The organism is Pseudomonas sp. NFPP12, from assembly GCF_900103205.1.
Taxonomy (GTDB): Bacteria; Pseudomonadota; Gammaproteobacteria; order Pseudomonadales; family Pseudomonadaceae; genus Aquipseudomonas; species Aquipseudomonas protegens.
In genome coordinates this window covers 1,023,128-1,080,674 of the sequence record NZ_FMWW01000001.1, presented here as the reverse complement: position 1 = coordinate 1,080,674, position 57,547 = coordinate 1,023,128, and the positions used below count along the sequence as shown (strand labels likewise).

Sequence of the window (57,547 nt, the reverse complement as noted above, 5' to 3'; positions counted from 1 at the left end):
CCAGGTGGCGGAAGGGATCTCCAGCAGCAGGGTGGCCGTGGTGATCAGCAGGATGCCGACAAGTGTGTGCCAGGTTTTCAAAGTGCATGACTCCGGTGAGGAAATGCCGTCATGGCGCAGCAAAGGGCGCGATGCATAAAGTGGATATGACAGGTTTAAAGCCAAAGGCCGGTTGGGATGTTAACGCTTTGGCGAGTATTCGTGGTGATCTGGGTCATCGGCCTGGCGCCGATAAAGTGTTGAAAATGATCGACTATCACTCGCATTCCGATTCCCCGGCCACCGCTTGCGCAGGCGCTGGCAGGCGGCCAAGGGCCCCTGAACCGGGCAGTGCTCTTGCGGGCGCCTTCGCTGGCAAGCCAGCTCCTACAGGGTTGTGGGAAAGGTCAACGCACTTGTAGAAGCCGGCTTGCCGGCGAAAGGGCCTCCAAGCCGGATGCCAGCCTCGTAAACGCCTTCTACAGGTATTGCTTGCGGCGGGCGGCGGCTTCGCGGACGGCGGGGATGATCCAGCGCCCATAGTCGATGGTGTCGTAATAAGGGTCGTAGCCACGGTTGAGGAAGGTGGTCACGCCCAGGTCGACGTAGTCCAGCAGGGCCTGGGCCACGGTCTCCGGCGTGCCCACCAGGGCCGTGGTGTCGCCGTAGGCGCCAACGGCGCTGGCGGTGGGCATCCACAGGGCGCGGTCATGGCGGTCGCCGCGGGCTGCGGCCGCCAGCAGGCGTTCGGAGCCGGTGCCCTTGAGGCGCTTCTGCCAGGGGCCGCCGGCGGCGAACTGCGGGTTGGCGCGGATCTGCGCCAGGATCTGTTCGGCCCGTTGCCAGGCCAATTCCTCGGTGGCCCCCAGGATCAGCCGCACCGAGAGGCTGACCCGGGGCGCGGCCACCCCCGCGGCGCTGGCCGCGGCCTTGAGTTTACCGATCTGTTCGGCCACCCCCTCCAGGGGCTCGCCCCACAGGGCGTAGAGGTCGGCGTGCTTGACCGCGATCTGGTAGGCGATGTCCGAGGAGCCGCCAAAAGAGATGGGGATGTGCGGCTGCTGCAGCGGCTTGACCGGGGAAAACGCGCCCTTGAGGTTGAAGTAGCGGCCTTCGAAGTCGAAGGGTTCTTCGGCGGTCCAGGTACGGCGCACGATCTCCAGGTACTCGTCGGTGCGTCGATAGCGCTCGGTCTTGTCCAGCAGGGTGTCGCCTTCCTGGGGCTCGGCGGTGATGCCGGTAATGGCATGCAGGCGGATGCGCCCGCCGCCGGTGGTGTGGTCCAGGGTGGCGAAGGCCCGGGCCGCCACGGTGGGGGCGCTGAGGGCCGGGCGGTGGGCAATCATGAAGCCCAGGCGCTCGGTGTGGGCCGCGGCGTAGGCGGCAATCTGCAGGCTGTCGGCGCTGCCCGGGCCGCTGGCGATCAGCACCCGGTCAAAGCCCGCGTGTTCGTGGGCACGCGCGTGCTCGCGGATGAATGCCAGGTCGAAGTCCGGGCTGCGCACGCCGCGGGTTTCGGACCATTGACGGGGGAAGATCATGCCGACGAATTCGATGCTCATGGGGAGTGTCCTGAGGTCGCAGAAGAATGAAAGTGCCTAGAAGCGGTAGTCCACCTGGGCCAGCACGGTGCGTCCGGGCATGGGCTGCAGGAAGGTATTGGTGGAGCCGGCCAGGCCGCTGACGAAGTTCAGTTCGTTGGTCAGGTTGAGCACCCGCAGGGTGGTGCTCCACTGGGGCTGGCGGTAGTACAGGGCCAGGTCGAGGTTGTATTCGTCGGGGACCTTCACCGTCTTGCTCAGGTTCAGGTACCAGCTGCTGGTCCACCAGCCGGAGAGCTCGGCGCCAAAGCCCGAGTCGAAGCGGTAGTCGAGGTAGCCGCTGGCGGTGTACTCGGGGATCTGCACCGCGTCGAAGCGCCCGGAGGGCCGCTGGTTGAGGCTGTTGTTGTCGCCGAACACGGTGCCGTTGTCGGGGATGAACCCGGCGGAGGCGAAGCCGGCCTGGGAGGTGAATTCGTTGTAGGCGCTGAGCCGGGACAGGTTGAGGCCGCTGCGCAGGTGCGGGTCTGGCTGGTAGCGCAGGGTCGCCTCGGTGCCCTTGATGATCAGCCGGGTGATGTTGTTGTTGCTGTCCGGGGACTGGTCCCGGGCCTGCTTGAAGGTGGCCAGGGTCATGAACAGCTGGTCGGGGATGGCTTCGACCTTCAGCCCCAGTTCATGCAGCACGCTCAGGCTCTGGAACGCCAGGGGGTTGAGCTGGTTGGCGCCACTGCCGCTGCCCCAGCCCAGGCCGTTGGAGAAGAACCCGGTGTTGACCGCCAGGGAGCGGTCGAAGGTGTAGTACAGGGTGCTGTTCTCGGTGGGTTTGACGTAGGGGCTGACCTGGAACGCGAACAGCCGGTAATTGTGGCTGTCGCGCCGGTCGCTGCCACCTGCAAGGACGAAGGGGTTGTCGATCCGGGCGTCGATCCAGCTGCGGCTGGCACCGATGTTCAGGCCCACCCGCTCGCCCAGGCGCAGGTTGTGCTGGCTGAACAGGGTCTTGGTGGTCCAGGTGCTTTCGGCGGTGTAGGGCGCCAGGGATTCGGCGTACAGGCCGTGGCCGGCGGGGTACATGGCCGCCAGGTTGAGCCAGCCGTAGTAGTTGGAGTATTGCGGCACCCCGGGTTGGCCGATCCAGGCGCCGTTGCCGCCGGCCGGGTTGCTGCCGGTGAGCCCCAGCAGGTCGCCGGGGTTCTTGCCCGAAGGGTCCAGGGTCAGGTCGTAGGCGTTGATGGTGGAGCCGAAATGATTGTTGGCGGCGATCGACTGGTTGAACTCGCGGCGGTAGATCAGCCCGCTGTTGCTGTCGTCCCGCAGGGTCAGGTCGCCGATCCGGGTTTCATTGCCCGAGCGTAGCTCGAAGCGGTTGTCCAGCAGGTTGTCCCGGGATTGCACCTGGAACGCCCCGACTGCGTCGGTGAGGTCCCGGGAGCGCTGGTAGAAGGTGCTGTTGGCCAGGGTCACGCTGGGGGACAGGTCGCCCTCGATGCGCAGTTGGGTGGTGAAGCGCCGTGAACTGCTCTGGTCTTCGCCGCGCTGGCCGGCCTGGGGCGACAGGGAGGTCAAGCCGTTGCCCGCCAGGCTCGGGTCGTAGACCCAGCCGCGCAGGGTGCCGTGGCTGGCCTGGGTGTTGGGCGAGGCCGCCTGGAAGCTGCCATCCACCACGCTGTACTGGCCCTGGGCGTTGCGCTGGCGCTGCACCCAGCCCAGGGTCGGGGCATTGGCGGCACCGGAGGCCAGCACCGGCGACCACAGGGTATTGCCGTTCTGGATGATCGGCGTGGCGCGCCCGGCATAGTACTTGCCGCTGTCCACCAGTTGCTGGGTGGCGCGGTTCCAGCCGTGGGTGATGTTGTAGTCGTAGTAGTTGTCGTAGCTGGCGTTCCAGTCCACCCGCAGGTTGTCGTTGCGCCAGGCCAGGGCCCCGTAGAAGGCATCGAAATTGTTGTCGACGTTGTCGTAGTAGTCCTGCTGGCGCTGCTGGGTGATGCTCACCCGGTAGGCCAGTTGGTCGCTCAGGGGGCCGGTGTTGTCGATGCTGAACTTGCGCGAGTCCCGAGACTGGCCGTCCGGCACCCAGGCACCGAGCTCGCCGCTCAGACGGGTCTTGAACCCGCTGAAATCGGGTTTCTTGCTCAGGTAGTTGACGTAGCCGCCGCTGCCGGACACCGAACCGTAGGTCACCGAAGAAGGGCCGGCGACGATGTCCGCGCCCTCGTAGGCGTTGAAGTTGGCCGGATGGCGTACGCCATAGGCGCGCTGGCCGTCCTGGAACACTTCCGAGCCCTGGGCGCGGAACTGCGGGGCGATACCGGCGTTCTGCCCGCCACCGCGGGTGATGCCCGGGGCGTACTTGACCAGGTCGTCGGCGCTGTGGATCGGGTCGTTGGCCAGCTGTTCGGCGTTGACCTGGGTGATCGAGCGCGGGGTGTCCAGGACCTTGGTTTCGGTGCCGCCATACACCGAGGTCGGTGGCCGGGTGGGCAGGGCATCGTCATCGGCCTGGCTGCTGGCCTGGACGGTGACGGTTTGCAACTGGGTATCGGCGGCGAAGAGCGGCGGCGCCAGGGAAGAAAACACCGTTACGGCAAGGGCCGGGCCGAATGCGGGGCGAGCGAAGGCGTTGGAGGGCATGGCACATGAGCCTCATATTGAATCGCATGAATGTTCTGTAGGAGCCGGCTTGCCGGCGAAGAGGCCCTTGAGGCTCGCGGTGCTCTTGCGGGCGCTTTCGCTGGCAAGCCAGCTCCTACGGTCGGGCGGTGGGTCAGGCGCTGTTGTTGAGCCACAACCTTTCGAAACGCCAGGTGCTGAACAGCGACTGTTCTTCCCGGGCGCCGCCCACGCGGGTGGAGACGCTGTCCAGCAGATCGGCGTAGCCCCAGATCAGCATGCCGCCCCGTTCGTACTGGATCTGCTGGGCCTGGTGCACCAGGGCCGTGCGTCGTTGCAGGTCGGGTTGGGCCATGGCCGCGAGAAACACCTCGCTGAACTGTGGGTCGTTGAAGTGGGTCTTGTTGGACACGGCAAAGGGCGCGTCGGTGTGGATCGCGCTGGCCAGGAACGGCGCGCCGATGCTGCCGCCGGTGCTCAGGGTCCAGTCGTTGCGTTGCGGGCCCTGGAAGGTCGCCAGGTCCACCTGGCGGACTTTGAGGGTCACGCCAATGCGCTTGGCCTGTTCGGCCAGCACCAGGGCCGAGGTCAGGGCCGGCCCCGGGGTGGTCACCAGTTCCAGCTCGAGGTTTTCCTGGCCGGCCTCCTTGAGCAGTTGCGCCGCACGCTGCGGGTCGTGGGGGCGGGGCCCCAGGCTGTGGTTGAAGGTCGGGTCGCTGGGGGCATAGAGGTCGTTGGCCACCCGGCCCTGGCCGTTCAGGGCGCGGCGCACCAGTTCCTCGCGGTCCGCCAGCAGGCGGAAAGCCTGGCGCACCCTGGGGTCGTTGAACGGCGGCTTGTCCAGGTTCATGTCGAAGGACAGCCAGTTGCCGGTCACCGATTTCAGCAGCCGCACCCGCGGGTCGCGCTGCAGGACTTGCAACTGTTCGGTGGGCATCACGTTGGCCATGTCGATCTGCCCGGAACGCAGGGCCGCCAGGCGCGCCACCTGATCCTTGAAGTCGATGATCTCCAGTTCGTCGGCGTAGGGCTGGCCGTCCTTGTAGTAGTTGTCGAAGCGGGTGAACAGCGAGCGCTGGCCGGGGGTGAAGCTTTTCAGCTTGTAGGGGCCGGCGCCCACCGGATTGGTCACCGGGTGGTAGTCAACCGGGACGATGCCGCCGAAGTTGACCCAGGTTTCCGCCAGGGGCATGTAGCTGCGGCCCTCGCGAAAGCTCAGGCGTACGGTGCGCTCGTCGAGCCGCACCAGGTTGTCGCGATCGACCCAGTGCAGCAGCGCCGCGTAGGGCGAGGCCAGCTGCGGGTCGGTGAGGCGGCGGATGGAGAAGATCAGGTCATCGGCGTCGATGCTTTTGCCGTGGTGGAATTCCAGGCCCTGGCGCAGGCGCAGGGTCCAGCCGCTGGCATCGGCATTGGGTTCGGCGAACTCCGCCAGGGCCAGGCGAGGTTGCATCTGCTCGTCCCATTCCCAGAGTTTGCTGTACAGCGCGAAGCCTCGGACGATGCCGCTGCCGATGGGTTTGTGGGCGTCCAGGTTGCCGCTCTGGTTGCCGTCGAGAATCCCCAGGCGCAGGCGCCCGCCGTAGCGCGGCTGGTCGCTGGCGACCGTGCCCGGGGTGCTGGAATTGTCCGCGTCGCAGCCGGCCAGCAGGCTGCTGCCCAGCAGCAGGCCGCCGCCGAACAGTGCGCTGTGGCCGAGAAAACGACGGCGGCTCAAGCCCGAGTAGTCCTGGCTCATGGCGTCAGGCTCCTGCCGGGCCGTTGGCGCTGCGCAGCTCCAGCGGCGCTTGCGGCTGACGGCTCAGGGCCGCGCGCTCGCCGCGAAAGTGCGGCAGGATGTGCTCGCCCAGGCGGTAGGCTTCCTCCAGGTGCGGGTAGCCGGCGAGGAAGAACAGGTCGATACCGATGGCGTGGTACTCGCGGATCCGCGCCACCACGTTTTCGTAGCTGCCCACCAGGGCGCAGCCCGGCGGTATGCCGATGTAGCCGAAGCCGGTCCAGACATTGGGGTGGATGAAGAAATCCTCGAAGCCCTGGGTCTCGTTCTTCTGTGCGAAGCCGTTCTCGTAGCTGAGCTTGCGCGCGGTGCGCAGCCCGGCATGGGCGGCCACGGCCTTGACCGCGCCCTTGGCGATGCCCTCGTCGAAGAAGCGCTTGGCCTCGGTGCGCGCCAGTTCCTCGGTTTCCCGGGTGATGACGTCGATCGACAGGCCGAAGCGGATATCGCTGCGGCCGTACTGCAAGGCGCGCTCACGAATATCGGCGATCAACGCGGCGATCTCGTCCGGGTGCTCGGCGCGCATCAGGTAGAAGTCGGCATGCTTGGCGGCGAATTCCCGAGCGGCGATGGACGATCCCGCGGTGCAGATCAGCGGCAGCTCGGCCTTCTTCAAGGGGCCGCGCAGGCCGCCGCCTTCGGCGCGGTAGAACTGGCCCTGGTAGTGGAAGTTCTCGTTGTGCCAGTAGCCCTTGACCACGTCCATGAACTCGGTGGCACGGGCATAGCGCTCATCGTGGTCGCTGAAATCGCCGACCTGGCGCTGAATGGCATCCGAGCCGCCGTTGATGATGTTCCACACCAGGCGGTTGCCGGTGGCGCGCTGGTAGGTGGCGGCCTGCTGCACCGCAACCCAGGGCGTGTAGTGATAGGGCTGGAAGGCGGTGACGAACTTCAGGGTGCGGGTTTCCCGGGCCAGCAGCGAGCACACGGTCCAGGGCTCTTCGCCGGAGGGCGCGTTGACCATCAGCGCGCCGCCGAAGCCGTTGATTTCCGCGGCCCGGGCGATCTGCCCCAGGTAGTCGATGTAGGTGAAGTGGTCGCCGACGCTGAAGCCTGAGACGGCACCGGTGCTGGGCCCGCCCCGGTGCCAGTCGCCGCGGTTGCGCGGGTCGCCGGGGAGGAACTGGGTTTCGCCGTGCAGGGGCAGGCGGGTGAAGAATTCGATGCTCATGGCTGGGCCTCCTGGCTATTGCACGCTGGGGTTGCAGACGGGGGTAATGGCTTGGCCGTTGATCACCTTGTGGGCGAACGGCACCGAGTCCTTGAGGGAGGCATTGACCGTTTCACTGTGGCCCAGGCCCTTGTACAAGTGGCCCTCGACCACCGAGCCGGCCTTGCAGGCGTCCTGCATCAGGGCCACCTGGGTGGCGGCGGCCGGGGTCTTGTCCTCGGCGCCGGTGCCGATGAACACCGGCTGGGCGGTTTTCAGGGTCGGGTAGGACACTTGTTTCTGCCAGGCCGCCAGTTGGCTGCCCTGATAGTCCTTCTTGGCGTTGGCCGGGGTCAGGCCGACCCCCACCACGTCGCTGACCAGGGACGCCAGGCAACTGGTACGGGCCTGTTCGAACAGCGGCAGGGCCTTGTCGGTGTAGAAGTCCCGGGGGTTGATGCTGGGGTCGTACTGCTGGGCGGCCAGCAAGGTGTAGAAACCGTAGGCCAGGGAGGCATCGACCTTGTTCGGGTCCTGCTCGCCGACATTCTTCGCGCCGATGGTGTAGATCACCCCGGTGCCGATGCTGCCCTTGACCCCCAGGTCTGGCGCGTAGGTGGAAGCGTAGGCGGCCGAGGCGAAGGCGCCGGCGCCGCCCTGGGACTGGCCGACGATCAGTACCTTGTTGGCCAGCCCGGGCACCCCGGCGACCACGGCTTTGGCGGCGTCGAGAATGCCGTAGGCGGCCATGCGGTTGTTCAGCAGCGGATGGCCGCCGGGCACGCCCAGGCCCTGGTAGTCGGTGGCGACAATGGCAAAGCCTTCGTCCAGCCAGCGGCTCAGGTACTGCACGTCACGGTAGGAACGGCCCTGCCAGGACGGCGCGCAGACATCCGCCACGCCCACCGTGCCATGGCCCCAGGAGGCCACCGGCCAGCCGCCGGCCGGGGCCTTGCCCTTGGGCAGGAACAAGGTGCCGGAGACCACCACCGGGGTCTTGCCGTCGATGCCGTCGGTGGAGCTATAGAGAATCCGTTGCGCGCTGGCGGCGTTGGGCAGGCTCAGGGTCGCTTCCAGGGGTTCGCTGCGCAGCAGCTTGCCCGGGGTCGGGGGGATCGCGTCCTGCCAGGTGTAGAAGGCCGAGACCCGGCCGTCGCCCTGCAACGGGTCGGGCTTGGGCGCGTAGGTCGGGCCGGCCAGGGCCGACAGGGAGAGCGCCAGGAGGCTCAGGCCAAAGGTGAATTTTGCGGACAGTTTCATCAAGAAGACTCGTGCTCAGGGTTCAGGGATGGGTGGCGACCTGGCCGCGCAGGGCGGGCCAGTAATCACTCAGGTGCAGATCGATCAGTGCCTGGTTGGTGAAACCGGTGGCCAGGGCCGGGGTGATGTCGTAGGGCGTGCGGATCAGCTGGTTGGCCAGGGCGTAGTCGCTCAGTGCCTGATAGTGGGCCTTGAGCTGCTGGTCGCTCTTGGGCGCCCAGCGCTCCTTCCAGGCCACCGGGTCGCCCTGGTCGTCGCGGCGCAGCACGCTCTCGGCGGTGCCGGCGCGGGAGGACAGTTGGTAGTAGGCGTCCTGGTTCTGCTCCTGGGAAATCCACCAGGCGGCCTTGACCCAGGCGGTGGCCAGCAGTTGGGTAACCTCCGGGTGCTGCTCGATGAAACTGTCGGTGCCCCAGAGGTCGGAGACCAGGCGCCAGTCATTGGCCCCTTGCTTGGTGGACCAGATGATCCGGCCCACGCCCTTGTCTTCCAGGGCATAGGCCTCGCTGAGCAGCACCGCGGCGTCGACCTTGCCGGCGGACACCGCCGCCGCACCGACCTGGGGGTTGAGGTTGGCGATCTTGAAGTCGTCGAGCTTCAGGCCCTTGCTGGCCAGGAAGTTGCTGAAGGCGAACTCCCAGGGCCGGCCGCGATGCAGGGCCAGGCGCTGGCCCTTGAGGTCCTCGATGCTCTTGGCCGTGGACTGGGTGGGCACCACCAGGTAGATATTGTTGCCGCTGCCGCCGGGCACGATCAGCTTGCCGGGCACGCCGCCGGCGCCGGCGATCACCGACGGCAGGTCGCCACGCACGGCGAAGTCGATGCTGTTGTTGCTGAAGCCTTCGTTGATCTGCGGCCCGGCGCCGGCGTGGGGCAGGGCGATCCACTGCAGCTTGATGCCGCGCTGGCTCAGTTGCTGTTCCAGCCAGCCATCCTCGATCACCCGCCCGGCGATGCCGCCGAACACCGGCTTGCCGCCCTGGGTGAAGGCGACGATGGCAACCTTCACCGACTCGGGGGCCGGGTTGGCCAGGGCCGTGACACTGATCAGCAGCCCGGCCATAACGGCCAGGGTATTGCGCCATAAACCTTGCATTGCACTCTCCCTCAAAAAATAAGCCCTCAGCCCCGCCAGCCCTGCGACAGATATCGCGGTGTTCTCCTGTAGGAGCCGGCTTGCCGGCGAAGAGGCCCTTGAACCTTGCCTCGCCCTTGCGGGCGCCTTCGCTGGCAAGCCAGCTCCTGCAACAGATATCGCGGTGTTCTCCTGTAGGAGCCGGCTTGCCGGCGAAGAGGGCCCTTGAGCCTTGCCTCGCCCTTGCGGACGCCTTCGCTGGCAAGCCAGCTCCTACGAGGGGCGGTGGTGGGTACTGGTGTCGGAAGGGATAGAGCAGATTGCATGCCAGGGCCGCTACAAAGCGCTGCAGGCCTTGCCTGGCAAGGGCTTCAGGCAGATCGACAGGCCCTGGCCCAAGCCGCCGCTGCTGATCTGCGAACAGGCAGGTGCTGGCCGATTGCTGCTCCAGCAGCAGGTGGGGAGCACCCTCCAGATATATTCATAAAAGGAATATCTAAAGATTAATTAATAATTATTTAGTCTAAATATCTTCGTGCACTATTGAGCCCGCGCTTTTACTGCCAGGAATGCACCATGTCGCTGATCACTCATCCAAACGCCCGTGAATTGACCAAGTCGGTACGGGCCACCGTTCTGGTGTTCAAGGACCCGCGCTCCCAGGAATTGCTCAGTCGCATCGAGCGCCTGGCCCCCAGTGAGGCCAATACCCTGATCATTGGCGAGACCGGCACCGGCAAGGAACTGGTGGCGCGCCACATCCATCACCTGAGCCGCCGCGGGCGCGAGCCCTTTGTCGCGGTGAACTGCGGGGCCTTTGCCGAAACCCTGGTGGAAAGCGAACTCTTCGGCCATGAAAAAGGCGCCTTTACCGGCGCCACCACCCATAAGGCCGGCTGGTTCGAAGCGGCCAACGGCGGCACGCTGTTTCTCGACGAGATCGGCGACTTGCCGCTGAACATGCAGGTCAAGCTGCTGCGGGTGCTGCAGGAGCGAGAAGTGGTGCGCCTGGGCTCGCGCACGCCGATCCCGATCAATGTGCGGCTGGTGGCGGCCACCAACGTCAACCTCGCCGATGCCGTGGTGGCCGGGCATTTTCGTGAAGACCTGTTCTACCGCCTGCACGTGGCCACCATCCGCCTGCCGCCGCTGCGCGAGCGCCCGGGGGACATCCTGCCCCTGGCCGAATTCTTCCTTGAGGAACACTGCCAGCGCCTGGGCTACAACCGTGCCTCGCTGACCGAAGAGGCTGAACGCAAGCTGCTGGAGCACAGCTGGCCGGGCAACATTCGCGAACTGGAAAATGCCATCCACCACGCCTTGCTGGTGTGCCGCCAGCAACGGGTGGCACCGGGGGATCTGCACCTGGTGGACATGCGCTCCTCCGGCATCCGCCAGGAACAGGCGCCCCTGGCCGTCCCGGGGCCTCAGGCGCCGGCAGACCTGGGCCGGGCCTTGCAGGCGCTGTTCGAGCAGAACATTCCCGACCTGTACGAGCACATCGAGGAAACGATCTTTCGCGAGGCCTATCGCTACTGCCATGGCAACCAGTTGCAGACCGGGCGCCTGCTCAACATCAGCCGCAACATCGTGCGCGCTCGGCTGGAAAAGATCGGCGAGTTGAACAAGCCCCTGGCGACTTCCGCTTCCTAGATCCGCTTCCTGGACCCGAGAACCGGCCCGGGGCTTTTTTTGCCCGGGGCGGTTGACGCCTGCCGGCTTGATCTTTAGTCTTTGGAACGATCATTCCAGAAAGGTAATAGCCGTGCGTCCCAAGGAGTTCGACCCCGAGCAGATTGCCGATGCGGCCATGCAGGTGTTCTGGCAGCGCGGTTACGCCGCCACGTCCATTCAGGACCTGGTGGAAGGCACCGGCCTGAGCCGCAGCAGCCTGTACAACGCCTTCGACAGCAAGCACGGCCTGTACACCTGTGCCCTCAAGCGCTACCAGCAGATGACCAGCGCCAATATCGAGCTGCTGGGCGCCGACGCACCCGCCAGGGAACTGGTCCGGCGATTGCTGATGCACATCGTCGACAACGAGCTGGAAGACACCCGGCGCCTGGGCTGCCTGGCGGCCAATGCCTCCCTGGAAATGGCCGGGCAGGACGCGGCGGTGGCTCAGCTCGTGGCGCAGAATTTCCAGCGTATCGAGGCGGCCCTGGAGCAGGTGCTGCGTCGCGGCCAGGAGCAGGGGGAGATCGACCCGCAGAAGAATCCCCGGGCCCTGGCCAGCTTTGTGGTGTGCACCGTGCAGGGCTTGCGGGTGCTGGCCAAGGGTAGCCTGGCGGAGCAACGACGCCAGCGCCTGCTGGATGTGGTCGAGGTGGTCCTGGCCAGCCTGTAGCAGCCGGCGCGCCGGCGAAGGGCCCCTCACAATCTGCATCAGGTTCCAGGGCGTCTTCGCTGGCAAGCCAGCGCCTATAGGGCTGGGCTTTTTTTTGCCTTTTATTGGAATGATCATTCCATAATTAATTCAACACGGGAGAGACACAGATGGCCAAGCAACCAGGATCCATTGCGGTATTAGGCATCGGCATCATGGGCGCCGCAGTGGCGCGCAATCTGCGGCGCAAGGGCTTTGCGGTACGAGCCTGGAACCGCACGCTGCAGCGGGCCCAGGCGCTGATCGCGGACGATATCCAGGTATTTGCCGAGCCCGCCGAGGCGGTACGCGGGGCGCAAGTGATCATCACCCTGGGCAAGGACGGCGCCGCCGTGCTGCAAGCCATGCAGCAGGCACGGGACGGTTTCGAGCCTGGGGCGCTCTGGCTGCAGATGGCCACCGTGGGGATCGAGGCCAACGACCAACTGCAAGGCTTTGCCCGGGATGGCGGGCTGGTCTTCTACGATGCCCCGGTGCTGGGCACGCGCCAGCCTGCGGAGCAGGGCCAGTTGGTGGTATTGGGCGCGGGCCCCGAGGCTCATCGGCCGGCGTTGCAGCCGCTGCTGGAGGCCATCGCCAAGCGTGTGCTCTGGGTTGCCGAACAGCCGGGAGCCGGCAGCCGCCTGAAGCTGGCCCTCAACAGCTGGGTGCTGGCCCTGACCCACGGCGCCGCGGAAAGCCTGGCCCTGGCCAAGGGGCTGGGGCTGGACCCGGCGCTGGTGGTGGAACTGGTCAGCGGCGGGCCCCTGGACAGCGGCTATTTCCAGGCCAAGACCCGGGCCATGCTCAGTGGCGACTACAGCCCGAGCTTTACCCTGGCCAACGCCCTGAAAGACGCCGAATTGATGGTAGCGGCGGCCGCCAGAGCCGGGGTCCGGCTGGATCTGGCCGAGGCCGGAATCCAGCGTTTCCAGCGCGCCCTGGAGCAGGGCCATGGCGACAAGGACATGGCGGCCTCCTACCTCGGCTGAGCGGTTTCTTCTAGCGCTGATGCAGGCGCTGGCTTGCCAGCGAAGGCGCCCGTGAGTCGGGCGCAGGGGCTGAGGGCCTCTTCGCCGGCAAGCCGGTTCCTGCGGTGATCTCTGGTTTTCTTGTGTGAGCATTCTTTCATGAACATTTGCGTACCTTTGCCGACCGCCTCCAGCAGGCTGCCGGTCTGGCGCCTGCTGGCCTTTACCCTGGCCGGTTTCATCGCCATCGTCACTGAGACGCTGCCTGCCGGGCTGTTGCCGCAGATCAGCCAGGGCCTGGGCATCAGCGAGGCCATGGCCGGGCAGTTGATCAGCCTGTATGCCCTGGGCTCGGTGGCGGCGGCGATTCCGCTGATCGCCGCCACTCGCAGTTGGCGCCGTAGGCCCTTGCTGTTGCTGGCCATCGGCGGCCTGTTGCTGTTCAACAGCCTGACCGCGTTGTCGACCCACTACCTGCTGACCCTGGCCGCGCGCTTTGCCGCGGGCATGGCGGCGGGGCTGGTCTGGGGCCTGCTGGCCGGCTATGCCCGGCGTCTGGTGGTGCCCGAGTTGCAGGGCCGGGCCCTGGCGGTGGTGGGCGTGGGCCAGCCGATCGCGCTGTGCCTGGGGGTGCCCCTGGGGGCCTGGCTGGGCACCCGCATGGATTGGCCGCAGATCTTCTGGGGGCTGTCGCTACTGGCTCTGCTGCTGTGGTTCTGGGTGCGCCTGGCAGTGCCGGACTACCCCGGCCAGCCGGCCCACCAGCGCCAGCCGATCGCGCGGATCTTTCTCACCCGGGGCCTGCCCCAGGCGCTGCTGGTGATCTTCGTGTGGATCCTGGCCCACAACATCCTCTACACCTATATCGCGCCGTTCCTCGCGTCCCTGGGCCTGGCGGCCTCTCTCGACCGGGCGCTGCTGGTGTTCGGCCTGGCCTCCCTGGTGGGGATCTGGCTCATCGGGCTCGGGGTCGACCGCTGGCTGCGCGGGCTGACCCTGTGCAGCCTCGCCGGTTTCGCCCTGGCGTGCCTGCTGCTGGGGATCGCTGCCAGCCAGCCCTGGCTGGCCTGGCTCGGCATTGGCGCCTGGGGCCTGACCTTCGGTGGCGCCCCGACCTTGCTCCAGACCGCCGTGGCGGATGTGGCCGGGGAGGGGGCGGATGTCGCGCAATCGATGCTGGTGACCATCTTCAACCTGGGCATTGCCTGCGGGGGTATGGTCGGCGGCCTGCTCTTGCAACGCTATGGCGCGGCGTCTTTTCCCTGGGCCATGGCCGCCCTGGCGCTGGTGGGCCTGATGCTGGTCTGGGGCGCGCGCAGCCATGCCTTCAAGCCGGGTCAGCGCTCTGCCTGCTGCGCCTGAGGTTGGGCGTCGCGAGCCTGTTGCAGCAGGCTCGCCCATTCATTGGCGAAGCGGTGGCAGTCCCCGGGCCAGCGTGCGGTCAGCAGATTGCGGTCGCGGACCACAAAACCGCGTTCGGGGTGCTGTGCCGAATCCCGCCGGGGCAGCCAGGGCCCGGGCAGAAAATCCGCCGGGCTGGCCAGGGCCGCCTTGATCTCTTGCTCGACGCTGTGGTCGTAGGTGCGGTAGTAGCGCCCCAGCCACGGCGCGGTGACCAGCCAGGCCGCGAGTTCCATGGGGCCGGCCAGCAGGGCGGTGACCTTGCGCCCATGGAGCACCGAGCGCCCGCTGGCCGGATCGATGCAGCGTGCCAGGGCCAGGGGGCCGTGGCACACCGCGGCCACGGGTTTGTTGGCCTGGAAGAAGGCCAGGATGATCCGCCGCACCTCCTCGGATTCCAACAGGCTGCGCATGCCCCGGGCGTGGCCGCCGGGAATCAGCAAGCCCTCGTAGGCTGCCGGGTCGACCCCGGCATAGGGCAGAGGGCTGCAAAAGGCCGGGTCGCGGGTCATGGCGTGGTAGCGCGCCAGGTCGGCCGCCGGGGTCATCAACAACGGGTTGAGCGGGCCGAACCCCAGGCTCACCAGGCGCGAATCGGCGTAGGCCGGCATCCCCAGGGGGGTGGCGAACTGCGCGGCAAAACCGGCGTCCCGGGCAGCCTGCCAGGGCAGGCTGCTTTCGCTGGGGTCGTAGTCGGCGTGGGGCAGCAGAATCAGGATCATCGCGCGGGCTCGCAGCACCTAAGGGTGCGTTGCAGGTTAGCAGCCCCGCCAGGGGATGCCGGCACGCCGCTGTTGCGCCGTGCCGGCATTTGTCACTTGGCCGCGGCGGCGCGGGTGCGTTCGATGTCCTGCACCAGGCCGTCGATGCGTTGCAGTTGCTCGCGGTTGTCGTGGTCCCAGGGGTGAAAGCCCGGCTTGAAGAACTGCAGCCAGGGCAGGGCGATCCGCGGGAACACCCCCTTGGGGCCGTAGAGGTACTTGACCACCTGCCACAACCCGCGCCAGTGGCCGCCGCGACGGCGGTCGGCGATCAGCATGCGCACATGGAAGTCGAACACCACCAGCCAGAAGCCCAGGGTGGTGAACAGCATGCTCCCGGTGCGGATCAGGTAACGCTTGGGCCCGGGCTTGATCACGCTGTTCCAGACGTCGTAGGACACGGCCTTGTGCTCGGTTTCCTCCAGGGCGTGCCACAGCCACATCTGCCGGTAGCCCGCCACCGAATTGCCGAAGCGGCTGGGGTCGCGCAGCAGCAGGTCGGCGAGGATTGCCGTGTAGTGTTCCAGGGCTACGGTGATCGCGAGGTTGAAGGCCGGCGGGAAGTGCTTCTTCTGGAAATCGAGGAAGAAGCGCAACCGCCGGTCCAGCAGATGGGCCGGCAGCCCGGCGTCCTGCAGCAGGTCGTTGTAGCGCAGGTGCTCGCGGCTGTGCATGGCTTCCTGGCCGATGAAACCCTGGATCTGGCGCTTGAGCTCGGGGTCGTGAATCTGTTCGCGGTAGTGGCGCACGCTGTCCATGAAGAACAGCTCGCCGGAAGGAAACAGCAGGGACAACGCATTGAAGAAGTGGGTCACGTGGCTGCCTTGCTCGTGCCAGTCGCAGGCGCGTTCGGCAGGCAGTTCGACCTTGATGTCGCGGCGGATGGGCAGCATGGCTGTCGCTCCTCTAGACATGAAAAAGGGTGGGCGGCGCTACAGGCCGCGTTCGTCCTGGGGCTCGTAGACCGCCGGCCGCGTCTTGCCCGGCTTGGGCGCCATGCGCCGGCTGGCCCACACCACCAGGGCCTGGTAGGCGCTGGGCAGCAAGCGGATGAACAGGTCGAGCAAGTGCGCGTCGCGGCCGATCAGCACCCGGCGCTTGTTCTTGCGCACCCCCAGCAGGATCACCTTGGCGGCGGTTTCGGCAGAGGTGATGAAGAGTTTTTCGAAGTCGTCCCGGGCCTGCTGCTCGTTGTCGATCAGGAAACCCTTGACGTTGTCGCTGATGCGGCTGGTGCGGGCGATATCGGTGCGGATGCCCCCCGGATGCACGCAGGTGGCAGAGACCCCGTGGCCTTGCAGGTCGAGCTCCTGGCGCAGGGATTCGGTAAAGCCGCGCACGGCGAACTTGGTGGCGTTGTAGCCGCTCATGCCGGGCTGGGAGAACAGCCCGAAGACGCTGGAGGTGTTGATGATGTGACCGTCGCCGGATTGCCTGAGGTAGGGCAGGAAGGCCTGGGTGCCGTGGACCACGCCCCAGAAGTTGACGTCCACTATCCACTCCAGGTCCGCCAGGCTCGAACCTTCCACGGTGCTCGACAGCGCCACCCCGGCGTTGTTGAAGATCAGGTTGATCTGGCCGTGTTCGGCGGCGCTGGCGGCGGCCCAGGCGAACATCGCCTCGCGGTCGCCGACGTCCAGTTCCTGGCTGCTGATGCGCAGCGGCAACAGGGTCGCGGCCCGGGCCTGGGCCACGGTCTGTGCCAGGCCCTGGGGGTTCTTGTCGGCCAGGGCCAGGTGACAGCCCTCACGGGCCAGGGCGACGGCCAGGGCGCGGCCCATGCCGGAGGCGGCGCCGGTGATGGCGGCGACTTTACCGTTAAAGTTTTTCATTGAGAGCGGCCTCTTCAAGGTGCAGGGGGCGCGCGGCGGCAGGTGCGGCGGCGGGCTGGGCGTGGGGCAGGTGGCTGGCCTGGTAGTCCTGCAGCTCGAAGTGCTGCAAGGTCTTCTTGAAGCTCCAGGTGGAGCCCGGCCAGAGGGTGGTGTTCTGCCCGCTGCGCGGGTCCAGGTACCAGCTGCGGCAGCCGCCAGTGGACCAGATGGCCCCGGCCAGGCGCTGCTGCAGGCGCTGGTTGTACTGGCTTTCGACCTGGGGCCGGACTTCGATGCTGGCGATACGTTCGCGCTGCATCTGGCCCAGGGCCTTGAGGATGTAGTCCACCTGGGCCTCGATCATCAGGATCATCGAGTTGTGCCCCAGGCCGGTGTTGGGGCCGACGATCATGAAGAAATTCGGGAAGCCCGGCAGGCAGGTGCCCAGGTAGGCGTGGGCGCCCCGGGCCCAGCTGTCCATCAGGTCCTGGCCATGGCGGCCGAACAGCAGGCCTCGGGGGATCGGGTCGGTGGCCTGGAAACCGGTGCCGAAGATGATGCAGTCCACGGGGTGGCGGCTGCCGTCTGCAGTGATCACCGCGTCGCCGTCGATGCGCTGGATGTCATCAGTGATCAGCCGCACGTTGCCCCGGGTCAGGGCCGGGTAGTAGTCGTTGGAGATCAGGATGCGCTTGCAGCCGATGGTGTAGTCCGGGGTCAGGCGCTGGCGCAGCACCGGGTCGGGAACCTGTTTGCGCAGATGACGCAGGGCCACGCGCTGCACCACCTTCATCAGTCTGGGCCGGCGGGCGAAGGCGATCACCCGGCTTTCCAGGGCCCAGTACAGCGCCGAGCGCACCAGCCGCTGGGTGAAGGGCAGGTGCTTGAAGGCCCAGCGTTCCACCGCGCTGAGCTCGCGGTCGGGCTTGGGCATGATCCACGGCGGGGTGCGCTGGAACAGCTTGAGCTGAGCCACCCGCGGGGCGATTTTCGGCACGAACTGGATGGCGCTGGCGCCGGTGCCGATCACCGCCACCCGCTTGCCTTGCAGGGCGTAGCGGTGATCCCACTGCTGGGAGTGAAACCGCTTGCCGGTGAAGGTGTCGAGCCCGGGGATGTCCGGGATCGCCGGGCGCGACAGGCCACCCATGCCGGAGATCAGTACCCGCGCGCTGACTTCCCGACCATTGCTGAAGCGCAGGTGCCAGCGCTCCCGGGCTTCATCGAAGACCGCCTGTTGCAGGCCCATGTTGAAGTGCAGGTAGGGTGCCAGGGCGAAATCCCGGGCGCAGTTTTCCAGGTATTCGCGGATTTCCGGCTGGGGCGCGAACTGCCGGGTCCAGTTCGGGTTGGGCGCAAAAGAGAAGGAATAAACGTGGGATTGCACGTCGCAGGCGCAGCCGGGGTAATGATTGTCGCGCCAGGTGCCCCCCAGGGACGCGGCGTGTTCGGCGACGAAGAAATCCTCTATCCCCGCTTGCTTGAGCTTGATCGCCATGCACAGCCCGGCGAAGCCGGCGCCGATGATGGCGATGTCAACGACCTCGGGGTCGTTGGGTGGCGAGTACGCATTCATGGTGTGTACCTCGATTGTAATGATGCTGCTGGGTGACTTTCGTCAGTGGGTGAAAACTCAGGATTGCACAATTTAAAATAATGTTTTAAAAATTAATTTAAATAAATTACCTGAAAATGTCACCTGCGCTGGTCGCCTGTGGATTTTGCGGGGCTCATCCAGGCCATGGGTGAGGCGTCACAGGCGGCACCAGGCCAGGGCGACACGCCACACCGCCAGGTCATTCCGATCACGGGCTAACGGCGCAGGGAAGCTGAGGGGGCGGGTTATGGAGTGGCTGGTAGCGGCAGCGGTATTCCTTGCGGTCAGTGCGGTGCTCTGGGTGGTGAGTTTTCGTATCAACCGCCGGATTGAAAGCCAGGTTCCGATCAACGGACGCTTTCTCGAGGTCGGTGGCGAGCGCATTCACTACACCGATGAGGGCAGGGGCCCGGCGCTATTGATGATCCATGGCCTGACCGGCTGCGGGCGCAACCTGACCCACTCCCTGGCCCCGCAGCTGCGCGAACGCTTCCGGGTGATCACCATCGATCGTCCCGGTTCGGGCTATTCCACCCGGGCCCGGGGCGCCGCGGCAGACCTGCCGGCCCAGGCCAGCCTGGTGGCCAGGTTCATTCGTACCCTGGACCTGGGCCAGCCCCTGGTACTGGGGCATTCCCTGGGCGGTGCGGTGGCGCTGTCCCTGGCCCTGGACCATCGGCAATCGGTGTCCGGGCTGATCCTGGTGGCCCCCTTGACCCATCCGCAGCGCATGTTGCCGCTGGTGTTCCTGTCCCTGGCAGTGCGCCCGGCTTTGCTGCGGCGCTGGATGTCCCTGACCCTGGCGGCGCCCATGGCCATGCTCGGGCGCCGTGGCCTGGTCAAGTCGGTGTTCGCCCCGGACCCGGTGCCCGAGGATTTCGCCGAGCGTGGCGGCGGGTTGCTGGGGATGCGTTCGGACAGCTTCTACAACGCCTCCAGCGAAATCGCCGTGGTCAACCGTTCGCTGCCGGGCATGGTCAAGCATTACCCCAGCCTGAAGCTTCCGGTAGGGCTGATCTATGGCTCGGCGGACCCGGTGCTCAGTTACCGCCGGCACGGTGAGTCAATGGTCGGCAAGGTGCCGGGGCTGTCCCTGGAGATCGTCCAGGGCCGGGGCCACATGTTGCCCATTAGCGCAGTCGAGCGGGTGGTGGCCATGGTCCAGCACGTCGCTTCCCAGGCTGCGCCACAACGCAGCGCAACCATCCTGCACCCGCCGTTCGCGGCTTCAAGAGCAAGTTGAGGGCGTGGCGGGGGGCGGTTTCGAGCGCCCCTGCCGCGGCGTCGACAGCAGCTGTAAATGCTTCACGGGCGACATTCGAAACAAGCCGAAAAAATAGTTGACGAGCTAACGAACCCGAGCTATTTTTTTAAAAAAATGTTTTGAATGTTTTTTTTGAAAGTGCAATTGAGCGATTAAAAATAATGAAAATAACGCCATTTCACGCTTTTGTTTTTTCATCCCTTCACGCTCTGCACAGCGCAGCCGCGCTGTCCTTTATAGCACCTGTTTCGACTGCCATCCTGCGGAGGCTGCCATGACTGTTTCCGTGGCGGCACCCGGCGTCTGGACCGATAGCAAGCGTCACCTGTGGTGGCTGGGTACCTTGCCCATGATCACCCCTCTGCTGTCGGGGATCTTCGCCCTCACCACCGGGGTGCAAGTGTTCTGGTGGAGCGGGGTCCTGGTGATCTTCGGCCTGATCCCGCTGATTGACGGCCTGATGGGGGAAGATGCCAGCAACCCGCCTGAATCCGCCGTTCCCGATCTGGAAAAACAACCCTACTACCGCTTTATCGTCTACAGCTGTGCCGTGCTCTCGGTACTGTCTTTGGTGGTGACCGCCTGGATGGCCATCAGCGGGGTGGACTGGATCATCGCCGGCGGCCTGCTGCAACTGAGTGAACAACTGCACCTGCAAGGCAGCCTGGCGAGTTTCGCCGCCTTCCTCACCGAGCGTGCGCAACTGCACGGCAGTATCGGCTGGTTCACCTACCTGGGCATGGCGATGTCCACTGGCGCGGCCACCGGCATTGCCATCAACATCGCTCATGAGCTGGGGCACAAGAACCGCGGGATGGCCAAGTTCCTGGCCAAGCTGGCCCTGGCTTCGACCTTCTATGGACACTTCTTCGTCGAGCACAACCGCGGCCATCATGTGCGGGTGGCCACCCCGGAGGACCCGGCCAGTTCGCGCCTGGGCGAATCCTTCTGGAGTTTCCTGCCGCGCACCGTGTGGTTCAGCCTGAGTTCGGCCTGGCATCTGGAAAGCCAGCGCCTGGAAAAACTCGGCCTGCCGACCCTGCACTGGAAGAACGGCGTGCTCAGCGCCTGGCTGTACAGCGTGGTGCTGTGGGGCGTGCTGATCGCCTGGCTGGGGGCGGCGGTGATTCCCTTCCTGGTGATCCAGGGGGTCTACGGCTTCTCTCTGCTGGAGGTGGTCAACTACGTCGAGCACTACGGTCTGCTGCGCCAGAAACAGCCCAACGGCCGCTATGAACGCTGCTCGCCGCGCCACTCCTGGAACAGCAACCGGATCGTCACCAACATCTTCCTGTTCCAGTTGCAGCGCCACTCCGACCACCACGCCAACCCGACCCGTGCGTATCAGGCCTTGCGTCACTTCGATGAGTCGCCACAGCTGCCCTATGGCTACGCCACCATGATCGTCTGGGCCTATGTGCCGGCCCTCTGGCGGCGCCTGATGGATCACCGGGTGCTGGCGCACTACTCGGGTGATGTACGCCTGGCCAACATGCACCCGGCCAAGCGTGACGAGTTGCTCAAGCGCTACGGCTTCAGCAACACCGATTCAGACACCGCTCTTTAGTTGTACCGCTCACCCCTGCAAGTGCTGGTGAACCGGTCGTGTTCGCCTGTGATGTGCCCGCTTGAAGGGTGAGCAACGCAGTAGGCAGTCCTTAAGCAAGTTGACCGACAACAACAATAAGCAACTGTAAGGAAGTCACGGATGTCTATTTCACCGCTATTCACTGCCCAGTTGTTCGTGGTCCTGGTGGGGATCTCCCTGATGGGCGCCGCCGAAGCCGCGCGCATTGAACCGGCCAACACCGAGTTCACCGCCAAGGGCCCCATCAGCTTTGCCAAGAGCATCATCAATGCCGACTGCACCATCCAGGTCAGCGGCAAGGTCAGCCCCGACGGCAGCTTCGCCAGCGTCGAGAAAGTCGACTTCAGCGGCGGCCTCAAGTGCGGCCAGGTGGAAGCCACGCACCTGCCCTGGAAGCTGATCGCCAAGGACGAAACCAGCGGCGCCATGTCGGGTATCCAGGTCACCGTGCACGCGCCCCTGGTGGGCGGCGACTGCGGGCCGTCCACCGCCGAAGGCAGTTGGAACAACAGCACCGGCAAGTTGGAGGCGGCCCAGGTCAGCCTCGACGGTGGCTGCACCATCAAGACCGTATCGATCCAGATGCCACCCACGTTCCGGGTTGCACCCTGACGCGCACGTCACACCTTTATCGAATTGAAGATTTGGCTGGAAAGGGAAGCTCGGTCGCTGTTCTCCGTGTCGTCTCGCTCAAGGCCATTACCCCGGCGAAATGAATCGCCATACATGTGAGGAAAAACAACAATGAAAGGCATCAAAACTCTCGTGTCCGCCACCGCCATCGTTGCCTGCTTGGGAGCTGCTTCCATGGCCAGCGCTGCATCCATCGCCATTGATGGTGCGAACCCGGATGGTCCGTTCACTACCCCTGGCGGCACCATCACCGTGCGCTCGCCGTCCTCGTTCAACCAGCCCGTGACCTGCAACATCAACTTCAGCGGCAACATCGCCGGCGGCGTGGCCAGCATCACCGGCGCCACCGTCAGCGGCAGCAATGCGCTGTGCAACCTGCCGAAGATCACTGGCTTGCCATGGACCCTGAGTGCCTCCAGCACCACCGCAGGTACCGTGACCAATGTGGGTTACACCATTTCCTTCTTCCCTGCCACCAACTGCGGTCCGACCACCATCAACGTGGCCTGGAGCAACGTGACTCACTCGCTGAGCCTGAGCACGCCTCAGACCCTGAGCGGTGGCTGCTCCGTAGATGTACTGAACGCCAAGCCGTCGCCACAGGTCAGCGTGATTTAAGCGTTATCAGGAACCAAGGGCTGATCACCCGCTGAAGGACACCGCCTCGCAAGAGGCGGTGATCTGCAGATCAGGAGGGCCCTGTAGTGTCGGTTGCTATCGATAATAATAAGGAGTGGGGCATGAATAATAAGAAACAACAGTTGCAGATCGCGGTGGCACTTGCCCTGTTGGGGGGCTTTGGTGCGATCGGCACTGTTCAGGCAGGCGGCTTCACCACGCCTACCTACGGCGCTCCCGGATGGGGCCGGGCCTTCGGTGGTGGTTCGTTGTTCAAGAACGACCCCAGCGCGGCTTACAACAACCCGGCGGCCATGGCGTTTATCGATCAGAACGTGGCACAGATGACGGTCGACTACGCCCGCATCAAGATGAAATACAAAGGCGATGCCTACGATTATCAAGGGAATCCGGCCACCACCTTGCCGGTGGATGCATCCGGCGTCCCCACCGGTGGCCCGGTGCCCCTGGAGGGCAATGGTGGCCAGGGCGGCTTCACCGCCTGGTTGCCGACCGGCTTCATGGTAATGCCGATCAACGATCAGTTTGCCTTCGGCCTGAGCCAGGTCGTGCCCATGGGCATGCGCAGCACCTGGGACAACGACAATTCAAAAATCCGCGACTTTTCGGTGGATACCAAGATCGAGACCGTGGGCCTGACCGGCTCGCTGTCGTTCAAGGTCAATGACGACTTCTCTCTGGGGGCCGGGGTCATCGTCCAGCACAGCAAGGGCTTCGTCAGCCAGAACCTCAACCTGACCGGTGCCGCGGCGGTATCTCCCGGCCTGGGCGGGATCCCGCTGCCGTCCGGCGTCGGGGCGAACCTGATGCGGGTCAAGGTGGACAATACCTCGGTAGGCTGGTTCACCGGCGTGGTCTGGAAACCCACCGACCGCGACACCCTGGGCCTGAACTACCACGCCAAGATCAAGAACAAGATGGACGGCAAGTACAACGTGCGTGCCGACGCGGTAGGCCGCCAGTACATGACCCAACCGGCCGGGCCCAATGGTGAAAGCCTGGTGGAACTGGCCTATCCCGGCCTGAAGCTGAACCCGGACGGCGCCAACGCCAGTGCCCAGCTGGACATTCCAGCCTCCGCCGGGCTGGACTGGGTGCACGTGTTCGATGACCGCTTCACCCTGGGCGCCAGCATGCTGTGGACCCAATGGTCGTCGTTCAAGGACCTGACCCTGAAGTCCGATGGCAATACCCTGGTCTCCATCCCGTACAAGTACAAAGACACCATGATGTATTCCCTGGGTGGCGACTACCGCTTCACCGACCAGCTGACTCTGCGGGCCGGTGTGGCGTACGACCAGACACCAACCCGTAACAGCACACGTGACCCGCGGATTCCCGACAACGATCGCTGGTTCACTTCCCTGGGCTTCGGCTATGACATCAGGGCGATCCCCGGCCTGACCATCGACGGTGCCTATTCCCGGCAATTCGTCAAGGAAGCCAAGATCAAGACCCAGAACGTGGACCGTCTCGGTGCCTCGCGCCTGGATGGCAAGGTCGACGCCAAGGGCGAGGTGGTGAGTCTCTCCGCGACCTATCACTTCTGAGGGTAAAGGCTTTACCCACGCCTCGAGATAACGGCAGTACAAAGGGATTGTGCTACTGCCGTCGGCGGGACGGGTCACCTCAGGACCCGTCTTGACCTGCCATTCCCCCAAGCCCTGGCTGACATCGTTCGGCCGTTGTGCGTTGCTGAAATCACTCAAAACAATATTTAAAAATAAAATTTGAAACGCGGCAGTTTCCTTTGTAGGGTGATCTTCGAGGGGCCGGCACAACGCCCAGGCTCCAAGTGGTCGTCTGCATAGAACAAGAGAGGTATTCCATGATTGTCTGGTTATTGGTGGGACTCGCCGCTGCGTTCGCACTGGCCTATCGGCAGGCCCCGGCATCCTGGTGGCTGGGCTCGGCCCTGGTCTGGCTGGGGGCAGGGCACTGGTTGGGCCTGGTGGGCTCGCTGGGCATCAGCCTCGCGGCGCTGCTGGTGGTGCTGCCGGCTGCGCTGCTGAGCGTCAAGCCGCTGCGTCGGGCCTTGCTCACCCGTCGTGCCCTGGTCATGTTCCGCAAGATCATGCCGGCCATGTCCGACACCGAGCGCGCGGCCATCGAATCCGGCACGGTCTGGTGGGATGCCGAGCTGTTCAGCGGCAAGCCCGACTGGTCGCGCCTGATAGGCGCCGCGCCGGCCAGCCTGAGCGCCGAAGAGCAGGCGTTCATGGACAACGAAGTGGAAACCCTGTGCGACATGGCCAACGACTGGGAAACCACCCAGGTCTGGCAGGACCTCTCGCCCAAGGCCTGGCAATACACCAAGGACGCCGGCTTCCTGGGGATGATCATTCCCAAGCAGTACGGCGGCAAAGGCTTCTCCCACTATGCCCATTCCCAGGTGGTGATGAAGCTCTCCACCCGCTGCTCGGCGGCGGCAATCTCGGTGATGGTGCCCAACTCCCTGGGCCCGGCCGAACTGCTGCTGCACTACGGCACCGAGGCCCAGCGCCAGCACTACCTGCCGCGCCTGGCCCGGGGCGAAGACATTCCCTGCTTCGCCCTGACCAGCCCGTACGCCGGCTCCGACGCCGGGGCCATTCCCGATACCGGCGTGGTCTGCAAGGGCCAGTTCGAGGGCCAGGAAGTGCTGGGCTTCCGGGTTACCTGGGACAAGCGCTACATCACCCTGGGCCCGATCGCCACGGTGCTGGGCCTGGCGTTTCGCGCCGAGGACCCGGACGGCCTGCTGGGCACCAAGGGCAGCCTGGGGATCACCTGCGCGCTGATTCCCACCACTCATCCCGGGGTCAATACCGGGCGTCGCCACTGGCCGCTGAACGCGGTGTTCCAGAATGGCCCGACCACCGGCAAGGATGTGTTCATCCCCCTGGAATGGGTGATCGGCGGTGGCGACCAGGTGGGCAACGGCTGGCGCATGCTGATGGAATGCCTGGCCGCCGGGCGCGCCATTTCCCTGCCCTCGGCCAACGTCGGCCTGGGCAAGGTGGCGGTGCGCGGCACCACGGCCTACGCGGCGATGCGCAAGCAGTTCGGCCTGCCCATCGGCAAGTTCGAAGGGGTGCAGGCGCCCCTGGCCCGCATGGCCGGGCACCTGTATGCCTGCGACGCGGTGCGCAAGGTCTCGGTGGCGTCCCTGGATGCCGGCGAGAAGCCCTCGGTGATCTCGGCCATCGCCAAGTACCACGTCACCGAGCGCGCCCGGGCCATGGTCAATGACGGCATGGACATCGTTGCCGGCAAGGGCATCTGCATGGGGCCCAACAACTTCCTGGCCCGGGCCTACCAGCAAAGCCCGATCGCCATCACCGTGGAAGGCGCGAACATCATGACCCGCTGCCTGATCATCTACGGCCAGGGGCTGATCCGTTGCCATCCCTATGTCTTTCGCGAGATGGAAGCGGCCCGGGACAGCGGGCGCAAGGGCCTGGAAGCGTTCGACAGCGCGATGTTCGGCCATATCAGCTTCGTCTTCGCCAACACCGTGCGCGCCGCGGTGCATGCGGTCACTGGCGGGCGCCTGATCAAGGCCCCGGGCAACACCGACAAGGCCCTGGCCGCCTATTACCGGCAGATCCAGCGTCTGTCGGTGGTGCTGGCCCTGGCCTCGGACATTTCCATGGGCGTGCTGGGCGGTGCCCTCAAGCGCAAGGAAAGCATCACCGGGCGCCTGGGGGACATTCTGTCCCAGCTGTACATCCTGTCCTGCGTGTTGAAGCGCTTCGAGGACGATGGCCGGCCGCAGGCCGACCTGCCGCTGGTGCACTGGGCCGCCCAGGACTGCCTGCTGCGGGCCCATGAAGCCCTGGCCGAAGTGCTGGACAACTATCCGTCCAAGGCTGCCGCGCGGATCATCCGTGGCCTGAGCTTTCCCCTGGGCATTCCCCAGCGCAAGCCGTCGGACCGCCTGCTGGCGCAAGTCGCCGAACTGGTGCAGACCCCGGGCCCGACCCGCGACCGCCTGCTGGCCGACTCCTACATCCCGCAGCCGGACATCGACAAGCTGGCCTATGGCGAACTGGCGTTCCGCCTGCAGCCACAGGTGGACCTGATCGAGGCGCGGCTCAAGCCGGCGATCAAGCAGGGCACGCTGGCGCCGTTGCCGATCTCCCGCGAGGCCTTCGTGATCTGGCGGGTCAAGGCCCTGGAGCTGCAGCTGATCAGCCCGGACGAGGACGAGCTGCTGGGGCGCTATGTGGAATACGGCGACCACGCGATCCAGGTCGACGATTTCCCCCAGGACTTCGGTCTGCTCGAAGCCCTGCAACAGCGTCAGGCGCACTTCGAGCAAAGCGCCAAGCCGGCCTCGCGCAAACGCGCGGCCAGCAGCGAAGACGCGGTGGCCGCCAGCGATTCGGCCTATTGACCCTCTACAGGATTGGATCGGGATCTCTTTATGTCTGACGGTTATCTTTCGTTCGTCAATTCCGGCTGGGGCCGCTGGCTGGCCCAGCGCACCGGCCTGCCGCAACCGGTGCCGCTGCAACGGCACCGCGAGGGGCAGGGCGGCAACCTGCTCAACCCGGTGGTCCTCGCCGCAGCGCCCGAGGGGCGCCTGCTGGGCGAGCTGCAACGGATCTTCGCCGCCACCGACACCGTGGCAGCCCAGGCCGCAAGCATCACCGCGCCTTCCACGGTGAAGGTCCAGGGCCTGGTGTTCGATGCCAGTGGGGTGGCCGACATCGCCCAGCTGGACGAGCTGTACCGCTTCTTCCACGCCAATGTGCGGCGCCTGACAGCCCACGGCCGGGTGCTGGTGCTGGGTACGCCGCCGGAGCACTGCAAGGAACTGGCCCAGGCGGTGGCGCAACGGGCCCTGGAAGGCTTCGTGCGTTCCCTGGGCAAGGAGCTGCGTCGGGCCATCACGGTGCAGTTGCTGTACGTCGAGCCCGGCGCCGAAGCCGAGCTGGACAGCAGCCTGCGGTTCTTCCTGTCGCGCCGCTCGGCCTATGTATCGGGGCAGGTGGTGCGCATCGGCGAACCGGTGGAAGTGCCCCGGCACATCGATTGGCAACAGCCCCTGGGCGGGCGCCGGGCACTGGTCACCGGGGCCTGCCGCGGCATCGGCCTGGCCATTGCCAAGGTCCTGGCCCGGGAGGGCGCCCAGGTGGTGTGCCTGGACATTCCCCAGAGCGAGGCCGAGCTGCAGCAGGCGGCTGCCGGGATCAAGGGCAGCGCCCTGGCCCTGGACATCACCGCGGCCAACGCCGGCCAACGCCTGCTGGAGTTCGTCGGCGAGCACGGCGCCTTCGATATCGTGGTGCACAACGCCGGCATCACCCAGGACAAGACCCTGGCGAAGATGACCGAGGCAGCGTGGCGCAAGGTCATGGCGGTCAACCTGGAAGCGCCGCTGCTGCTCAGCCAGGCGCTGCTGGAAGGCCAGGGCCTGAATCCCGGTGGGCGCATCGTCTGCGTCTCGTCGATTTCCGGGATCGCCGGCAACCTCGGGCAGAGCAACTACGCCACCTCCAAGGCCGGGGTCATCGGCCTGGTGGAGAACCTGGGGCCCCTGGCGGCGCGTCAGCAGATCACGGTCAACGCTGTGGCACCGGGCTTTATCGAAACCCAGATGACCGCGAAGATCCCGCTGATGATCCGCGAGGCCGGGCGGCGCATGAACTCCATGTCCCAGGGCGGTCAGCCCGTGGATGTGGCGGAAACCATCGCCTGGCTGGCCCATCCGGCCTCCGGCGGGATCAATGGACAGGTGGTCCGCGTCTGCGGGCAAAGCCTGCTGGGGGCCTGAGCCATGAATGCTGATACCGCAATTCGCATCATCGAGCCGCCGCCCTCCCGGGGGCAGCTGCTTTACGACGGCATCCGCAGCCTGCGCAAGCCCAAGCCGGACGCCGCGCCCCAACTGCCGACGGAGCGCCTGGTGCGCCCGGCGGTAGAGCTCAAGGCCGACGAAATAGCCCGTTACGCCCAGGCTTGCGGCTTTCGCCGGGAACATGGGGTGCCGCTGGCGTTTCCCCACACCCTGGCGTTCCCGCTGCACCTGTTGCTGCTGACCCGCCCGACGTTTCCCTACCCGGCCAGCGGCATGGTCCACCTGGCCAACCGCATCCGCCAGTACCAACGGCTGGAGGAGGGCCAGGCCCTGCGCCTGGAAGTGTTCGCCGAGCGCTGGCTGGCCCATCCCAAGGGCCAGGCGCTGTCGATTGCCACCCGGGCCCACAGTGGTGGCAGCCTGGTCTGGGAAAGCGACAGCCTGTACCTGCGCCGCGGTGTAGCCGGGCCCATCGGCGAGCCCTGGGAGGGTTCGTTGCAATGGGATGAGCAGGCCTTGGTGCGCACTCAGCGCTGGAGCCTGGGGGGCGACCTTGGACGGCGTTTCGCCCAGGTCAGCGGCGACTTCAACCCGATCCATACCTCATGGCTGGGCGCCCGGCTGTTCGGCTTCCGCCGGCCCATTGCCCACGGCATGTGGACCCTGGGCCGGGCCCTGGCGGCCCAGCAACCGCCCCATCCACTGGCGGCGGCCCAGCTGGACTGCGAGTTCAAGCTGCCGATCTTCCTGCCGGCGGCGGTGACCCTGTGGAATCGCCTGTCGGACGGCCCGCGCCATGAGTTCGAAGTGCGCAACAACGCGGGGGACAAGCCCCACATGCGCGGTCTATTTATCTGGGGAGCTCGTTGATGGCTGAGTACAGTTTCAATCCGGCGCCGGTACGCCGGGTGGCGATCCTGGGCGGTAACCGGATTCCGTTCGCCCGTTCCAATACGGTATATGCCAATGACAGCAACCAGGACCTGCTGGTGGCGGCGTTACAGGGCCTGGTGGATCGCTACGGCCTGTCGGGCCAGCGCCTGGGGGAGTTCGCCGCGGGGGCGGTGATCAAGCATTCGCGGGATTTCAACCTGGCCCGGGAAAGTCTCTTGTCCACCACCCTGTCGCCGCAGACCCCGGCCTATGACCTGCAGCAGGCCTGCGGCACCGGCCTTGAGGCGGCGCTGCTGGTGGCCAACAAGATCGCCCTGGGGCAGATCGAAGTGGGCATTGCCGGGGGCGCCGACACCACCTCCGACGCGCCCATCGGCATCAACGAAGGCCTGCGCCGCACCTTGCTCCAGGCCAATCGCGCCAAGGGCACCGGCAACAAGCTGCGCAGCCTGCTCAAGGTGCGCCCGGGGATGTTCTTCAAGCCGTTGCTACCACGCAACGGCGAGCCGCGCACCGGGCTGTCCATGGGCGAGCACTGCGAAGAAATGGCCAAGCGCTGGCAGATCAAGCGCCTGGCCCAGGATGAACTGGCCCTCACCAGCCACCACCAGTTGAATGCGGCCTACCAGCGCGGCTTCTTCGATGACCTGATCACCCCGTACCGCGGCCTGAAACGCGATAACAACCTGCGGGCCGACGCCAGCCTGGAGAAGCTCGCCGGCCTGGGCCCGGCCTACGACCGCCACAACGGCACCCTGACCGCCGGCAACTCGACCCCCCTTACCGATGGCGCCTCGGTGGTGCTGCTGGCCAGCGAAGACTGGGCGGCGGCCAACAACCTGCCGGTGCTGGCCTACCTGCGTACCGGGGAAACCGCCGCAGTGAACTTTGTCGACGGCAGTGAAGGGCTGCTCATGGCCCCGGCCTATGCCGTGCCGCGCATGCTCGCCCGGGAGGGCCTGAGCCTGGAGGATTTCGACTTCTACGAGATCCACGAAGCCTTTGCCGCCCAGGTACTGTGCACCCTCAAGGCCTGGGAGGACGCTGATTACTGCCGGGACAAGCTCGGCCTCGACGGACCTCTGGGCAGCATCGAGCGCAGCAAGCTCAACGTCAACGGCGGCTCCCTGGGCTGCGGGCATCCGTTCGCCGCCACCGGTGGGCGGCAACTGGCGACCCTGGCCAAGGCGATCCATGAGCGCGGCGGCGGCCGCGGGCTGATTTCCATCTGTGCAGCAGGCGGGCTGGGCGTAACCGCCATCGTCGAAAAATAAAATAACAAGGAGACTGCCAATGAGTGTCGTGAGCCTGCAACCCGTCGAGCGTATCTGGCTGAACGCTTACCTGCCGGGAGTGCCCAGCGATATCGAAGCCGAGATCGACCGTTACCCGTCGCTGCGGGAAGTGTTCCTCGAACACGTGGACAAGTATCGCCAACGGGTGGCCTATGTGAGCATCGGCACCGAGATGGGCTACGACCTGTGGGAGAAGCGGGTATTCGCTTTCGCCGCCTGGTTGCAGTCCAAGGGGGTGAAGAAGGGCGACCGGGTGGCGTTGATGATGCCCAACTGCCTGCAATACCCGATCTGCCTGTTCGGCACCCTGCTGGTGGGGGCCGTGGTGGTCAACGTCAACCCGCTGTACACGGCTCACGAACTGCGGCACCTGCTCAAGGACAGCGGCGCCGAGACCGTGGTGATCTTCGAGAATTTCGCCCACACCCTGGAACAGGCGATGCCGGGCAGCCAATTGAAGAACATCGTGGTGGCCGCCATCGGTGACCTGCTGGGCACCTTCAAGGGCGCAGCCCTGAACTTCGCCTTGCGCCATGTGCAAAAGCAGGTGCCGAAATTCAACCTGCCGGGGGCCATCCGCTTTCCGGCGATGATGAAGCTGGCCAGCGTGCTGGAGCACCGCCCGGTGGAACTCAAGCAGGACGACATCGCCTTCCTGCAATACACCGGCGGCACCACCGGCGATGCCAAGGGTGCCATGCTCACGCACCGCAACATCCTCGCCAACCTGATGCAGGCCAAGGCCTGGGTCGGTGACCAGCTGGACGAGAACCAGCAGGAAACCAACGTCACCCTGTTGCCGCTGTACCACGTGCTGTCGCTGACGGTGAACTGCCTGATGTTCATGTGCCTGGGCGGGCGCAACATCCTCATCGCCAACCCGCGTGATGTGAAACGGGTGCAGATGATCCTGCGCAAGGAAAAGTTCAGCGGCATCGTCGGGGTCAACACCCTGTTCAATGGCCTGCTGGAGAACGAAGAGTTTCGCGGCCGGGATTTCTCCGACCTGAAGCTGGCGATTGCGGGCGGCATGGCCACCCACACCTCGGTGGCCCGGCGCTGGAAGGAAGTCACCGGGGTGCCGATCATCGAAGGCTACGGCCTGACCGAGTGCTCGCCGGTGGTGAGCATCAGCCCGATCGACATTGCGCGCATGCGCGAAGGCGATTTCACCGGGACCATCGGCGTACCGCTGCCTTCGACCTGGGTGCGCTTCGTGCGCGAGGACGGCCAACTGGCCGAGCTGGGCGAGGAGGGCGAGCTGCAGGTACGCGGGCCGCAGGTGATGAAGGGCTACTGGCAGCGCCCGGAGGAAACCGCCAAGGTTCTGGACCGCCACGGCTGGCTGTCCACCGGGGATGTCGGGGTGATGAACGAGCAGGGCTTCATTCGCCTGGTGGACCGCAAGAAGGACATGATCCTGGTCTCCGGTTTCAACGTGTACCCCAACGAGATCGAGGATGTGGTGGCCCTGCACCCCGGGGTGGCGGAAGTGGCGGCGATTGGCGTCGAGGATGATGTGACCGGCGAGAAAGTGAAGATCTTCGTCGTGCGCAAGGACCCGGCGCTGACCCAGGACCAGTTGCTGGCCCACTGCCGGGAATACCTCACCGGCTACAAAGTGCCGCGCTATGTAGAGTTCCGTACCCAAGAGCTGCCCAAGACCACCGTGGGCAAAGTCCTGCGCCGCGCCCTGCGCTGACCCGCAGGAGCCGGCTTGCCGGCGAAGAGGCCCCTGGGCCTTGCGCCGTTTCCAAGGGCGCCTTCGCTGGCAGGCCAGCGCCTACAAGGCGTTGGGCAGGCGGACCTGGCCCGGTTGCAGGCCAAACACTTCCACGCCCTCCGGGGTCGATTGGCCCACGGTCACCGGCACCCGCTGGCCTGGTTGATCGGCCGTTGCCCGGTATTCCACGCTCATGCCGTCGGCGTCGCGCTGGATCGCCGCAGGCGGCAGCACGATGGCCTGGTCGTTGCGGTAGGTGACGATAGTCAGCCGCGCGCTCATGCCCAGGCGCACCCGTTGCAGTTGTTCGCGGCTGAGCTTGGGCACCGACAGGGTCACCGGGAATTGCGCTCCGGCACCTGCGGTTTCGTTGGGCAGGGCCAGGCTGCTGACGATATCCACCACGCCTTCCAGGCGTTCACCATCAAATCCGTCACCGAGAATTTCCACGCGCTGCCCCTGGTGCAGTTGGTTGATGTCCAGCTCCGACACCTTGCTGACGATCTTCAGCTGTTCGATGTTGGCCAGGCCGAACAGCACTTGCCCCGGGCTCAGGCGTGAACCGGTCTGCACCGGACCGTTGGCGGCACCGGCGGTGTTCGGGCCCGCGCCGCCATTGGGTGGCGGCACCACGATGCCGGCAAAGGGGGCGACCACGTTCTTGTGCTCCAGCAGCTTGCGCAGGGCGTCGTACTTGACCGTGGCGTTGGTCAACTCCATTTCGGCAATCTGCCGGTATTCCCCTGTGCCCTGGTTCAGCGCCTGCTGCAATTCACTCTGGGCGGCGGCCAGGTCCAGGCGCTGCATCTGTGCCTGTTGCTCCTGATCGTTGAGCTCGTTGCGCGGAATGATTCCGCGCTGGAACAGGTTCTGGCTTTCCCGCAGCTTGCGTTCGGTATTGGCCAGGGACATCTGCGAGTTGCGCAGGGTACGGCGGGCCCGGGTGACCACGGCGCCGTTGTTCCAGTCCTGCAGCTCCTGGACGGTGCGGCGGGCCTTGAGCAAGGTGGAAAGGGCTTCGCGCGACTGGATCTCCACCAGCCCCGGGTCCATCTGCAAAAGGACCTGGCCGGCCTCTACGCGCTGGCCCTGTTCCACCAGGCTGGCCTGCACATTGCCTTCGAACGGGGCGGTGAGGACCACGGTCTTTTGGGGTTCGATCTTGCCCACCAGGCCGATCTGGTGAGTCAGTACCGTGCCTTGCACGCTGACCCAGCGGGCCTCGCTGGCCGGAGTGCTGGCGGGGGACTGGAGGGTGACCAGGGCAGCGGCGCCCACGGCGAGGGCGACGGCCAGGGCCAGCGCTTGCAGGGTATGGCGACGGCGCTTGCTCGCCTGCGGCTTGTCAGAAGTCATTGAGCGCAATGTCCCAGCTCTCCAAAGTCATGCCCAGGGTCAGGTCCAGTTGCGTCTGGGCGTTCAGGTAGGCGATCAGCGCATTGAGCCGGGCATTCTCGGCGTTGCGCAGGTCACCCTCGAAACTCAGCACCTGGAAGTTGCTGGAACGGCCGGCACTGAGCTTTTCCCGTTCGATGTCCAGCTTGCGCTTGGACAGTTCGCTGGCGCGCTGGGCAATCTCGTACTGGCGCCAGCGGGTGCCCAGGTCGCGCACCACGTTGTTGACGTCACGCTCCAGCACCTGGCGGGCATCGGCCAGGAGGATTTCCTGGTTCTCCACATTGACCCGGGCGTGGACCTCGGCCTGGCGGGTACTCAGGTCGCCAATGGGAATCTGCACCTGGACCCCGGCGTAGCTGTCCCAGCGCCGGTCCGAACCGTTGCTGGTGTCATTGTCATAGCGGCTGCGGGTCTGGTTGGCCCCGGCCACCAGGGATACGTCCCAGCGCGACTGGTCCTTGGCGATCACCAGGTTCAGATCGGCCTGCTGGCTGCCCAGCAGGGTAGCCAGGTATTCGGGCTGCTGGATCTGCGCAAGGCGCAGGGCCTCGCGCTGGTCGATGCTGATCTTGGCCGCCTGCAGGGCCTCGCTGGCGTGGATCCGGCTGGACATGTCCAGGGCCAGCAGACGCAGCAGCGACAGGCGGTTGACGTCCACCTGGTTGCGCGCTTCCTCCACCCCCAGCTCCTGGCTGGCGATGTCGGCTTCGGTCTGCACGATCTCGAACTCGGCCATGCGCCCGGCGCTGATCAGCGCGCGGTTGACTTCCAGCAGGGCATTGGCGCGCTTGAGGGCTTCCTGGGCGATGGTCAGCTGTTCCTGGGAGCGCAGCAGCTCGCGGTAGGTGGTAATGATCGCGGTGATCGTCTGGGCGACCCCGGCCTTGAGGTTGAGGCGGTTGCTTTGTTCGGTGATGCGCGCCAGGCGCAACGGCGCGGTGGTCACGTCCCAGCCGGCGCCGCGCAGCAATGGCTGGATGATCGCCAGGTCCAGGCCGTCGCTGCGCTGGCGGCCGGCCCGATCGGCTTTGTTCAGGTCCTGGATCCAGGCCATGCTCAGGCGTGTGCCGTACTCGCTTAACAGGCTGGTGGCCGGGGCCATGTTGAGGTTCTGCGTGGTGTCGCTGCTGCCCCGGGTGGTGCGGTAGTTGCCGGTGATCAGCAGCTTGGGGTTGAACACATCCTCGGCCACCCGCAGGTCGAACTTCTGCGCCACCCGCTGCAGGTACGAACTGCGGATGCTGCGGTTGTTGCGCAAGCCCAGGTAGACCGCGTCCCCCAGGGTCAGGTCGGTGACCTGCTGGCTGAGCAGGGCGCTGCGCGAGTAGTCGCTGCGCATGGTGGGAGCGGAAGGGCGATCCACCCGCTCATCGGCGCTGAGCGCCGGCAAGTACAAAAGGCACAGGCAGGCGAGTGTTCGCAGGCGCCAGTCATTCATCGCGCAACGCCTCCACCGGTTGCAGTCTGGATGCCGAAATGGCCGGGTACAGGCCGAAAAACAGGCCCACCAGCAGGGTGCTCCCGATCCCCAGCGGCAGTGCGGCTCCCGCCAGGGAGAAGTGCCAGCCGGACATCCGGGCGTAGATAAAGGCCGAGGCGACGCCCAGTATCGCCCCCGACAGGGCGCCGACTGCGGTCAGGCTGACCGCCTCCAGCAGGAACAGGTTGCGGATGTCCTTTTGCCGGGCGCCCAGGGCCATGCGGATGCCGATCTCGCGGCGGCGCTCCGAGACATTCATCAGCATCACGTTCATCACCCCCACGCCACCCCCCACCAGGGAAATGCCGCCCAGGGCCATCAGCAGGTAGCCAAAGGTGCGGCTCTGCCGGGTCATGCCGTCGATGATCTGCTGCGGGACCTGCACTTCCACCTCACGTCCGCGCAGGATTTTTTTCAGGGCCTGGGTCATGGCCGCGGCGACCTGCTCCATGTTCTGGCCACCGGCGACCCGGGTCACCACGTTGTCGATCTGTGGCGAAGGGAAAATCCTCCGCATGCTGCCCTGGGGCAGGAACACCGAATCATTGGCCTGGATTGGCACCAGCACCGCGCTGGGCTGGTTCTGCAGGATACCGATGACCAGGAACAGGTAGTCGTTGATCCGCACCCGGTCCCCCAGTTGCAGCGGGGCCCCGGCGGCGCCCAGGGTCTGAGCCACCTGATAGCCGATCACCGCATAGATTTCGTTCTGATCGAAGTCCGAGAGAAAGCGCCCCTCACGCAACTGCAGGCGCATGGCCGGCGCCAGCTCGGCGGTCGCGCCCACCACACTGGCGTTGGCGGAGCGGCCATTGCGGATCAGCGTGGCGCTGAGCAACACCGTCGGGGCAATGTTGACCAGGCTAGGCACCGCCTGGCTCAGCGCGCGGGTGTCCAGGGCCGCGGGCAGTGGCGTGCGGCTGTCGGCGCTGGCGGGAAAGCGGGCCACCAGGGTGTCGGTGCCCATGTTCTGGAAGATCGCCGCGGCATCCTCGGCGGCGTTGTGGCCGATGTTGATCAGTGCCACCACCGAGGAACTGCCGATGACGATGCCCAGCAGGGCCAGGATCGAACGCTTGCCCAGGGTGCGCAGGCTGACGAAGGCTTCGTGCAGCAACTGGCTGGCGCTTTGCTCGACCTTGAGGCTCATGCCGGGCAGACCTCCTGCACCACGCCATTGGTGACACGGATCTGCCGTTCCAGGCGCTGGGCGATATTGGGGTCGTGGGTGACGATGATCAGGGTCACCCGGCGCTCGCGGTTCAGCGCCAGCAGCAGGTCCATGATGTCCTGGGCGGTGTGGCTGTCGAGGTTGCCGGTGGGTTCGTCGGCGAGGATCACCGAGGGTTCGCCCACCAGTGCCCGGGCGATCGCCACCCGCTGGCGCTGGCCGCCGGAAAGGTCCGCCGGGCGGTGGTCGGCGCGTTGCCCGAGGCCTACCTGGTCGAGCATGTGCATGGCCCGCTCCAGGGAATCACGCCGGGCCACGCCGCGGTAGCTCAGGGGCAGGGCGACGTTGTCCAGGGCGCTGAGACGCGGCAGCAGGTTGAAGCTCTGGAACACGAAGCCGATCTGCTGGTTGCGGATCGCCGCCAACTGGTCGGGGCTGGCGCGGAAGATATCGTGGCCGGCAAAGTGGTAGTCGCCGCTGTCGGGCAGATCCAGCAGGCCGAGAATGTTCAGCAGGGTGCTTTTGCCGGAACCGGAGGAACCCAGGATGGCGCAGCTTTCACCGGCGTCGATGCAAAGGGAGACGTTCTTGAGAATGTGGAGCGGTTGCTCCGCCAGCCGATAGCTCTTGCCTATGCCCTGCAGGGAGATAAAACCTTGCTCGATTATCGTCTCTGTCATCGCTTACCGCGCCGGCTGGCTCGACTGGCTGCTTGAACAACCACGGGGCGCAGGGATCACGCAACAGGGGTATTCAGGGGCAGGGCCAAGCTCTGGTTTTATTTATTATTTTAAAAACATTGTTTGAATAGTAACTGCGTTCATCCTGCCACGCCAGCCGTCTGAACCGGGTAATTGAGGGCTTTTTCCAGGTTTTTTTGCGGAGAAACCCGTGGGTCACAAAAAGGCCGGTGGCCACCGTGACGGTCCCTCGGGCGCTTGCTTTTAGGGCTTCTCGCAGGTATAAAAAATCAAATTTTTTTTTAAAACACTGTTCGAACGGTCAGTTTTTCATCCCAGCAAAGGTTAGTCCTCCATGGTCGCCAAGAAACTCAGTGCCCCCAATGTCACCAAGACCCGACTGCTGGAAGCGACCGAGGCATTATTTATCAAGTACGGCTACGACGCGGTGCTGCTGCGCCAGATCACCGAGCGGGCCAAGGTCAACCTGGCGGCGGTGAACTACCACTTCGGCGACAAGGATTCGCTGATGAAGGCCCTGTTGATGCAGCGCCTGGGGCCACTCAATGATCAGCGCCTGGAACTGCTGGCCAAGTGCGAGGAACAGGCCGAGGGCCCGCTGGACTGCGAAACCCTGCTGGGGGTGCTGTTCGCCCCGGCCATGGGCCTCGAGCGCAGCGACGAGAGTGGCGGCGTGGAAGGACGCTCGTTCATCCGCTTCCTTGGCCGGGTCTACAGCGACACTTCGCCCTTTATCCAGGAATACCTCAAGGAGCATTACCAGCCGGTGTTCGAGCGCTTCTTCAAGGCCTTTGCCCTGGCTTTGCCGGACCTGCCGCGCAACGAGCTGGGGGTGCGCCTGCAATTTGCCCTCAAGGCAATTTCCGGCGTCATGGCCGGCACCGAGCTGCGCCTGCTGATGCAGGCCATGAGCCTTGGACGCCCGGCCACCGATGCTGAAGTCATGGCCAAGCTCATCAGCCTGGTGTCGGCGGCGATTCGCGCCCCCATGCAGGACCCCGATTCCGAGCAGGCCCTGGAGAAAGTCCTCGATACCCAGCGCCTGATCCGTCAGCAATCCCATTCCCTGGCCGGCTGATTCCAGGCTGAGCCGCCCGGCCCCGACAGCGCAGCAGGATCATTCGGAGCGTCAATGATTCTCGGGGCAGGTGCCCACATCTGCTAGGTTCTGCTCCTTGCATCTGCCTTGGAGCATTCGCCATGAGTTCCTCCCAACAGCATGTTCTGGCCGTCAACGGCATCGAACTCAGTGTGCGGGTCAGCGGCCCGGAACACGGGCAGCCGGTATGGCTGCTGCACGGTTTTCCCGAGTGCTGGCATTCCTGGCGCCATCAAGTGCCGGCCCTGGTGGCAGCGGGGTTCCGGGTGTTCGTCCCGGAAATGCGTGGCTATGGCCGCAGCTCGGCTCCCGAGGCGGTGCAGGCCTACGACCTGCTGACCCTGTGCGCCGATATCCAGCAGGCCATGCACGCCTTCGGCCAGCAGCGGGTGTGCATCGTCGGCCACGACTGGGGCGCCCCCGTGGCCTGGCACCTGGCGCTGCTGGAGCCGCAGCGGGTGGCGGCGCTGGTGACCCTGTCGGTGCCCTTTGCCGGGCGGCCGAAACGCCCGGCCAGCGAGATCATGCGCCAGGTGCACGGCGAGCATTTCAACTACATCCTCTACTTCCAGCCGCCGGGAGTGGCCGAGGCGGAACTGGACGCCGATATAGACGCCAGCCTGCGCCTGTTCATGGGCAATGTCGGTGCATTGCTGCAACCCAAGCCGGCCGATGCCCGGTTGTTCGACGGGGTGACGGTGCCCGCAGGGTTGCCGCAGTGGTGCAGCGAGGAGGATTTCCAGGCCTATCGCCAGACCTTTGCCGGGCGCGGCTTTCGCGGTGCCCTGAACTGGTACCGCAATTTCGAGCGGACCTGGAAGCGCACCGAGTTCCTGGCCGATACCCAGGTCCAGCAACCGACCTTGTTCCTGCTGGGCGACCAGGACCCGGTTGGTGTACTGGAAGCCCATACCCTCAAGCGCATGCCGGGCAAGGTGGCGGACCTTGAGCAGCACCTGCTGGCGGACTGCGGGCACTGGATCCAGAACGAACGGCCACAGCAGGTCAATGCCCTGTTGCTGGATTTCCTGCAGCGCCGGTTCACCTAGGGAGCCTGCCGCCCCGCAGGAGCTGGCGTGCCAGCGAACGCGCCAGCAGGTGCGGCGCAAGGTGTTCGCCGGCAAGCCGGCTGCTACGAGGCCGGGTGGTGCCAGCGAAGGGGGCCGATCAACCGAGCATTTCCCGCATCCGGTGCCAGAGCATGCCCAGGGCCAGCAGTGGTGCCCGCAGGGCCGGGCCGCCGGGGAAGGTCATGTGCGGTACGCCGCTGAACACGTCCAGGCCGCGACTGTGGCCGGCATGGATGGCCTCGGCCAGTAGCCGCGCAGTCCAGTGGGTGACGTTCAGGCCATGCCCGGAATAGCCCTGGGCGTAGTACACATTGGGGTACTGCGACAGGCGCCCGACCTGGGGGAAGCGATTGGCGGTGATGCCGATCTTGCCGCCCCATTGGAAGTCGATCGCCACATCCTGCAACTGCGGGAAGACCTTGAGCATCTTGGGTCGCATGTAGCCGGCAATATCCGCCGGATCACGCCCCGAATAGTGGCAGGCACCGCCGAACAGCAAGCGCCGGTCCGCGGTCAGGCGGTAGTAGTCCAGGCCGACTTTCTGGTCGCACAGCGCCAGGTTGTCCGGGATCAGTTGCCTGGCCCGGGCCTCGGCCAGCGGCTCGGTGGCGATGATGTAGCTGCCCGCCGGCAGCACCTTGCCACTGAGCCGCGGCTCGAGGTCTTCCAGGTGGGCATTGCAGGCCAGCACCAGGTGCCCGGCAGTGACGGTGCCGGTCGCGCAGCGCACTTTCACACTGTCGCCGTGGGTCAGTTCCAGCACCGGGCTCTGCTCGAAGATCCTCACCCCCAGGGACGCTGCCAGCCGCGCTTCGCCCAGCACCAGCTTGAGCGGGTGCAAGTGCCCAGAGCCCATGTCCACCAGCCCCCCGGCATACGCCGAGGAGGCCACCACCTGCTGCATGTCCTGGGGCGCCACCAGCCGAGTGGGGTGGCGGTAGCCCAGCCTGACCAGGCTATCCTGCTCGGCCTGGAAGGCGGCGAACTGGGCCGGGGTGTTGGCCAGCTCACAGAAGCCCCAGCGCAGGTCGCAGTCGATGGCATGTTCGCTGATGCGCTGGCGTACCACCTCCACCGAGTCGATGCCGGCCTGCTCGAGGTATTTCACCCCTTCCTGGCCGACGTAGCGGGCAAAGCCTGTGACCTCGTGGCCAATGCCGCGGATCAGTTGGCCGCCGTTGCGCCCGCTGGCGCCCCAGCCGATGCGCCGGGCTTCCAGGAGGATCACCGAGAGCCCGCGCCGGGCCAGCTCGATGGCGGTGTTGACCCCGGTGAAACCGCCGCCGATCACGCAGACGTCGGCGCTCGGTTGGCCCTCCAGCGATGGGTAGCCGGGCAGGCTGCCGGCCGAGGCGGCGTAGTAGGAGCGGGCATGCCCGTTGGCGCTGCCCGAAAGGTTTGGCTGAATCATTTGTTGGACTTCACTTTGCTCCAGGAGCGGGTCATCAAGCGCATGATGGCCGGCGACTGGGTGGTGGAGATGTACAGCTTGTCGAGCACGGCCTGAGGTGGATAGACCTCGGGGTTGTTCACCAGGTCGGTCTCCATGTACTGCTGGGAAGCCGGGTTGGGGTTGGCGTAGCCGACATAGGCGCTGACCTTGGCGATCACTTGCGGGTCCAGCAGGTAGTTGATGAAGGCGTGGGCTTCCTTGACGTTGCCGGCATCGGCGGGAATCGCCAGCAGGTCGAACCACAGGTTGCTGCCTTCCTTGGGAATCGAGTAGGCGATGTTCACCCCGTTCTTGGCTTCCTTGGCCCGGTTGGCGGCCTGGAACACGTCGCCGGAGTAGCCGAAGGCAATGCAGATATCACCGTTGGCCAGATCCGAAACGTACTTGGAGGAGTGGAAGTAGGTGATGTAAGGGCGCAGGGTCAACAGCTTGGCCTCGGCCTTCTTGTAGTCCTCGGGGTTCTCGCTGCGCGGGTCCAGGCCCAGGTAGTTGAGCACCGCCGGGAACACTTCATCCGGCGAGTCCATCATCGATACCCCGCACTGCTGGAGCTTCTTGAGGTTCGCAGGCTCCAGCAGCACCGCCCAGGAGTCGATCTGGTCGATGCCCAGTACCTGCTTGACCTTGTCGACGTTGTAGCCGATGCCGTTGGTGCCCCAGAGGTAGGGCACCGAGTACTGGTTGCCAGGATCGTTCTGCTCCAGCAGGGCCAGCAGCTTGGGGTCCAGGTTCTTCCAGTTGGGCAACTGCGAGCGGTCGAGCTTGAGGAACGCGCCGGCCTTCACCTGGCGCGCCAGGAAGTGGTTGGAGGGCACTACCACGTCGTAGCCGGTGCGCCCGGCCAGTAGTTTGCCCTCCAGGGTTTCGTTGGAGTCGAAGACGTCGTAGATCACCTTGACCCCGGTCTTGCCCTGGAAGTCGGCGAGGGTGGTCTGGCCGATGTAGTCGGTCCAGTTGTACACGCTGACGCTGGGTTGTGCCTGGACGGCGGTGCTGCACAAGACCGCCAACGCTGCCGGGACCACTGCTTTCAAAAGACGCATATCGACACCTCTTCGGGTTGTTTTTGTTGATTGCAGAATGTGGGTTGTCAGACGCTGAGCAGCAGGAACTCACGCTCCCAGGAACTGATCACGCGCTTGAAGTTCTCGTGTTCGGCACGCTTGACCGCCACGTAGCCGCGCACGAACTTGCGCCCCAGGTACTGCTCGATGGTCGGGCAGTCCTCCATGTGCGCCAGGGCGTCCTCGATAGTGATCGGCAGGCGCAGGTTGCGCCGCTCGTAGGCCCGGCCTTCCACCGCGGCGCTGGGCTCGATGCCCTCGACCATGCCCAGGTAGCCGCACAGCAGGCTGGCGGCAATGGCCAGGTAGGGGTTGGCGTCGGCGCCGGGCAGGCGGTTTTCCACGCGCATGGCGTCGGGGCTTGCGGTCGGAACCCGCAGGCCCACGGTGCGGTTTTCCTCACCCCATTCGACGTTCACCGGGGCCGAGGTGTCCGGCAGGAAGCGGCGGAACGAGTTGACGTTGGGGGCGAACATCGGCAGCAATTTGGGGATGTATTTCTGCAGGCCGCCGATGTGGTGCAGGAACAGCTTGCTTTTCTCACCGTTGGCATCGACGAAGATCGGCTTGCCGGTGTCGATGTCCACCACGCTCTGGTGCAGGTGCATGGCGCTGCCGGGCTCGTCGGCCACCGGCTTGGCCATGAAGGTGGCGGTGACGTTGTGCTTGAGCGCCGCCTCGCGCAGGGTGCGCTTGAACACGGTGATCTGGTCCGCCAGGTCCAGGGCGTCGCCGTGGCGGAAGTTGATTTCCATCTGCGCCGGGCCGTCTTCGTGGATCAGCGTGTCCAGGTCCAGGCCCTGGGCTTCGCACCAGTCGTAGACATCTTCGAACAGCGGGTCGAATTCGTTGGCGGCATCGATGGAGAACGACTGGCGACCGCTTTCCGCTCGGCCGGAGCGGCCCAGGGGAGCCTTGAGCGGCAGGTCCGGGTCTTCGCAGCGCTGGGTCAGGTAGAACTCCATTTCCGGGGCGACGATCGGCTTCCAGCCCTTGTCGGTGTACAGCTGCAGCACTTTCTTCAACACGTTGCGCGGCGACAGTTCAATGGGGTTGCCGAATTTGTCGAAGGTGTCGTGGATGACGATGGCGGTGGGTTCGATGGCCCAGGGCACCAGGTAGATCGATGACGAGTCGGGGCGGCAGACCATGTCGATATCGGCCGGGTCCAGCAGTTCGTAGTACAGGTCGTCGTCGACAAAATCCCCGGTTACCGTTTGCAGCAGGACACTTTCCGGCAGGCGCATGCCTCGCTCATGCAGGAACTTGTTGGTGGGTGCGATCTTGCCGCGGGCAATGCCGGTCAGGTCGCTGACCACGCACTCTACTTCGGTAATCTTGTGATCTTTCAGCCAGGAGGAAAGCTGATCGAAAGGGGCGTTCATAAAGACCTCGATGATTGGTTTTATCTGCTCCGAGGTGAGCGGGAGTATCCCGGCAAGGCTTCCCCTGCGGCGCATTGGCGACTATCTTGGGCGAGCCTTGTTGTTCCATCTATCCACTTTAAGCAGAACCAAAACGCACCAAACGAGTGCGTAAGGTCCCCCGATGACAGCGTCCAATCCGCTTCAGGTCCAAGCGTTCAACACCTTCGATGTCGCCGATCAGATCCGTGCCACCCCGGGTTGGGTCCAGCATTACCAGCAGATGTCCCCTGGCCATTTCAACGGCCTGGTGCGCTACCTGGACCTGCAGGGCGTGGAGATCTACGAGGAATGCATGAACACCCGGGTCGAGCAGAATTTCAGTGCCCCCCAAGGCGCCCTGGCGTTCTGTTTCGACCGCAGCGACAACGCGCTGTACGTGCTCAATGGCGAGAGCCGCAATATCTGGATCACCCCGGAGAACTATCAGGAAGTGGCGGTGGTGTTCGGCCCCGAGTTCGTCCGCGGCCACGGCCTGGGTGTGGAGCGCCTCGACGGGCTGTTCATGGCGCCCCTCAACAGCCAGCAGAACGCCTTGTTCTGCCGCTGGCTGAGCTCGACCCTGACCCGCCTGTCCCAGACCCTCGACCCGCCCAGCCGCGAAGCCCTGACTCAGCAACTCCTGGAAGACTGCCTGTACATCCTCGACAACGCCTGCGTGCGCCTGGACCGCGGCGGCCTGCAACGCCGCAGCGAGGAGCGGGGGATCATGCAACGGGTAGCGCAGTGGGCCGCCGACGTGCCCGAGGAAACCCTCAACCTGCTGGAGCTGTCCCAGGTAGCCGGAGTGTCCCTGCGCCAGTTGCAGAGTGCGTTCAAGGCCTTTACCGGGATGGCCCCCAGCCAATGGCTGCGCCTGCGCCGGCTCAACAGCGCGCACCGCGAACTGCTCAGCCGAGGGCCGACTGAGACCACGGTGGCCGAGGTGGCGATGCACTGGTCGTTCTGGCACCTGGGGCGGTTTTCCAGCAGTTACCGGGCGCTGTTCAAGGAGCTGCCGAGCCAGACCCTGAAACGCAGTGCCGTGCCGCGTCGCTAGGGCGTGCGCCCGGGCCTTGCGGGCGAGCTCTCAGTACACTTGCAATGACTGGTTGAGGTCGCGCAGGGCCTTATCCAGCCGGGCCACCGCGGTGGACAATTGCTGCTCCTGGGCCGCCTCGACCACCAGTTCTTCCAGGCTGACGCACAGCTCCAGCAAACCTTGGGTATTGAGCAGGTAGGCCGTGCCCTTGAGCTTGTGGGCGATGGCTTTCAGGGCCTGGCGATTGCCACTGGCCAGGGCCTTGCTCAAGGCCTGCAGTTCCTCGTTGTTGCTGTTGATCACGTGCTCGGCCAGAGCGGCGTGGATGTCGCCGTTCAACGACGGCACCGCGTTCTGCGCCTGGGGGGGCGTCAGGCTCAGCTTGGGGATCAGGCGGTTCAGCCCGGCAAGGCTGATCGGCTTGGCCAGGGCACTGTCCATGCCCGAAGCCAGGCAGCGTTCCAGTTCCTCAAGCTGGGCGCTGGCGGTCAGGCCGATGATGGTGCAGGGGCGCACCCCCATCTGGCCCTCCATGCGCCGGATCGCCTGGCTCATCTCATGGCCGCTCATCTGCGGCATGTTGCAGTCGGTGATGATGATATCCACGTCATGCTCCTGCCACATCGCCAGGCCTTCCAGGCCGTTGTAGGCGATCAGGGCCTCGTGTCCCAGGTAGTTGATCTGCTGGTTGAGCAGGTACTGGCTGGGCAGGTGGTCCTCGACGATCAACACGCACAGGGGTTGGTCGGTGCTGTTGAGCACCGCTTGTTCCGCGCTGTCGGTGGCGCTGCTGCGCTCGTCGGCAACGCGCTGAAAACAGGCCTTGAAGGTCATGCGGGTACCTACGCCAAGTTCGCTCTGGACTTGCAGGCTGCCGTTCATCAGCTGGGTCAGCGAATGACTGATGGACAGGCCCAGGCCCGACCCGGCGTTGGGGTTGCTGACCACGCTGTCGACCTCGAAGAACGGGATGAAGATCTTCTGGATCTGCGAAGCCGGAATCCCCGGGCCGGTGTCGATCACTTCGACATGGAAGTTGAGAAAGTGTTCATCTTTCACCTGGCCCAGGCAACGGATATGGATCTCGCCCTGTTCGGTGAACTTGATCGCGTTACTCAGCAGGTTGGAGATGATCTGCTTGAACTTCAGGCCATCGATCCACACTTGCACAGCGGCCCAGGCATCGAACTGCAGGTGGATGTCCAGGTGCTTCTGGCGAGCCAGGCCATCGAAGACATTGGCCACCGATTCGATCAGGTCCTTGAGGCTGGCGGCTTCCGGGCGCAGGGTCAGGCGCCCGGATTCGATCCGCGAGATATCCAGGATATGGCCGATCAGCGCCAGCAGGTTCTGCGCCGACTCGTAGGCGATATGCACGGAGCGGGTATTGAGTTCGCGGTCGTTGTCACGGGTCAGCACCAGCTCCAGCATCCCGACGATGGCGCTCAGCGGGGTACGGATCTCATGGCTCATGGTGGTCAGGAACACGGTCTTGCTGCGGCTGGCATGCTCTGCGGCTTCTTTGGCATCGCGCAACTGGTCGAGGATCAACTGGCGCTGCAGCAGGTCCAGGCGCTTGCGAATGATCCGTCGTCGCTGGCTCAGAATCCACCAGGCCGCCAGTATCAGCATCAGGCCCAGGCTGCCCAGGATTTTCCAGGTGAAGGCCGTCACACCTTTCCAGTAGCTGTCGTCGGTGCTGCCGCTGGCGCGCCAGCGACCCAGGACCTGCAGGTATTCCTGAGGGCTGATCTCGGCCATGGCCTGGTCGATGATGGCGATCAGTTGCTGCTGGCTTTGCGGTGCGGCGAAGGCGATCCGGGCTTCCTGGCCTTGCATCATGCCGTGAATCTTCAGGCTGTTCTGGAGCCTGAAGGACAGGTAGTAGTTGGCCAGGTTGGCCGGTGCCAGGGTGAAATCCGCCTTGCCTTGGCGCACCCGGTTGAGGGCCTCGGCAACGGTGGACGTCTGCTGGACCCATAGCCGTGGATAGCGCTCGCGCAGGTCCTCGCTCTGCAGGTAGCCGGAGGCAAGCGCCACGGAGCCGATGGAGTCGCGGTTCAGCGGTGCCAGGGGCGGGGCATCGGTCTTGCGCACAATCACATAGGGCGTGGTGACGATAGGCCGGGTATACAGGTAGGACGCACGCCTGGGGTTGGCGCGGGCCAGTACGCTGAGGTCCGCACGGCCTTCGCGCAGGCGGGTGTCGACCTGCTTGAGCGAGCCGACCCGGGAGACCTCGAAGCGCAGCCCGCTCTTGCGCCGGATGAGGTCCAGAAGGTCCGAAGCGATGCCGTTGAACAGCCCGCGGCTGTTGAAAAACGCATAGGGCGCCAGGTCGTCGCTGATCACCAGTCGCACCGGCGGTGCATGCTCCAGCCAGAGACGCTGATCGGCGTCCAGGCGTTCGCGAAAACTGTTGGGTTCGCAGTTACCCGTACCCCCCCACATCTGCAGCGCCGATATCACTTGGCAGCGCTTGATGCCGCCCAGGGCTCGCTCGAGCAGCTGTTGCAGGTGGGTATTGTCACGGGCCACGGCAAACCCGACCCGGATTTCCGGCAACCGTGCACTGTGGCTGATCACCAACTGGTCGCTGAACAATTGGCTGGATAGATACCCTGTAGACAGCGAGTCCCCCAGGTAGATGTCTGCGTCGCCATCGAGTACCGAGCCCATGGCGGCGCGGGGGGAATCGTACAGCTGGATCAGGCCCCGTCCACCGGTGCGCAGATAGAGCTCCAGGGCCATGCCGCGGGTCGCGGCGATCCGTGTCCTGGAGATGTTCGCGCGATAGTCCCGCAGGTCGCCGCTCTCGGCATACAGGGCCAGTTCGGTGACCGCGTAGCTCGGGCTCAGCCGAACCTGGTAATCCTCGGCTTCCACCTGGGTAGCGCTGTCCACCAGGTCGACCTCGCCACTGCGCAAGGCGTGATAGGCGGCATCCGTATTGGGGTAGGTGCGGACTTCTACGGGGATCGCCAGCTCGCGCTGCAAGGCCCCCAGGTAGTCGGCCCCTATGCCTTCGAGTTCATGGCGCTGGTTGATTTCCCGGTAGGGGGGCAGGTCGCCACTGACGATGCCGACCAACAGGGCCTCTTTGTTACGCAGCCAGGTCTGCTCATCGATGCTGGGGCGAATATCGAGGAAGTCCAGCGGCTGGCGGGCACGGATCTTCACCCCGTCCTGCGCGAATACCGGCAGGGCCAACCACAATATCAGTACGAAAAACAGTGAGCGCGGCAGTAACCTCACATCAGGTTACTCAGACCAGTTCGTTCTGCCTGGCGATGTTCACCAGATCCACCACCGAAGTGACCCCAAGCTTGCTCAAGATATTGATCTTGTGGCCGCTGACGGTCTTGTTGCTCAGGTGCAGTTTCTCGGCGATCTCAAGATTGGTCAGACCTTCAGCGAGCAGCTTGAGGACTTCCAGTTCGCGATTGGTCAGCGCCGCCAGGACGTCGCTGCTGTGTTTGCCGCGGCCGCCATCGCTGAACGGCATCGACTTCTTTGGGAAGAACACGTAGCCCTCGACGATGGTGTCCACTGCCTTGAGCAGTTTGGTCAGGGGTTCGTTCTTGCTCACGAAACCACTGGCTCCGGCTTGCAGGCAGCGCATGGCATAGGTGTCGACGGACTGGGCGGTGAACACCAGCACCCGCACATCCAGGTTCGCCTGGGCGATGCGCTTGAGCACCGTGAGGCCGTCCATTTTTTCCAGGCTGACATCCAGGATTACGATGTCCGGCTTCAGCGACAGGATCATGTTCAGAGCGCTGATACCGTCGGCAGTTTCGCCAACAATGGAGTAGCCCTGAGTCTCCAGGGTTTTGCGAATCGCCTCACAGACTACCGGGTGATCATCGACGATCAGTACACTTTTACTCATGCCAGGTTATCCAGAATCAAAATATCTAGGTAATTAAGTGAGCCAACAACGGTCAGCGCCTTGATGAAATCTGAGGCTGGTTGAGATTTTTCTCTGACCTAGGGCGGATTTGAGGAAAGCCCAAATAAGAAAATGATGCCGAATAAGCCCCTCAGGGTCATCAGAATGTCACTGGCAGGCTAGCAGGAAGCAACCTGAGTACTGCCAAGAAAATTCCTGTTTTCGAATCCATTGCTTCGGGTTGACGGGCTCTTGGCAGCGATCTCGACTAGATGAATGCAATTCAAGACTATTCCTAAAGCCCATCCCCAACGCAGAGCCTATCTTGCCCTGTCATTCAGGCAGGCACAGGGCGAGCCTGAGTGGAGGGCTGCATTCTAGTGCACTGTGCCAGCGGTGTGACGGCCCACTATTTTCCTGAGGTCGAACCAAGCGATGTTGAAGTTAAGGGTAGGGGTACTGGAGCAACATAATATTGTCCGTCACGGCCTGTACACGCAGCTGTCCAGACAGTCGGTTCTGTGCCTGAGTGAGTTTTTCAATTTCGCCGACATGTTGGAGGCACTGGAACAAGAGCAACTGGACGTGTTGATGATCGGCCATCTGATGGATCGCGACCCGATTCATCTGGTACGGAACTTGAATATCCGTTACCCCGATCTGAAAATACTCGTGCTGCTGAACCGTCCCGATCCTGTAATTGCCTCGCGCCTGCAGGCCGTGGGCGCACATGGGGTGATGTCCAAGACGCAGTCTTTGCCGGACTACGCTGATGCGCTGCGAAGCCTGGCCCGCGGCGAGCGCTATGCCATGTTCAGCGAGGGCCGGGCAAGCATGGAAAAGCCACTCTACGACGCCTAGCCGAATAGACCGCGTCGCCCTCGATTCAAGATTTTCTTTGGAAAACTTCAAGACGTTTCTTGTTATGGCGAGGCGGCCGGCGCTCTAGAGTACCCGGCACTGGTGACCTGAAAGACTGTCGCAAGGCCGTGACAGTCGGTGGACAAGGACCACTCGGACTAGAGGCTTGAGCGGATGGAATATCCAGTTCTGAAGACCACCATCGAACGTTCTGGAGGCGCTATGTCACTTGCTGTCAACAAGCCCTTGCGCATTGCAGTGCTGGACGATCACGCATTGATTCGCATGGCAATGCAGCTACAGCTGCAGAGTGTAGGGGATTTCCAGCTGGTGGGTTTGTACGCCAGCAGTGGTGAGCTGATCTCGGCTCTGCGAGATACCGAATTGGACCTGCTGGTGCTCGATTACCAGCTGCAGGAATGCGACCTGGATGGCCTGCGCCTGATCCGCCTGTTGCGCAACAAATACCCGCATTTGCTGATCCTGGTGTCCTCGGCCACCGAGACGCCGTTTTTCGTCAAGCAGATCATCGATATCGGAGCCAATGGCTTTCTCGGCAAATCACAATCCCTGGATGACCTGATTCCGGCTATCCGCACGGTAGCCAGCAAGCGGCTCTATCTGTCGCCGTTGCTGGCTTTCGCCGTGCAGCACCCGCCAATCGGCCCCGCCGCCGAGCCGGGCAGCCCACCATTGACCAGCCTTGAGACCCTGTCCCCCAAGGAAAACGAAGTCTTGCGCTGCTTTTTGGATGGCCTGCGGATCTCGCAGATCGCCAGCAAGTTTTCCCGCAGCATCAAGACCATCAGCGGGCAGAAGCAGGCCGCGTTCAGAAAGCTGGGGATCCGTACCGACGCCGAGCTGTTCAAGGTGCAGCGCAAGCTGGACCTGCATATTGCTTCCCGCGAGCCGGCAGACGAGCTTGCCCAGGACGACGCGTCCCAACTGCCCCCTTAATTGGCCCGGAGCACTGTCCAGATCGCCGATGAACGCTCTGGACGCTGACGCAAGTTTCCTGGCTTCTCAGCCATTAACAGCCTCGTACCCCATGCTTAAGCTGAACCTCTCGTCCAGTGCCTCCGGGCAATTGGGTCATTGAACCCCGAAGGGAAAAGCTCAAGCATGAAAAGATTGGAAAAGAAAGTTGCACTGGTGACAGGGTCTTCCAAGGGTATTGGCGCGGACATCGCCAAGCAGTTGGCTCGCGACGGCGCCACGGTGATCGTCAACTACGCTCGCAGCAAGGCCGACGCCGACGCTGTGGTGGCGCAGATCTTGGAGCAGGGCGGCAGGGCCTATGCGATCCAGGCCGATGTGGCCAGGAGCCTTGAGGTCAAGACCCTGTTCAAGACCATAGGGCATCTGTACGGCCGCCTCGATATCCTGGTCAATAACGCCGGGGTCTATTCCACCGGCTCACTGGTGCAGGTCACTGAAGACGAGTTCCATCGGCATTTCGACCTAAACGTATTGGGTCTGATTCTGTGTTGCCAGGCGGCGTTGGACTGCTTCAACCCACAAGGGGCGAGCATCATCAATGTCAGTTCCAGCGTCACCTCCTTCACCCCGGCCAATTCGGCGATCTACACCGCTTCCAAGGGGGCGGTGGATGCGATAACTCGCACCCTGGCCAATGAGCTGGGACCCAGGAACATCCGGGTCAACTCGGTCAACCCGGGGCTTGTGATGACTGAGGGGGTGCTCTCCAGCGGCTTCTTCGCAGATGAGTTCCGCACCAAGATCGAGACACTCACGCCTCTGGGGCGCATTGGCGTGCCCCGGGACATTTCGCCGGCGGTGGCCTTCCTGGCCTCGGACGATGCCAGTTGGATCACTGGCGAAACCCTGGTCATCGGCGGTGGTTTGCGCTGAGCGCTACAGGCTCTGCTGGCCGCGCTGATAATGGCGCGGGGCTTCGCTCATCACGCGTTTGAAGGCGGTACTGAAGGCGCTTTCGGACTCATAGCCCAGGGAGAAGGCGATGCTGGAGATACTGTCGTCGGAATTGCGCAAGCGGTCGCTGGCCAGCAGCATTCGCCAGCGGGTCAGGTACTCCATGGGAGCAACCCCGACTACGGTCTTGAACCGCTGAGCAAAGGCCGAGCGCGACATGTTGGCCAGGCGTGCCAGTTCTTCCACGCTCCAGCGCCGCGCTGGCTCACCATGCAGTGCACTGATGGCGGCACTCAGGTGTCGGTCGGCCAGGCCGGCGAACCAGCCGGTGCCATCGCTGCCCAGGGTTCCCAGGTGAGCACGCAGCACCTCCACCAGCATGATGTGGGCCAGGTGTTCGGTCATCAATGAACGTCCCGGCTTGTGCTGGTGCAGTTCCGAAGTAAAGCGCTCCAGGGCCCAGCGCAGAATCGAGGCCTGGGCCGAGACACCGGTCAGGTGCACCAGGGACGGTAGGGTACTGAGCAGGACTTGGGCCGGGACCCCGGTGAACTCGAAGCGTCCACCTACCAACTGGGTATCGGCGCCGCAGTAGTCAAGGGTGATTTCGTCTTCAGCGATCCGTTGGAAGTAGGAGGCGGAATCCATCGGGACCTGGTTCATATCGCTGTAAAGGGCAAAGGGCACGCCCCGGGTCATGAGGAAACAGTCACCTTGTTGCAAGCGTTGCGGCTGTTGTTCGCCTGCAACTAATAGCCAGCAGCCACCTTGAACTACGGTAGTGAACTTGATTCCGGCATTCTCGGGAAAACTGAACGCCCAATCACCCGCCATTCTTAATGTTGCGGAGTGATAGTTGCGAATTCGCAATAAAGAAAGAACGCCTGAAAGCGGATCCATTGGTTGCCCTTTGAGGGTTTTGAAAATGGGAGGTGAATGTTAACACCGTGATTATCCTGATGGATATATAAAGTCGCGCATCGACTTGCCCGAAATCGTTATGAAAGTTGTAACTTGAAAAGGAATAAACATGAATATCCAATTAGATGAAGTCTATGGTCCGTTGATTAACGGTGTATTTGAGAATCGTGACAAACAGGCATTGCCCGCCCTGGATCCGGCCACCGGAAAGTGCCTGGCGACTATTCATTACTGTGACGCTCAAGACGTCGATAGAGCGGTGAATGCGGCGCAGGCGGCCTTTGCCGGATGGAATGCATTGGGTCAGCAGGAACGGGGTCGATTGCTCAATGCCCTGGCCGACGCGGTGGAAGCGGACAGTGAGCGCTTGGCGCGGATCGATGCCCATGACGTGGGGCGTTGCATCAGCGAGGTACGCAAGGATTACCAGACTGCGGTACGTCACTACCGCTACTTTGCCTCGGTGATCATGGCCCATGAAGACCATGGCCGAGAGATCCCCGGTGGCTACGCCCTGGGCAAGCGCGAGCCCCTGGGGGTGTGCGGGCAGATCATCCCCTGGAATGCGCCGGCGATCATGGCATCGTTCAAGCTGGCGCCAGCCCTGGCGGCTGGCAACACCGTGGTACTCAAGCCTGATGAAAATGCTTCGCTGTCGACCCTGGAACTGGGCAAGCACATCACGCGGATTTTCCCGGCTGGGGTGGTCAATATCGTCACCGGCCTGGGGGAAGTCGTAGGTGCAGCCCTGAGCCAGCACCCCAAGGTGCGCAAGTTGTCCTTTACCGGCAGCACCGAAGTGGGGCGCATCGTTGCGCGAGTAGCGGCCGACCGGCTGGTGCCGGCGACCCTGGAACTGGGTGGCAAGAGCGCCAACATCGTGTTCCCGGATATCGATGACCTGGATGCCGTGGTAGACAACGCCACCTTCGCAGCGATCCACAATAACGGGCAGTCATGCCTGGCCGGCACTCGGCTGTTCGTCCATGACGCTATCTTCGAGACGTTCAAGCAAAAGCTGATCGAGTCATTCCAGCGGGTCAGCGTGGGTTCGCCGCTGGATGAAAATGCGCGGGTCAGTTGCCTGGTATCGGCCAGGCAGGGTGAAAAAGTCCTGGAGTACATTGCCCTCGGAGTGCAGGAGGGGGCTGAGCTGCTGGTGGGCGGAGCCCGGGTCGAGGTGCCGGATTGCCCGGCGGGCTACTTTATCCAGCCCACGGTTTTCGAGGTCCGCAATGACATGCGCATCTGCCGGGAAGAGATCTTCGGCCCCGTGCTGTCACTGATCCGCTGGAGCGATTACGAGCAGATGATCGCCCAGGCCAATGACTCTGAATACGGTCTGGCCGCCGGTATCTACACCAGCAACCTGAAGCACGCCATGGATACCGCCAATCGCCTGGAGGCCGGTTCAGTGTGGATCAATCGCTATTCCAACATCAGCGACGGCACGGCGTTCGGTGGCTACAAGAACAGCGGTATTGGCCGCGAGTTCAGCCGCGAAACCCTGAATGCCTACACCCAGATCAAGACCATCACGGTCCAGGCTGAGGTGCCGGCGCCCTGGTTTGCACCGCGCTGAATCGCGAGTGTCATTAAACCGCCTGCTCCCTCCGGGAACAGGCGGTTTTTCTTTTGTAATCAATTAAACAAGCTATGGATTTGTAGGATTAGTCCTACATATTTAGATGATTTATCTTTAGATATAGGGCGATTCCTACGATTGTTGCACTTTCTGTCCTGGGTAAGAATTTGCTCGCTTCCTTTAAGGAGCAATTAAAGCCATCAACTTACACAGAACAAGGAAATGACAGTGTTCAATCCCATGAGAGCTATTCTGGCAATTACTGCCTCTGGCCTTGTTGCCAGTTCCGCAATGGCGGCTGACGGGACAATCAACTTCACGGGTGAAATCAGCAGCGTATCGTGCAGCATTACAGCCGGCGGAGGCACAGGCGGGGGTGGTGCTCAAACCATTACCGTGCCTTTGGGGAAAGTCAGTATTGATTCAATAAAAAACCCCGCAGAGGGCACTATCGCCTCAACTGTTCGAATCAATCTAAATCTGGACTGCGGCTCAACCGGATCGGGTCTTAGCACAGTTGATATGAAGTTTGACCCTGCTGCCGGTTCTGGCATTGATCTCAAGGACCCCAGGCTCTTGAAAACTCTGGGGGCGGGCAAAGGTGTAGGTATCGCGATCTATAATGAAAATAATCAAATAGTAAATATGTCCGCGAACGAAATCATCAGTGGAACATTGACCCAGTCACCTCCAAGTACTGGCACTTATAAGAGTAGCATCAGCTTGCGTGCCGGTTATGTTGCCAATGCTGAAGACTTTGTCGCAGGCAAGGCTGATGGCACCCTGCCGTTTAGCTTGACTTACAAGTAATAGTAAAAAAAAGAGAGGCTGAACATGCCTCTCTTGCTCACGGGTGGTGTCTATTCAATGAACGCAATTTCCAGATACTTGCTGCTGGGCTTCGCCTTGTTCGGCAGTAGCCTTGCCTGTGCCGGAATTACCCTCGATGGAACTCGAGTGATATACCCGGAAAAAAGCAAGGAAGTTTCCATCCTGGTCAGGAACACTGGTTCGCAGGACATCATGATTCAATCCTGGCTGGAAACCAATGAACTGCATAATGAACAGAGTATTCCCTTTGCTCTGACCCCTTCCTTGAGTCGCCTTGCCGGGAATAACCAACAGATGTTGAGGATCTTTTATTACGGCAAGGGTTTACCAACTGATAAAGAGTCGATCTTCTGGTTGAACGTGCAGGAAATCCCGCAAAAGTCTGCGGAACAAAATACCCTGCAAATTGCCGTGCGTCAGCGCATCAAGGTGTTCTATCGCCCGAAAAGCCTGACGGAAAACTCCCAGGAGGCAGTCGGCAACTTGAAGTGGAAAATGCTCCGCGAGAATGGGAAGAACTATTTGCAAGTTTCTAATGGTTCGCCTTATCACATCTCCTTTAGTTCGGGAGTGTTAAGTGTGGGCGAAAAGAAATATCCCGTTGAGTTGGATATGGTGAAGCCCGGAAGTGTCAGCAAGTTTGCTGTGGCAGGAGAGCCTGCGGCTCAGTCAGGCCAGCGGGCGCTTGTTGAGTTTCATAGCATTAACGACTACGGCACTCCAATCAAGGGTACGGCGACTGTCACTTATTGAAAGTGGCTGCCTCGCTGGTTTATTCGATACTTGCTTTGCAGAGAGCAGGCTGATGTTCAATCACTGGTATAAGGGATTGCGCCTGTGCACGTTTTCAGGAAAAAGCTCAATCTGAAGAATACAGGTTGTTCCTTTTTATTTTTCATGAGCATGGCCACGCCTGTGGCCGCGTTGTCAGTAGAGTTCAATGAGGTTTTCCTGAACAAGGGTGGAGCCCCGGTAGAGTTGAAGTACTTCGAATCGGGGAGTGGTATCTCCCCTGGAAACTACAACGTCGATATCTATCTCAATCAAGCGATGGTAGTTCGGCAGAGTGTCACCTTCATTGCAACAGGCAACTCGCCTGAAGTACGCCCGCAGATCAGTCTGGGCACTCTCAAAGCAATGGGCATCAATACTTCGCGGCTTGCGCAAGAGCGGCTCATTGCTACCGACAGCAGCGATGAATCGATCATCGACATTGCCAGGCTGGTCAGTGGTGCCAGCGTCGAGTTTGATGTCAGCGCTCTGGCCCTGAAGATCAGCGTGCCCCAGGCATACATCCAGCGCGGTGCCGGTCATTCGGTGGATCGCTCCCTGTGGGACGATGGTGTTACCGCGCTCTTCACCGACTATCAGTTGAACTTCAACCGCAATATCAGCCAGGGCTACCACAACGACTACCGCTTCCTGGGGTTGCGCAACGGTTTCAACCTGGGTGCCTGGCGGTTGCGCAACGAGTCTTCAGTGTCGGGTTACACCGGTGTGCGCGACACCTTCAGCAGCAACCGCAGTTACATCGAGCGGGATGTTGCCTCTCTGAACGGCCGGTTTGCAGCGGGAGAGCTGTACACCCAGGGCGAGGTCTTCGACAGCGTGCGTTTTCGCGGGGTGCAGCTCAGTTCCGAGCTGAGCATGTTGTCGGATGAGGAAATCGGTTACGCACCGGTGGTGCGTGGCATTGCCGAGACCAACGCCACGGTGGAGGTGATCCAGAACAACTACGTCATCTACTCCACCAGCGTCTCGCCGGGCGCCTTCGAGATCCAGGACATCTATCCCAGTGGCTCCAACGGCGACCTGGTGGTGAAGATCATCGAGGCTGACGGTCGCGAACGGCAGTATTCACAGGCCTATTCCTATCTGCCGGTCATGATCCGCAACGGCAGTGCTCGCTACAGTGTTGCCGCTGGCCAATACAAGAACCATGACCAGGCTGCGCCAGGATTCGGCCAAGGCACCCTGGTATATGGCATGAGCGACAACTTTACCGGTTACGGCGGCCTGCTGGCGGCCACGGGGTACAAGGCCCTGAACCTGGGGCTGGGCATCAACTCGCCCTGGGGCGGGGTGTCGTTCGACGTGACCCAATCCAGTTCCGAGAGCTTGCGGGGCCAGATGAGCCGGGGGCAGAGTGCCCGCGCTCTGTACTCCAAGACCCTGGGCACCACCGATACCAGCTTCACCATGATTGGCTATCGCTACTCCACCGAGAACTACCGGACCTTCAGCCAGCATGTGGAGGAGTCCGGCGACGTCGGTGGGAGCCATTACGGACGGCAGAAAAGCCGCTTTGACCTGAACGTCAACCAACCCCTGGGGCAATCGGGTTCGCTGTTCGCCAGCATGGGAGAAACCAGCTACTGGAATCGTCAGGGCAGTACCCGGCGCTGGCAGTTCGGCTACAACGGTAACTATCTGGACGTCAGCTACAACCTAGCCCTTTCGCGTACAGAAGGCCAGGGCATGGAGCAGGGCGCCGATAACCAGCTCAGCGCATCGCTGAGCGTGCCATTCGGTGGCTCGGGCCGGCACCAGCGGGCCTATAGCAGTGTGACGTCGTCGTCCCAGGGGGATTCGTCGGTTCAGACTGGAGTCTCGGGCAATTTGGATCAGCGAAATGCCTGGAACTACTCGGTCCAGGGCAGCCAGAGCCGGCAGGGTGGACGTTCCGCCAACCTCGACCTGAGCTGGGATGGGCCCGCAGCGAAGGTCAGCGGCAATTACGGCCAAGGCTCCGCCAGCAAGCACATGAGTCTGGGCGCTGCGGGTGCGCTGGTGGCCCACGCAAATGGCATCACCTTGGGCCCCTCGGTGGGGGAAACCTTTGCCCTGGTCGAGGTATCCGGGGTCAAGGGGGTAGGGGTCGATAGCAGCGCTGTCACACGTACCGATGACAAGGGTTATGCCATCGTTCCCTATGTACAACCCTATCGCTACAACTGGATCAGCCTTGACAGCGACACCCTGGGCAGTGATGTAGAAATACAAGAAAGTTCGCGCATGGTGGTGCCCACCCGGGGTGCGGTAGTCAAGAGTCGCTTCGAGTCCACGTCCGGGCGCCGCCTGCAGTTCGACCTGCACACAGTAGATGGCCAGAAAATACCATTTGGCGCTCAGGCCTATGACTCCCAGGGAAACTTGCTGGGTGTCGTCGACAACTTGTCCAGGCTGTTGCTGTTTGGTATCGGGGATAAAGGTGAGCTGGATGTTCGCTGGGGTACAAAGCACTGCAAGGTGAATTATGAGTTGCCCGCGGCGAACAAAGAGATGATTTACGAAAAGTTTGAGTTTTCCTGCAGTACTCCGAAGGCCTTGATGGCGAGCACTGAAGTAATTAGTTCAAGTAGCCAATGATGGCTTCGAGGTAAGTGGATGAAGCTGGTTTGTGTTTTTTTTGCAAGAATATGGCTGTGCATGGTTCTGGGGGGTGTCCCGTACGCCATTGCCGGATGTTCTCAGGTGCTTGGCCAGACGCTTCAACCGGCGATACCGGAAGTCTCGCAAGGAGCGACAGGAATGCTCTCCAGTTATTGGGCATCA

General features: G+C 63.7%; 46 protein-coding genes (2 of these 46 cut by a window edge). 25 read left to right on the top strand and 21 right to left on the bottom strand.

From position 1 onward, the window contains the following. From BLS75_RS04595 to BLS75_RS04565, 7 genes are all read right to left on the bottom strand, one after another. Positions 1-81, bottom strand: partial view of a ferredoxin reductase family protein gene (locus tag BLS75_RS04595; protein ID WP_011061206.1) — the beginning only. Its footprint begins 1,173 nt before the window's first position; 81 of the gene's 1,254 nt are visible here — the first part of the coding sequence; its start codon is at positions 79-81; its stop codon lies beyond the left edge, outside the window. 377 nt (positions 82-458) lie between these two features. Then, positions 459-1,541: an LLM class flavin-dependent oxidoreductase gene (locus BLS75_RS04590; protein WP_072450428.1), complete on the bottom strand. Its 1,083-nt coding sequence runs from the start codon at positions 1,539-1,541 to the stop codon at positions 459-461. Between the two features lie 36 nt (positions 1,542-1,577). Next, positions 1,578-4,157, bottom strand: coding sequence for a TonB-dependent receptor plug domain-containing protein (locus tag BLS75_RS04585; RefSeq protein WP_072450426.1), 2,580 nt, complete (start codon positions 4,155-4,157; stop codon positions 1,578-1,580). 133 nt (positions 4,158-4,290) lie between these two features. Further along, positions 4,291-5,874 carry an ABC transporter substrate-binding protein gene (locus tag BLS75_RS04580; protein ID WP_072450425.1) on the bottom strand — a complete coding sequence of 528 codons (1,584 nt, stop codon included), beginning with the start codon at positions 5,872-5,874 and terminating at the stop codon, positions 4,291-4,293. Positions 5,875-5,878: 4 nt separating this feature from the next. Further along, the gene (locus BLS75_RS04575) at positions 5,879-7,087 is read right to left on the bottom strand and encodes an LLM class flavin-dependent oxidoreductase (RefSeq protein WP_011061211.1); all 1,209 of its coding nucleotides are present in this window, start codon (positions 7,085-7,087) and stop codon (positions 5,879-5,881) included. Between the two features lie 15 nt (positions 7,088-7,102). After that, entirely contained in the window at positions 7,103-8,326 is a 1,224-nt protein-coding gene (locus tag BLS75_RS04570; RefSeq protein ID WP_011061212.1) for a lipase family protein, read from the bottom strand. 22 nt (positions 8,327-8,348) lie between these two features. Continuing rightward, complete coding sequence (locus BLS75_RS04565; protein ID WP_072450423.1) at positions 8,349-9,422, bottom strand: ABC transporter substrate-binding protein; 1,074 nt, start codon at positions 9,420-9,422, stop codon at positions 8,349-8,351. 555 nt (positions 9,423-9,977) lie between these two features. Between BLS75_RS04565 and BLS75_RS04555 the strand changes: the two genes are divergently transcribed. From BLS75_RS04555 to BLS75_RS04540, 4 genes are all read left to right on the top strand, one after another. Continuing rightward, positions 9,978-11,054 carry a sigma-54 interaction domain-containing protein gene (locus BLS75_RS04555; RefSeq protein WP_011061215.1) on the top strand — a complete coding sequence of 359 codons (1,077 nt, stop codon included), beginning with the start codon at positions 9,978-9,980 and terminating at the stop codon, positions 11,052-11,054. 112 nt (positions 11,055-11,166) lie between these two features. Beyond that, positions 11,167-11,748, top strand: coding sequence for a TetR/AcrR family transcriptional regulator (locus BLS75_RS04550; RefSeq protein ID WP_072450421.1), 582 nt, complete (start codon positions 11,167-11,169; stop codon positions 11,746-11,748). 149 nt (positions 11,749-11,897) lie between these two features. Then, entirely contained in the window at positions 11,898-12,758 is an 861-nt protein-coding gene (locus tag BLS75_RS04545) for an NAD(P)-dependent oxidoreductase (protein WP_072450419.1), read from the top strand. 138 nt (positions 12,759-12,896) lie between these two features. Then, a complete protein-coding gene (locus BLS75_RS04540) occupies positions 12,897-14,099 on the top strand; it encodes an MFS transporter (RefSeq protein WP_072450417.1) in 1,203 nt (400 codons plus the stop codon). Here BLS75_RS04540 and BLS75_RS04535 read toward each other — a convergent pair. The 4 genes from BLS75_RS04535 to BLS75_RS04520 form a co-directional block, all read right to left on the bottom strand. Then, on the bottom strand, positions 14,075-14,860 hold the full coding sequence (locus tag BLS75_RS04535; RefSeq protein ID WP_072450416.1) for a type 1 glutamine amidotransferase domain-containing protein: 786 nt from the start codon (positions 14,858-14,860) through the stop codon (positions 14,075-14,077). The two genes, BLS75_RS04540 and BLS75_RS04535, sit on opposite strands and share 25 nt — an antisense overlap. A gap of 92 nt (positions 14,861-14,952) precedes the next feature. Beyond that, positions 14,953-15,792, bottom strand: coding sequence for a metal-dependent hydrolase (locus BLS75_RS04530; protein WP_011061220.1), 840 nt, complete (start codon positions 15,790-15,792; stop codon positions 14,953-14,955). Between the two features lie 39 nt (positions 15,793-15,831). Then, a complete protein-coding gene (locus tag BLS75_RS04525) occupies positions 15,832-16,731 on the bottom strand; it encodes an SDR family NAD(P)-dependent oxidoreductase (RefSeq protein ID WP_011061221.1) in 900 nt (299 codons plus the stop codon). Then, positions 16,718-18,286, bottom strand: a complete 1,569-nt coding sequence (locus tag BLS75_RS04520; RefSeq protein WP_072450414.1) for a flavin-containing monooxygenase — start codon at positions 18,284-18,286, stop codon at positions 16,718-16,720. Before BLS75_RS04520 ends, BLS75_RS04525 begins: the two co-directional genes overlap by 14 nt. Positions 18,287-18,554: 268 nt before the next feature. On the opposite strand from BLS75_RS04520, the gene BLS75_RS04515 reads away from it, so the two are divergent. The 10 genes from BLS75_RS04515 to BLS75_RS04470 all read left to right on the top strand — a co-directional run bounded on the left by BLS75_RS04515 (position 18,555) and on the right by BLS75_RS04470 (position 32,107). After that, positions 18,555-19,550, top strand: a complete 996-nt coding sequence (locus BLS75_RS04515; RefSeq protein WP_072441899.1) for an alpha/beta fold hydrolase — start codon at positions 18,555-18,557, stop codon at positions 19,548-19,550. 295 nt (positions 19,551-19,845) lie between these two features. Continuing rightward, entirely contained in the window at positions 19,846-21,138 is a 1,293-nt protein-coding gene (locus tag BLS75_RS04510; protein WP_072450412.1) for an alkane 1-monooxygenase, read from the top strand. 141 nt (positions 21,139-21,279) lie between these two features. Beyond that, positions 21,280-21,771 (top strand): alkane oxidation protein activator PraA, encoded by a 492-nt coding sequence (praA, locus tag BLS75_RS04505; protein ID WP_015635562.1) that lies wholly within the window; start codon positions 21,280-21,282, stop codon positions 21,769-21,771. A gap of 132 nt (positions 21,772-21,903) precedes the next feature. Next, positions 21,904-22,410, top strand: coding sequence for an alkane oxidation protein activator PraB (gene praB / locus BLS75_RS04500; protein ID WP_011061226.1), 507 nt, complete (start codon positions 21,904-21,906; stop codon positions 22,408-22,410). Positions 22,411-22,532: 122 nt separating this feature from the next. Beyond that, positions 22,533-23,981 carry an outer membrane protein transport protein gene (locus tag BLS75_RS04495; RefSeq protein ID WP_015635564.1) on the top strand — a complete coding sequence of 483 codons (1,449 nt, stop codon included), beginning with the start codon at positions 22,533-22,535 and terminating at the stop codon, positions 23,979-23,981. Positions 23,982-24,259: 278 nt separating this feature from the next. After that, positions 24,260-26,809 (top strand): acyl-CoA dehydrogenase, encoded by a 2,550-nt coding sequence (locus tag BLS75_RS04490; protein WP_072450410.1) that lies wholly within the window; start codon positions 24,260-24,262, stop codon positions 26,807-26,809. 30 nt (positions 26,810-26,839) lie between these two features. Beyond that, positions 26,840-28,192, top strand: coding sequence for a 3-oxoacyl-ACP reductase (locus BLS75_RS04485; RefSeq protein ID WP_072450408.1), 1,353 nt, complete (start codon positions 26,840-26,842; stop codon positions 28,190-28,192). A gap of 3 nt (positions 28,193-28,195) precedes the next feature. Then, a complete protein-coding gene (locus tag BLS75_RS04480; RefSeq protein WP_072450406.1) occupies positions 28,196-29,086 on the top strand; it encodes a MaoC family dehydratase in 891 nt (296 codons plus the stop codon). Beyond that, entirely contained in the window at positions 29,086-30,384 is a 1,299-nt protein-coding gene (locus BLS75_RS04475; protein ID WP_011061231.1) for an acetyl-CoA C-acetyltransferase, read from the top strand. Before BLS75_RS04480 ends, BLS75_RS04475 begins: the two co-directional genes overlap by 1 nt. Positions 30,385-30,403: 19 nt before the next feature. Continuing rightward, positions 30,404-32,107 (top strand): long-chain-fatty-acid--CoA ligase, encoded by a 1,704-nt coding sequence (locus tag BLS75_RS04470; RefSeq protein ID WP_015635569.1) that lies wholly within the window; start codon positions 30,404-30,406, stop codon positions 32,105-32,107. Between the two features lie 81 nt (positions 32,108-32,188). Here BLS75_RS04470 and BLS75_RS04465 read toward each other — a convergent pair whose 3' ends face one another. Genes BLS75_RS04465 through BLS75_RS04450 form a run of 4 tightly spaced genes read right to left on the bottom strand, consistent with a single transcriptional unit; the run spans position 32,189 to position 36,857 of the window. After that, on the bottom strand, positions 32,189-33,484 hold the full coding sequence (locus BLS75_RS04465; RefSeq protein ID WP_015635570.1) for an efflux RND transporter periplasmic adaptor subunit: 1,296 nt from the start codon (positions 33,482-33,484) through the stop codon (positions 32,189-32,191). Further along, positions 33,474-34,964, bottom strand: a complete 1,491-nt coding sequence (locus BLS75_RS04460) for a TolC family protein (RefSeq protein ID WP_011061234.1) — start codon at positions 34,962-34,964, stop codon at positions 33,474-33,476. Before BLS75_RS04460 ends, BLS75_RS04465 begins: the two co-directional genes overlap by 11 nt. Then, entirely contained in the window at positions 34,957-36,156 is a 1,200-nt protein-coding gene (locus tag BLS75_RS04455; protein WP_072450405.1) for an ABC transporter permease, read from the bottom strand. The genes BLS75_RS04460 and BLS75_RS04455 overlap by 8 nt, the downstream gene beginning before the upstream one ends. After that, entirely contained in the window at positions 36,153-36,857 is a 705-nt protein-coding gene (locus tag BLS75_RS04450; protein ID WP_072450403.1) for an ABC transporter ATP-binding protein, read from the bottom strand. Before BLS75_RS04450 ends, BLS75_RS04455 begins: the two co-directional genes overlap by 4 nt. 355 nt (positions 36,858-37,212) lie before the next feature. Between BLS75_RS04450 and BLS75_RS04445 the strand changes: the two genes are divergently transcribed. Then, on the top strand, positions 37,213-37,956 hold the full coding sequence (locus tag BLS75_RS04445; RefSeq protein WP_011061237.1) for a TetR/AcrR family transcriptional regulator: 744 nt from the start codon (positions 37,213-37,215) through the stop codon (positions 37,954-37,956). A gap of 122 nt (positions 37,957-38,078) precedes the next feature. Then, positions 38,079-39,026: an alpha/beta fold hydrolase gene (locus tag BLS75_RS04440; RefSeq protein ID WP_072450401.1), complete on the top strand. Its 948-nt coding sequence runs from the start codon at positions 38,079-38,081 to the stop codon at positions 39,024-39,026. 118 nt (positions 39,027-39,144) lie between these two features. Here BLS75_RS04440 and BLS75_RS04435 read toward each other — a convergent pair whose 3' ends face one another. Genes BLS75_RS04435 through BLS75_RS04425 form a run of 3 tightly spaced genes read right to left on the bottom strand, consistent with a single transcriptional unit; the run spans position 39,145 to position 42,949 of the window. After that, a complete protein-coding gene (locus BLS75_RS04435) occupies positions 39,145-40,458 on the bottom strand; it encodes an NAD(P)/FAD-dependent oxidoreductase (protein WP_072450400.1) in 1,314 nt (437 codons plus the stop codon). Beyond that, the gene (locus tag BLS75_RS04430) at positions 40,455-41,543 is read right to left on the bottom strand and encodes a polyamine ABC transporter substrate-binding protein (RefSeq protein WP_072450398.1); all 1,089 of its coding nucleotides are present in this window, start codon (positions 41,541-41,543) and stop codon (positions 40,455-40,457) included. Before BLS75_RS04430 ends, BLS75_RS04435 begins: the two co-directional genes overlap by 4 nt. A 47-nt stretch (positions 41,544-41,590) precedes the next feature. Then, positions 41,591-42,949: a glutamine synthetase family protein gene (locus BLS75_RS04425; protein ID WP_011061241.1), complete on the bottom strand. Its 1,359-nt coding sequence runs from the start codon at positions 42,947-42,949 to the stop codon at positions 41,591-41,593. A gap of 163 nt (positions 42,950-43,112) precedes the next feature. Here BLS75_RS04425 and BLS75_RS04420 point away from each other — a divergent pair, with 163 nt between their 5' ends. Continuing rightward, entirely contained in the window at positions 43,113-44,027 is a 915-nt protein-coding gene (locus BLS75_RS04420) for a helix-turn-helix domain-containing protein (protein WP_072450396.1), read from the top strand. Between the two features lie 30 nt (positions 44,028-44,057). On the opposite strand, the gene BLS75_RS04415 is transcribed toward BLS75_RS04420, so the two are convergent. Together BLS75_RS04415 and BLS75_RS04410 are read right to left on the bottom strand one after the other, a co-directional pair. After that, complete coding sequence (locus tag BLS75_RS04415; RefSeq protein WP_239690638.1) at positions 44,058-47,219, bottom strand: ATP-binding protein; 3,162 nt, start codon at positions 47,217-47,219, stop codon at positions 44,058-44,060. Positions 47,220-47,274: 55 nt separating this feature from the next. Next, positions 47,275-47,901, bottom strand: coding sequence for a response regulator transcription factor (locus BLS75_RS04410; protein ID WP_072450392.1), 627 nt, complete (start codon positions 47,899-47,901; stop codon positions 47,275-47,277). 435 nt (positions 47,902-48,336) lie between these two features. Between BLS75_RS04410 and BLS75_RS04405 the strand changes: the two genes are divergently transcribed. The 3 genes from BLS75_RS04405 to BLS75_RS04395 all read left to right on the top strand — a co-directional run bounded on the left by BLS75_RS04405 (position 48,337) and on the right by BLS75_RS04395 (position 50,634). After that, on the top strand, positions 48,337-48,762 hold the full coding sequence (locus BLS75_RS04405) for a response regulator transcription factor (protein WP_072450390.1): 426 nt from the start codon (positions 48,337-48,339) through the stop codon (positions 48,760-48,762). A gap of 222 nt (positions 48,763-48,984) precedes the next feature. Then, positions 48,985-49,719, top strand: coding sequence for a response regulator transcription factor (locus BLS75_RS04400; protein WP_072450388.1), 735 nt, complete (start codon positions 48,985-48,987; stop codon positions 49,717-49,719). A 165-nt stretch (positions 49,720-49,884) separates the two neighbouring features. Beyond that, complete coding sequence (locus BLS75_RS04395; RefSeq protein WP_072450387.1) at positions 49,885-50,634, top strand: SDR family NAD(P)-dependent oxidoreductase; 750 nt, start codon at positions 49,885-49,887, stop codon at positions 50,632-50,634. 3 nt (positions 50,635-50,637) lie between these two features. Here BLS75_RS04395 and BLS75_RS04390 read toward each other — a convergent pair whose 3' ends face one another. Continuing rightward, entirely contained in the window at positions 50,638-51,555 is a 918-nt protein-coding gene (locus BLS75_RS04390; protein ID WP_065364024.1) for an AraC family transcriptional regulator, read from the bottom strand. 130 nt (positions 51,556-51,685) lie between these two features. Here BLS75_RS04390 and BLS75_RS04385 point away from each other — a divergent pair, with 130 nt between their 5' ends. From BLS75_RS04385 to BLS75_RS04365, 5 genes are all read left to right on the top strand, one after another. Beyond that, on the top strand, positions 51,686-53,158 hold the full coding sequence (locus BLS75_RS04385) for an aldehyde dehydrogenase family protein (protein ID WP_072450385.1): 1,473 nt from the start codon (positions 51,686-51,688) through the stop codon (positions 53,156-53,158). 225 nt (positions 53,159-53,383) lie between these two features. Then, the gene (locus BLS75_RS04380; RefSeq protein ID WP_072450384.1) at positions 53,384-53,971 is read left to right on the top strand and encodes a fimbrial protein; all 588 of its coding nucleotides are present in this window, start codon (positions 53,384-53,386) and stop codon (positions 53,969-53,971) included. 24 nt (positions 53,972-53,995) lie between these two features. Next, positions 53,996-54,745 (top strand): fimbrial biogenesis chaperone, encoded by a 750-nt coding sequence (locus BLS75_RS04375; protein WP_309475489.1) that lies wholly within the window; start codon positions 53,996-53,998, stop codon positions 54,743-54,745. A 144-nt stretch (positions 54,746-54,889) separates the two neighbouring features. Beyond that, positions 54,890-57,361 (top strand): fimbria/pilus outer membrane usher protein, encoded by a 2,472-nt coding sequence (locus BLS75_RS04370; RefSeq protein ID WP_176876701.1) that lies wholly within the window; start codon positions 54,890-54,892, stop codon positions 57,359-57,361. Positions 57,362-57,523: 162 nt separating this feature from the next. Then, positions 57,524-57,547 carry the 5' portion of a fimbrial protein gene (locus BLS75_RS04365; protein ID WP_072450379.1) on the top strand. It continues 843 nt past the right edge of the window, so the window shows 24 of its 867 coding nt (coding positions 1-24); the start codon lies at positions 57,524-57,526; its stop codon lies beyond the right edge, outside the window.

Excerpts from the sequence above, each read along its gene's own strand:
- BLS75_RS04590 (WP_072450428.1), bottom strand. The coding sequence starts at position 1,541 with ATGAGCATCGAATTCGTCGGCATGATCTTCCCCCGTCAATGGTCCGAA.
- BLS75_RS04585 (WP_072450426.1), bottom strand. The coding sequence starts at position 4,157 with ATGCCCTCCAACGCCTTCGCTCGCCCCGCATTCGGCCCGGCCCTTGCC.
- BLS75_RS04580 (WP_072450425.1), bottom strand. The coding sequence starts at position 5,874 with ATGAGCCAGGACTACTCGGGCTTGAGCCGCCGTCGTTTTCTCGGCCAC.
- BLS75_RS04575 (WP_011061211.1), bottom strand. The coding sequence starts at position 7,087 with ATGAGCATCGAATTCTTCACCCGCCTGCCCCTGCACGGCGAAACCCAG.
- BLS75_RS04570 (WP_011061212.1), bottom strand. The coding sequence starts at position 8,326 with ATGAAACTGTCCGCAAAATTCACCTTTGGCCTGAGCCTCCTGGCGCTC.
- BLS75_RS04565 (WP_072450423.1), bottom strand. The coding sequence starts at position 9,422 with ATGCAAGGTTTATGGCGCAATACCCTGGCCGTTATGGCCGGGCTGCTG.
- BLS75_RS04555 (WP_011061215.1), top strand. The coding sequence starts at position 9,978 with ATGTCGCTGATCACTCATCCAAACGCCCGTGAATTGACCAAGTCGGTA.
- BLS75_RS04545 (WP_072450419.1), top strand. The coding sequence starts at position 11,898 with ATGGCCAAGCAACCAGGATCCATTGCGGTATTAGGCATCGGCATCATG.
- BLS75_RS04540 (WP_072450417.1), top strand. The coding sequence starts at position 12,897 with ATGAACATTTGCGTACCTTTGCCGACCGCCTCCAGCAGGCTGCCGGTC.
- BLS75_RS04535 (WP_072450416.1), bottom strand. The coding sequence starts at position 14,860 with ATGATCCTGATTCTGCTGCCCCACGCCGACTACGACCCCAGCGAAAGC.
- BLS75_RS04530 (WP_011061220.1), bottom strand. The coding sequence starts at position 15,792 with ATGCTGCCCATCCGCCGCGACATCAAGGTCGAACTGCCTGCCGAACGC.
- BLS75_RS04525 (WP_011061221.1), bottom strand. The coding sequence starts at position 16,731 with ATGAAAAACTTTAACGGTAAAGTCGCCGCCATCACCGGCGCCGCCTCC.
- BLS75_RS04520 (WP_072450414.1), bottom strand. The coding sequence starts at position 18,286 with ATGAATGCGTACTCGCCACCCAACGACCCCGAGGTCGTTGACATCGCC.
- BLS75_RS04515 (WP_072441899.1), top strand. The coding sequence starts at position 18,555 with ATGGAGTGGCTGGTAGCGGCAGCGGTATTCCTTGCGGTCAGTGCGGTG.
- BLS75_RS04510 (WP_072450412.1), top strand. The coding sequence starts at position 19,846 with ATGACTGTTTCCGTGGCGGCACCCGGCGTCTGGACCGATAGCAAGCGT.
- praA (WP_015635562.1), top strand. The coding sequence starts at position 21,280 with ATGTCTATTTCACCGCTATTCACTGCCCAGTTGTTCGTGGTCCTGGTG.
- praB (WP_011061226.1), top strand. The coding sequence starts at position 21,904 with ATGAAAGGCATCAAAACTCTCGTGTCCGCCACCGCCATCGTTGCCTGC.
- BLS75_RS04495 (WP_015635564.1), top strand. The coding sequence starts at position 22,533 with ATGAATAATAAGAAACAACAGTTGCAGATCGCGGTGGCACTTGCCCTG.
- BLS75_RS04490 (WP_072450410.1), top strand. The coding sequence starts at position 24,260 with ATGATTGTCTGGTTATTGGTGGGACTCGCCGCTGCGTTCGCACTGGCC.
- BLS75_RS04485 (WP_072450408.1), top strand. The coding sequence starts at position 26,840 with ATGTCTGACGGTTATCTTTCGTTCGTCAATTCCGGCTGGGGCCGCTGG.
- BLS75_RS04480 (WP_072450406.1), top strand. The coding sequence starts at position 28,196 with ATGAATGCTGATACCGCAATTCGCATCATCGAGCCGCCGCCCTCCCGG.
- BLS75_RS04475 (WP_011061231.1), top strand. The coding sequence starts at position 29,086 with ATGGCTGAGTACAGTTTCAATCCGGCGCCGGTACGCCGGGTGGCGATC.
- BLS75_RS04470 (WP_015635569.1), top strand. The coding sequence starts at position 30,404 with ATGAGTGTCGTGAGCCTGCAACCCGTCGAGCGTATCTGGCTGAACGCT.
- BLS75_RS04465 (WP_015635570.1), bottom strand. The coding sequence starts at position 33,484 with ATGACTTCTGACAAGCCGCAGGCGAGCAAGCGCCGTCGCCATACCCTG.
- BLS75_RS04460 (WP_011061234.1), bottom strand. The coding sequence starts at position 34,964 with ATGAATGACTGGCGCCTGCGAACACTCGCCTGCCTGTGCCTTTTGTAC.
- BLS75_RS04455 (WP_072450405.1), bottom strand. The coding sequence starts at position 36,156 with ATGAGCCTCAAGGTCGAGCAAAGCGCCAGCCAGTTGCTGCACGAAGCC.
- BLS75_RS04450 (WP_072450403.1), bottom strand. The coding sequence starts at position 36,857 with ATGACAGAGACGATAATCGAGCAAGGTTTTATCTCCCTGCAGGGCATA.
- BLS75_RS04445 (WP_011061237.1), top strand. The coding sequence starts at position 37,213 with ATGGTCGCCAAGAAACTCAGTGCCCCCAATGTCACCAAGACCCGACTG.
- BLS75_RS04440 (WP_072450401.1), top strand. The coding sequence starts at position 38,079 with ATGAGTTCCTCCCAACAGCATGTTCTGGCCGTCAACGGCATCGAACTC.
- BLS75_RS04435 (WP_072450400.1), bottom strand. The coding sequence starts at position 40,458 with ATGATTCAGCCAAACCTTTCGGGCAGCGCCAACGGGCATGCCCGCTCC.
- BLS75_RS04430 (WP_072450398.1), bottom strand. The coding sequence starts at position 41,543 with ATGCGTCTTTTGAAAGCAGTGGTCCCGGCAGCGTTGGCGGTCTTGTGC.
- BLS75_RS04425 (WP_011061241.1), bottom strand. The coding sequence starts at position 42,949 with ATGAACGCCCCTTTCGATCAGCTTTCCTCCTGGCTGAAAGATCACAAG.
- BLS75_RS04420 (WP_072450396.1), top strand. The coding sequence starts at position 43,113 with ATGACAGCGTCCAATCCGCTTCAGGTCCAAGCGTTCAACACCTTCGAT.
- BLS75_RS04410 (WP_072450392.1), bottom strand. The coding sequence starts at position 47,901 with ATGAGTAAAAGTGTACTGATCGTCGATGATCACCCGGTAGTCTGTGAG.
- BLS75_RS04405 (WP_072450390.1), top strand. The coding sequence starts at position 48,337 with ATGTTGAAGTTAAGGGTAGGGGTACTGGAGCAACATAATATTGTCCGT.
- BLS75_RS04400 (WP_072450388.1), top strand. The coding sequence starts at position 48,985 with ATGTCACTTGCTGTCAACAAGCCCTTGCGCATTGCAGTGCTGGACGAT.
- BLS75_RS04395 (WP_072450387.1), top strand. The coding sequence starts at position 49,885 with ATGAAAAGATTGGAAAAGAAAGTTGCACTGGTGACAGGGTCTTCCAAG.
- BLS75_RS04390 (WP_065364024.1), bottom strand. The coding sequence starts at position 51,555 with ATGGATCCGCTTTCAGGCGTTCTTTCTTTATTGCGAATTCGCAACTAT.
- BLS75_RS04385 (WP_072450385.1), top strand. The coding sequence starts at position 51,686 with ATGAATATCCAATTAGATGAAGTCTATGGTCCGTTGATTAACGGTGTA.
- BLS75_RS04380 (WP_072450384.1), top strand. The coding sequence starts at position 53,384 with ATGACAGTGTTCAATCCCATGAGAGCTATTCTGGCAATTACTGCCTCT.
- BLS75_RS04375 (WP_309475489.1), top strand. The coding sequence starts at position 53,996 with ATGCCTCTCTTGCTCACGGGTGGTGTCTATTCAATGAACGCAATTTCC.
- BLS75_RS04370 (WP_176876701.1), top strand. The coding sequence starts at position 54,890 with ATGAGCATGGCCACGCCTGTGGCCGCGTTGTCAGTAGAGTTCAATGAG.